The organism is Methylolobus aquaticus, assembly GCF_054172105.1.
In genome coordinates, this window is record NZ_JBSYXP010000012.1 from 56988 (window position 1) to 114658 (window position 57671).

General features: G+C 63.4%; 41 protein-coding genes and 1 tRNA gene (1 of these 42 only partly in view). 29 read left to right on the plus strand and 13 right to left on the minus strand.

What is annotated here, in order from left to right; translation table 11 throughout:
* Positions 1-51: 51 nt before the first annotated feature.
* The 5 genes from ACW73L_RS15980 (at position 52) to ACW73L_RS16000 (ending at position 5830) form a co-directional block, all read left to right on the plus strand.
* Entirely contained in the window at positions 52-351 is a 300-nt protein-coding gene (locus tag ACW73L_RS15980) for a hypothetical protein (protein WP_498923428.1), read from the plus strand.
* Positions 348-1733, plus strand: a complete 1386-nt coding sequence (locus ACW73L_RS15985) for a DUF3987 domain-containing protein (protein ID WP_498923430.1) — start codon at positions 348-350, stop codon at positions 1731-1733. The genes ACW73L_RS15980 and ACW73L_RS15985 overlap by 4 nt, the downstream gene beginning before the upstream one ends.
* Positions 1733-2137, plus strand: coding sequence for a hypothetical protein (locus ACW73L_RS15990; protein ID WP_498923432.1), 405 nt, complete (start codon positions 1733-1735; stop codon positions 2135-2137). The genes ACW73L_RS15985 and ACW73L_RS15990 overlap by 1 nt, the downstream gene beginning before the upstream one ends.
* 539 nt (positions 2138-2676) lie before the next feature.
* A complete protein-coding gene (locus ACW73L_RS15995; protein WP_498923434.1) occupies positions 2677-4197 on the plus strand; it encodes a leucine-rich repeat domain-containing protein in 1521 nt (506 codons plus the stop codon).
* 7 nt (positions 4198-4204) lie between these two features.
* Positions 4205-5830, plus strand: coding sequence for a 3'-5' exonuclease (locus ACW73L_RS16000; RefSeq protein ID WP_498923436.1), 1626 nt, complete (start codon positions 4205-4207; stop codon positions 5828-5830).
* A 915-nt stretch (positions 5831-6745) separates the two neighbouring features.
* Here ACW73L_RS16000 and ACW73L_RS16005 read toward each other — a convergent pair.
* Positions 6746-7366 (minus strand): hypothetical protein, encoded by a 621-nt coding sequence (locus tag ACW73L_RS16005; RefSeq protein WP_498923438.1) that lies wholly within the window; start codon positions 7364-7366, stop codon positions 6746-6748.
* A 701-nt stretch (positions 7367-8067) separates the two neighbouring features.
* On the opposite strand from ACW73L_RS16005, the gene ACW73L_RS16010 reads away from it, so the two are divergent.
* Entirely contained in the window at positions 8068-8241 is a 174-nt protein-coding gene (locus ACW73L_RS16010) for a hypothetical protein (protein ID WP_498923440.1), read from the plus strand.
* A 104-nt stretch (positions 8242-8345) separates the two neighbouring features.
* Here the strand turns inward: ACW73L_RS16010 and ACW73L_RS16015 are convergent, their stop codons facing one another.
* The 4 genes from ACW73L_RS16015 to rpoD form a co-directional block, all read right to left on the minus strand.
* On the minus strand, positions 8346-8759 hold the full coding sequence (locus ACW73L_RS16015) for a hypothetical protein (protein ID WP_498923442.1): 414 nt from the start codon (positions 8757-8759) through the stop codon (positions 8346-8348).
* Positions 8752-9234, minus strand: a complete 483-nt coding sequence (locus ACW73L_RS16020) for an ImmA/IrrE family metallo-endopeptidase (protein WP_498923443.1) — start codon at positions 9232-9234, stop codon at positions 8752-8754. Before ACW73L_RS16020 ends, ACW73L_RS16015 begins: the two co-directional genes overlap by 8 nt.
* 416 nt (positions 9235-9650) lie before the next feature.
* Positions 9651-9727 (minus strand) — tRNA-Ile (locus tag ACW73L_RS16025).
* A gap of 88 nt (positions 9728-9815) precedes the next feature.
* Positions 9816-11615, minus strand: a complete 1800-nt coding sequence (rpoD, locus tag ACW73L_RS16030) for an RNA polymerase sigma factor RpoD (RefSeq protein ID WP_498923444.1) — start codon at positions 11613-11615, stop codon at positions 9816-9818.
* Positions 11616-11814: 199 nt separating this feature from the next.
* Between rpoD and murJ the strand changes: the two genes are divergently transcribed.
* Genes murJ through lspA form a run of 4 tightly spaced genes read left to right on the plus strand, consistent with a single transcriptional unit; the run spans position 11815 to position 17647 of the window.
* Positions 11815-13389, plus strand: coding sequence for a murein biosynthesis integral membrane protein MurJ (gene murJ, locus ACW73L_RS16035; protein ID WP_498923551.1), 1575 nt, complete (start codon positions 11815-11817; stop codon positions 13387-13389).
* Positions 13380-14318, plus strand: coding sequence for a bifunctional riboflavin kinase/FAD synthetase (ribF, locus tag ACW73L_RS16040; RefSeq protein ID WP_498923446.1), 939 nt, complete (start codon positions 13380-13382; stop codon positions 14316-14318). Before murJ ends, ribF begins: the two co-directional genes overlap by 10 nt.
* Before the next feature lie 24 nt (positions 14319-14342).
* Positions 14343-17165 carry an isoleucine--tRNA ligase gene (gene ileS / locus ACW73L_RS16045; protein WP_498923447.1) on the plus strand — a complete coding sequence of 941 codons (2823 nt, stop codon included), beginning with the start codon at positions 14343-14345 and terminating at the stop codon, positions 17163-17165.
* Between the two features lie 17 nt (positions 17166-17182).
* The gene (lspA, locus tag ACW73L_RS16050) at positions 17183-17647 is read left to right on the plus strand and encodes a signal peptidase II (protein ID WP_498923448.1); all 465 of its coding nucleotides are present in this window, start codon (positions 17183-17185) and stop codon (positions 17645-17647) included.
* Positions 17648-18204: 557 nt separating this feature from the next.
* Here lspA and ACW73L_RS16055 read toward each other — a convergent pair.
* A complete protein-coding gene (locus ACW73L_RS16055; protein ID WP_498923450.1) occupies positions 18205-18408 on the minus strand; it encodes a hypothetical protein in 204 nt (67 codons plus the stop codon).
* On the opposite strand from ACW73L_RS16055, the gene ACW73L_RS16060 reads away from it, so the two are divergent.
* From ACW73L_RS16060 to ACW73L_RS16080, 5 genes are all read left to right on the plus strand, one after another.
* Positions 18398-20407 carry a cytochrome-c peroxidase gene (locus tag ACW73L_RS16060; protein WP_498923451.1) on the plus strand — a complete coding sequence of 670 codons (2010 nt, stop codon included), beginning with the start codon at positions 18398-18400 and terminating at the stop codon, positions 20405-20407. The genes ACW73L_RS16055 and ACW73L_RS16060 overlap by 11 nt on opposite strands.
* Positions 20408-20687: 280 nt before the next feature.
* The gene (locus ACW73L_RS16065) at positions 20688-21356 is read left to right on the plus strand and encodes a hypothetical protein (RefSeq protein ID WP_498923453.1); all 669 of its coding nucleotides are present in this window, start codon (positions 20688-20690) and stop codon (positions 21354-21356) included.
* A gap of 151 nt (positions 21357-21507) precedes the next feature.
* Positions 21508-23172, plus strand: a complete 1665-nt coding sequence (locus ACW73L_RS16070) for a sulfotransferase (RefSeq protein WP_498923455.1) — start codon at positions 21508-21510, stop codon at positions 23170-23172.
* 434 nt (positions 23173-23606) lie between these two features.
* A complete protein-coding gene (locus tag ACW73L_RS16075; RefSeq protein ID WP_498923457.1) occupies positions 23607-27833 on the plus strand; it encodes a calcium-binding protein in 4227 nt (1408 codons plus the stop codon).
* A gap of 116 nt (positions 27834-27949) precedes the next feature.
* Positions 27950-29389, plus strand: coding sequence for a coniferyl aldehyde dehydrogenase (locus tag ACW73L_RS16080; protein ID WP_498923458.1), 1440 nt, complete (start codon positions 27950-27952; stop codon positions 29387-29389).
* Positions 29390-29583: 194 nt separating this feature from the next.
* Here the strand turns inward: ACW73L_RS16080 and ACW73L_RS16085 are convergent, their stop codons facing one another.
* Positions 29584-29874 (minus strand): cupin domain-containing protein, encoded by a 291-nt coding sequence (locus ACW73L_RS16085; protein ID WP_139556524.1) that lies wholly within the window; start codon positions 29872-29874, stop codon positions 29584-29586.
* A 267-nt stretch (positions 29875-30141) separates the two neighbouring features.
* Here ACW73L_RS16085 and ACW73L_RS16090 point away from each other — a divergent pair, with 267 nt between their 5' ends.
* Positions 30142-30726: a YceI family protein gene (locus ACW73L_RS16090; protein ID WP_498923460.1), complete on the plus strand. Its 585-nt coding sequence runs from the start codon at positions 30142-30144 to the stop codon at positions 30724-30726.
* A gap of 199 nt (positions 30727-30925) precedes the next feature.
* On the opposite strand, the gene ACW73L_RS16095 is transcribed toward ACW73L_RS16090, so the two are convergent.
* The 4 genes from ACW73L_RS16095 to ACW73L_RS16110 all read right to left on the minus strand — a co-directional run bounded on the left by ACW73L_RS16095 (position 30926) and on the right by ACW73L_RS16110 (position 36364).
* On the minus strand, positions 30926-33175 hold the full coding sequence (locus tag ACW73L_RS16095; protein WP_498923462.1) for an esterase-like activity of phytase family protein: 2250 nt from the start codon (positions 33173-33175) through the stop codon (positions 30926-30928).
* A 284-nt stretch (positions 33176-33459) separates the two neighbouring features.
* Positions 33460-34890 carry an esterase-like activity of phytase family protein gene (locus ACW73L_RS16100; protein ID WP_498923463.1) on the minus strand — a complete coding sequence of 477 codons (1431 nt, stop codon included), beginning with the start codon at positions 34888-34890 and terminating at the stop codon, positions 33460-33462.
* 192 nt (positions 34891-35082) lie between these two features.
* Positions 35083-35346, minus strand: a complete 264-nt coding sequence (locus ACW73L_RS16105) for a hypothetical protein (protein ID WP_498923465.1) — start codon at positions 35344-35346, stop codon at positions 35083-35085.
* A gap of 193 nt (positions 35347-35539) precedes the next feature.
* Positions 35540-36364, minus strand: coding sequence for a UDP-2,3-diacylglucosamine diphosphatase (locus ACW73L_RS16110; RefSeq protein ID WP_498923467.1), 825 nt, complete (start codon positions 36362-36364; stop codon positions 35540-35542).
* A 295-nt stretch (positions 36365-36659) separates the two neighbouring features.
* Here ACW73L_RS16110 and ACW73L_RS16115 point away from each other — a divergent pair, with 295 nt between their 5' ends.
* The 3 genes from ACW73L_RS16115 to ACW73L_RS16125 all read left to right on the plus strand — a co-directional run bounded on the left by ACW73L_RS16115 (position 36660) and on the right by ACW73L_RS16125 (position 45587).
* The gene (locus tag ACW73L_RS16115) at positions 36660-44045 is read left to right on the plus strand and encodes a hypothetical protein (RefSeq protein ID WP_498923469.1); all 7386 of its coding nucleotides are present in this window, start codon (positions 36660-36662) and stop codon (positions 44043-44045) included.
* Positions 44029-44340 (plus strand): hypothetical protein, encoded by a 312-nt coding sequence (locus tag ACW73L_RS16120; protein ID WP_498923471.1) that lies wholly within the window; start codon positions 44029-44031, stop codon positions 44338-44340. Before ACW73L_RS16115 ends, ACW73L_RS16120 begins: the two co-directional genes overlap by 17 nt.
* Positions 44341-44411: 71 nt before the next feature.
* The gene (locus tag ACW73L_RS16125) at positions 44412-45587 is read left to right on the plus strand and encodes an ATP-grasp domain-containing protein (protein ID WP_498923473.1); all 1176 of its coding nucleotides are present in this window, start codon (positions 44412-44414) and stop codon (positions 45585-45587) included.
* Between the two features lie 181 nt (positions 45588-45768).
* On the opposite strand, the gene pssA is transcribed toward ACW73L_RS16125, so the two are convergent.
* A complete protein-coding gene (pssA, locus tag ACW73L_RS16130; RefSeq protein ID WP_498923474.1) occupies positions 45769-46284 on the minus strand; it encodes a CDP-diacylglycerol--serine O-phosphatidyltransferase in 516 nt (171 codons plus the stop codon).
* Positions 46285-46675: 391 nt separating this feature from the next.
* Positions 46676-46984: a hypothetical protein gene (locus ACW73L_RS16135; protein ID WP_498923475.1), complete on the minus strand. Its 309-nt coding sequence runs from the start codon at positions 46982-46984 to the stop codon at positions 46676-46678.
* A gap of 571 nt (positions 46985-47555) precedes the next feature.
* On the opposite strand from ACW73L_RS16135, the gene pstS (ACW73L_RS16140) reads away from it, so the two are divergent.
* The 10 genes from pstS (ACW73L_RS16140) to pyk all read left to right on the plus strand — a co-directional run.
* The gene (gene pstS / locus ACW73L_RS16140; protein ID WP_498923476.1) at positions 47556-48584 is read left to right on the plus strand and encodes a phosphate ABC transporter substrate-binding protein PstS; all 1029 of its coding nucleotides are present in this window, start codon (positions 47556-47558) and stop codon (positions 48582-48584) included.
* Between the two features lie 89 nt (positions 48585-48673).
* Entirely contained in the window at positions 48674-49645 is a 972-nt protein-coding gene (pstC, locus tag ACW73L_RS16145; protein WP_498923477.1) for a phosphate ABC transporter permease subunit PstC, read from the plus strand.
* Entirely contained in the window at positions 49642-50553 is a 912-nt protein-coding gene (gene pstA, locus ACW73L_RS16150) for a phosphate ABC transporter permease PstA (RefSeq protein WP_139556513.1), read from the plus strand. Before pstC ends, pstA begins: the two co-directional genes overlap by 4 nt.
* Before the next feature lie 16 nt (positions 50554-50569).
* Complete coding sequence (pstB, locus tag ACW73L_RS16155; protein ID WP_498923478.1) at positions 50570-51391, plus strand: phosphate ABC transporter ATP-binding protein PstB; 822 nt, start codon at positions 50570-50572, stop codon at positions 51389-51391.
* 11 nt (positions 51392-51402) lie between these two features.
* Positions 51403-52470, plus strand: a complete 1068-nt coding sequence (gene pstS / locus ACW73L_RS16160; protein ID WP_498923479.1) for a phosphate ABC transporter substrate-binding protein PstS — start codon at positions 51403-51405, stop codon at positions 52468-52470.
* Between the two features lie 98 nt (positions 52471-52568).
* The gene (locus ACW73L_RS16165; protein WP_498923481.1) at positions 52569-54461 is read left to right on the plus strand and encodes a cyclic nucleotide-binding domain-containing protein; all 1893 of its coding nucleotides are present in this window, start codon (positions 52569-52571) and stop codon (positions 54459-54461) included.
* 28 nt (positions 54462-54489) lie between these two features.
* Positions 54490-55458, plus strand: coding sequence for a magnesium/cobalt transporter CorA (corA, locus tag ACW73L_RS16170; RefSeq protein WP_139556508.1), 969 nt, complete (start codon positions 54490-54492; stop codon positions 55456-55458).
* Positions 55459-55493: 35 nt separating this feature from the next.
* The gene (locus ACW73L_RS16175; RefSeq protein WP_498923484.1) at positions 55494-55802 is read left to right on the plus strand and encodes a hypothetical protein; all 309 of its coding nucleotides are present in this window, start codon (positions 55494-55496) and stop codon (positions 55800-55802) included.
* A 131-nt stretch (positions 55803-55933) separates the two neighbouring features.
* A complete protein-coding gene (locus tag ACW73L_RS16180; protein ID WP_139556506.1) occupies positions 55934-56143 on the plus strand; it encodes a hypothetical protein in 210 nt (69 codons plus the stop codon).
* Positions 56144-56263: 120 nt separating this feature from the next.
* Positions 56264-57671 carry the 5' portion of a pyruvate kinase gene (gene pyk / locus ACW73L_RS16185; RefSeq protein ID WP_498923486.1) on the plus strand. Its footprint extends 53 nt past the window's final position, so only the first 1408 of its 1461 coding nucleotides appear in the window; it begins with the start codon at positions 56264-56266; its stop codon lies off the right edge, out of view.

Below are 57671 nucleotides of genomic sequence, written 5' to 3' on the forward strand. Positions count from 1 at the left end.
AATGGTGATCGCTCTCGCGGGCTTTCAATTCGCGAGACAGGCGATGGAGTCTTGCTTCTGAGGTGCTTCGCCGGCTGCGATGTTCCGTCGATTGTCGCGGCGGTCGGGCTTGATCTGGCGGCTTTGTTCCCGCCCCGAGATAACCCCGACAACCGCTATTCGAGCGCGAAACCACGTGCGCCGCGCATTGATTTGCGGGCCTTGTTCGATGCCATCGAGCACGACTTGAACGTGCTGTCGCTCGCATTAACCGACATAGCGGACGGCATGGTCCCGAGCCCTGCCGATGCCGAGCATGTTGCGGCTTGCGCCGCCAATCTGGCTGATCAGATCAGGGTGGCGCGTCAATGACCTGGAGCGAATCACTCGAAGCGCGGGCGGCTAATGGCGAAAGCGGCGAATCCGGCGAAAAGCCGCGCCAACAAAGGCTTTCGCAGTGGCGAAAAAGTGGCGAATTTCGCCAGTCAGGCGGCGACGAATCGCCAGAATACCCGGTCGATGCGCTCGGTGTGCTGGCTGGTCCGGTGCGCGCGATTGCGAGTGGTCTACAGATTGATGTGGCGATGGTCGGTCAATCGGTACTGTCTGCAGCAGCGGTCAGTGTGGCGCATCGCTTCGACGCGGAGGACCTGACCGGGCGCGTGCCGTTGTCGCTCTACCTGCTGACACTGGCCGAATCCGGCGACGGCAAGACGACGGCTGACCGCGTGGCATTCCGGGCGATCGAGGAGTATCAGCGCGAAAAGCTTCGACGCTGGCACGAGGAAATGGAGTTTTACGACCCCAAGTCAGGCGCACCACAACCACGCGAGGTCACGCTGATTACGCGCGACGGGACGGTGGAAGGCATCCGGCGCGATTTCCAGCATGGTCGGTCATCTCAGGGCTGTTTCAGCTCGGAGGCTGCGGCGATGGTCGCAGGCTTCGGGATGAGCAAGGACAACCGAGCCAAGACGGCGGCGACCTTCAGCGCGATGTGGGACGCTGGCGAATTGTCGGTATCAAGAGGCACAACCGGACGTTTCCAGCTCTACGACCGCAGGTTCTCGCTCCATTGGATGCTACAGCCGGACCCTGCACGGGAAGCCGTTCAAGACGGTCTGCTGTCGGCGCTCGGGTTCTGGCCGCGCTTCCTGCTGGCATGGCCGGACCCAGCGAAGCCGCGAAAGTACCAGCCGTTCGAGGCGACGGAAGATCCAGACATCGGCGCATTCTGGGAACGATGCCGCGGTCATCTTGACTACACCTGCCCGGAAGAATGCCGCGACCTGCCGGTGATCCGTTTGGACGATACCGCGCGCGATTTCGTCGGGCGGTATTTCGAGAATCTAGAGCGCGAAGCCAAGACTGAGGCCGGGCAGTTTGTGGAGGTCAAGCCCTTTGCCGTCCGAGCGACTGAGCACCTATGCCGTGTGGCGGGTGTCCTGGCCGCATTTGCGGAGCAGGATGTTGTGAACGTCGCGATGGCGCGGGATGCTGCACAGCTTACGACCTATTCGCTTTTGATGTGGCGGTCGGCATTCACTACGCGTCAGGAAGCGAAGGAGAACAGCCTAGCGTCAATCCTTCTCGAATGGCTGCGGCGTCAACCTGGCCGGTCGGCGACTGATGCCGCAGTTTTGCGGATCGGTCCGCGTAAGCTGCGGTCGCGGTCAGCGCGGGATGCCGCGGTAACGCTGTTGGAGCATCGCGGCGAAATCTTTCGCAATCGTGATCGGTGGGAGGTCGCCTGATGCGCGTCGATGAGTTCCTAGACGAGCTTATGGGCGAGCCGGTGGCGAATTTTCGCCAGTTTTCGCCACAGTTTCGCCACGCTGAAACCCGCGCCAGCCGGGTGTTCTCGCCGCTTTCGCCGGTTTCGCCACATGGCGAAGAAAGGGCGGCTTTCCAGTACCGCACGCACGGCGCGGTGGTCGATCTGAAGGTTGCAGGCGCGAAGGTGATCGATCTTCAGCAGGAAGCGCGACGGCGCGGGCTGATTCGATTCCGCCTGACAGGCAATGATGGCGCGGCGTTGCTCGGATTCAGTCTCGAAGTGCCGCGACCGGGCGAGGATCAGGCCGGGTGCATCGCAAGACTGCGGGCCGAGTTCGGCGGGCGACTGGTCCTGGACGCGGAGGGCAGCGCCAATGACTGAGACTGTGCAGTTCTTCGACCTGTTGGAATGGCTCTCCGAGCATCCGGCACTGAGCCTTCCCCTTGCTTGGCGTGGACTGGAGTGACGAAAGCCGGTCTTGTATTCTTCCTGGGGGGAGCGGCGAGAAGTTGGTTGTGATGGTGGCGACTCGCGACTGCGGGCTCCTGGCCTACTGGAGACGAAGAGCCTTTGTCCCAGCGCGCTGCTGGAAGCTCTGGCGGGCCTGTCTCTCTCTGCCGCAGAGGGCGTTAGTCGTGCCCGCCGGCAACCCGCAGGGGGTTGATGACACCGACATGAACATCGCCTGGACCTAGGACGCCAACCTGTTAAAGACTATGCTGGCGAGCGACTCCAATCTGGTGAGCAAGCTCGCCGTGGTCACGCCAACCTGCTACGCCCCGGGCTGGGGGCTTCGCACCATCGGCGCCGAAGATTTCAACACGCCCCCGTTTCCAGCGAAACGGACCTGCGGCAGGGTTGGCGCAATAGCCACGATTACGCGGCGCGTGGAAGGTAACTGATTCAAAAGGACACGGCACATGGCTGACAATGAGCGAAACGCCTTGGTCCCGCGGCCTGGCACAGAGGTCACCGGGCCAAGTCGGCGCATGCCGCGGGTTATCGAGCAGATGGTCGAGGATGCGCTGGCGCTGGTCAGGAAGCGGGACCTCAGCGTGGCGCGGTTTCGGATCGGAGAGTACGAACTCCGTGAGCCCGACTACCGCCAGATCCGGCGTTGGGCAGAGGCACTAGGCCAAACACCGGAGGTGGTGCTGGCGACGCTCGCCGGGTGTCGGGTGGAACCCGACGTTGCTTTCATGCAACGATGGGAACACGCTGACTTCATCCAATGGGAAGAAGATTGGGAACCGGTCGCCTTCGAGATCGAGGATGGATACATCGTGAGCCTGGCGTGGTATTTCAATCGGTTGCCCCAAATCCCGGAAACCTGGGAACCCGGGCTACGCATCCGTACCCTCGCATTCGAGGGCCATTGGCCGAACTACTCCGCCACCTTGCAGCCGTGTCTGCGTCAGCTCGAAAGTCTTGTTTTCGGGTACGGTCTCAGCTCCTGCGATCTTTCGCAAGTGCCGAGGTTGACCGAGCTCGACTGCCTTGGTAACGAGCTCACCGAGCTGGATCTCGCCGCCGTGCCGGGGCTGACCAGGCTCAGATGCGCGCTTAACGCACTCAGCGAGCTGGACCTCACCCCGGCGCCTAGGCTGATCGAGCTCGACTGCTATGCGAACGAGCTCAGCGAGCTGGACCTCACCCCGGTGCCCGAACTGACGAGGCTCAGATGCCGCCGGAACTCGCTCACCACGCTGGACCTCACCCCGGTGTCGAGACTGACCGAGCTCGACTGCGCTCTCAACAAGCTTACCGCGCTAGACCTTGCCCCGGTGTCTGAGCTGACCACGCTCATATGCAGCGGGACTTGGTTAACCGCACTGGACCTCACCCCAGTGCCGAAACTGACCGAGCTCGACTGCCTTGATAATGAGCTCACCGAGCTGGACCTCACCCCGGTGCCCGAACTGACGAGGCTCAGATGCCGCCGGAACGAGCTCACCGCCCTGGACCTCACCCCTGTGCCGGGGTTGACCGAGCTCCACTGCGATGAGAATCCGCTCACCACGTTGGACCTGACCCCGGTGCCGAAACTGACCGCGCTCCACTGCGAGGGTAACAGGCTCGCCACGCTGGACCTCACCCCGGTGCCGGGTCTTACCGTGCTTATATGCGGCGTAAACTCGCTCACCGAGCTGGATCTCGCCCCAGTTCCGAGACTGACCCTTCTCCAGTGCGCTTACAACAAGCTCACCGCCCTGGACCTCACCCCAGTGCCGAGGTTGACCGTTCTCGGATGCAACTCAACCAATCTCACCACGCTGGACCTCACCCCGGTGCCGAAACTGACCGAGCTCCATTGCCTTCATACCAAGCTCACCGTGCTGGATCTTGCCGCAGTACCCTGGCTGACCCATCTCCGGTGCGACCAGCATGTTCGGGTGCTGAACGCACCAACCCGGCTAGTGATTAGTCACTCAATATTTTAGATGACCCATGGACGGGACTCCCTGGCTGCTCCTCGATACGAAAACCACCGGCCCCAAGACTCCCCTCTACGTGGTCGAATTGGCCGCTCAGAGGATGCGCGGCTGGGTCCCAGAGGGCGAACCGTTTTTCCGCGCGCTCAACCACGGCATCGACATCACGCCCGAGGTCTCCCGCGTCTGCGGCTACACCCGCGCGATCCTAGAGCGCGACGGCGACCCGCCGCTCGCTGTCTACGGCGCCTTCGGCGATTACGTGGATGATCGCCCCCTGGTCTCCTACCACCTGAGCTACGACCTCGACGACGTGCTGCGTCCGGAGTGGCAGCGCCTGGCGCGAGACCCGATTGGCCGGCCTGGCTTCTGTGCCCTGCGCCTAACCCAGCGACTGCTGGACCCAGTGCCCGCCGGGAACCACAAACTCCAGACTCTGCGCGAGTATTACCGGCTGCCCGCGCGCGGTGCCCACACCGCCCTCAGTGACGTGGAGACCGTGGTGGATCTGTTGCAGCAGGTTTTGCGCCCGCTGGCCGAGGCTGCGGGACTCACGACTTGGGAAGAGCTTTGCGACTTCACGGCGGCCCCCTGGTTCCCCTCACGCATCGCCTTTGGCCAGTTCAAGGGGCGACCCTTCCGTGAGGCACTGGACGACCCAGACCTACACGCTTGGTTGCAGTGGCTGGCTGGGTCCAGCAATGCACGCAGCGCCGAGATGGGCCGCTGGTATCTGGCACAGCTGCGACTGACAACCGCATCCCGCCCGTCGCCGGTCGCCGTGCTCGCGGCCGCGTTAAGCGACAGCGGCAAGCTGGTGCTCTATCGCGACCCGGAGCTGGACACATTGCGCCGGCTGATTGCCGGGACCCGCGCGCGCTTGGCGGACTTGGAGGCCGAATACACCCGGGAGCACCACGCGGTCGCTGTGGTCCGCGCCCAGCTCTTCACCCTGCTGCAGCCCCATTACGCGCGGCGGGACACGCTGCGCCTTGAAGTACAGTACCGGCGCCGGTATCTCGACCGCCTGCTGGTCGAGGGCGAGGAGGACGCCGAGGCGGTCGCGCAGGAACACGAGCAGGCCCGGGCCAACACCGAGCGGGAGTATACGGAAGCCGCTGCCCAGGCCGCTGGGCAGCAGGCGCTGAGCCCGGAGGAGGAGCAAGAGCTCAAGGAGATCTACCGCAAGTTGGCGCGGCTCTACCACCCCGACCGGTACGCCCACGACCCGGAGAAACAGGCGATCTACGAACGCCTGATGCAGGAGATCAACAAGGCCCGTGACGAGGGCGACATTGGCAGGTTGCGGGAGATCGCTCAAGACCCGAACGGCTTCCTGCTCGGTCAGGGCCTGGGTTACCTCGACTTCGCCGACGACGCGGAGCTGACCAAGCTGCGGCAGCTTTACGATACGCTTCAGGCGCGCCTACTCGACGCTATCGAGGCACTGGAGCGGCTGCGTGAGAGCGGAGACTATGAATTGTATCGGTTGAGTCGGGAACGCCCGGAGGCCGTGCAGGAACTCGCCGATCGGTTGGCCGAGGAGATCAGCACCGAGGTCGCGGCGCTCGAAGACGAGACCGTGCAATTGGCGGCTGAGATCGAAGCCCTGACGGGCAGTGCGGACCCCTTCAGCCGGTAGGACAACGGCGAATCGCACACCGCACCCGGCGCAGCACCCTTGCGCTGTCTCCTCTCGGGATTGAGCCCGAGGGCGGACGATTCGCCTTTCCGAGACGCTCTGGTTCCGTCAAACCACCACCCTCCGTGTCGTGGCGCGCAGTTGCCCGTCCGTGTTTGCGCCTAGAGATCCTCTGGGACAACCAGTCCGCGCAGGATCATTCCGCGCAGTTTCCAATCCGCACGCCGCGCCTTGGACCCGACCGAGCGCTTCGCGGCGCTTCCCGCGGGCACCCCGCCGTGCATCCTGCATAAAGGTCGACCGCGCTTGATGCTGAAGTTCGTAGCCGGGTTCATGCACGGGCGACCTGTGGTCCTGGCCACGCATGTGCATCGAACGAGCCCAGACTTGGGGCCGAAGCGGGCGTGGCGGGTCTGTTCGATCAAAGCCAACCAATCGTTCATGATTTGCTTGCACTCACCCATCTACGCTCAAAGTGTTGCACCTAGAGACTTGCAGTCTACCAACTCACCGGCAGCAGCGACGCCCTAATGCAACGTCCTAAGCGTTCCACTCAAACACTGGTCGTCGTCATCGAGGCACAGATTGCTGGAACTAAGCGCGCGACCTTTATCCTGACTCACCCTAGAAGCTACATATACAGCACCATAGTGGTAAACGTATTCATACCCGTCACACACAAATACCTCCGATGAAGTGAGCGTTACCGGGTGTTCAGGCGAGCACTCCTCGACATCAGCATACGGTAATGCGCGGATGATGTGGTAACCAGAGCGCCAAAGATCTACAGGCTTCTCAGCCCATGAGGCCGATGAAGTAAGGCCAATTGATAGTACAAGGAAAAATCTGGAAATTATTATAATCAGCCGCGATGAAGGTTCACAAAAAGTATCTATCACACCCGTCCTCATAGGATTAATATTCCTTTCTCAGAGACTGAGACATGCCCCCCAAAGCATCACGAAGCACGACGCGCAGGGCGTCGGCCATGGTGCGCCTCATGGCCTGTTCAACTGTTGTCACGAAATCGCCTGAATACTCAGGATCAGCATCGGTGACGACGCGCTGAAACTCCTCATGCCAGACGACCTTTCCGCTTTTGCGAAGGATGAAGCTGAGCCCGACAAGCCCCGCCACCCTTCTGCCGATGAACCCGCGAGTCTGCGAACAGAACACCGTGACTTCCGGCGCAAGTGACCAGATGGCCGATTGATCGTTGCGGGACACCCGAGTAAACAGCCCGCTTGCTTCGATCGCCTGAGACAAGCGCTGGTCCACCAACTTCGGCACCGCACCGTCGGGTAAGGTGTCCGCTTCGCATGCGTCCCACCCTGTACCTGCGACATCCTCGCCCAAGTGTGCGCGACGTCGGTCAACTGACGGAACCAGGGACAGCGTATCCGGAACATGCACGGTGGAAACGAAACCGGGCGCGCTCTCAGGAAATGAGAACGACAGGCCGGGTACCCGAAAAGGCCCCTTGCAGGCGAACAGGCAACCGACGGCAGCGAGTAGGAATAGCCTTGAGAAGGTCATCAAGCGAAAGCGATTGTTGGGCCCGGCACCCGTACTCTCCAACGAAAGCCCGCCGGGCCCCTCGTTGAATCGGTTGCCCCGCGTAACGCCGGGGAGTTCAGACGGTACGCTACCGGATCGACAAACGGGGGAACATCACCCAATCATGCGATGTAAGCCTTTCGGCGTGGACCAGCGGGCGCGGGAGACTGACATTTACGGCCTGAAAATTTGTAGCAGTATCAGAAATAGGGTTTACGTCGCCAATCGGGGTGGGTGCCGGGGGCGGGGCGCATCATCTGCCGGGGGCTGGTGTCCTGCATCGCAGCGCCCAGTGATCGGCGGTGACGTGGCGACTCGAAACTCAGATATGCATCATACGCATATAATATGCCACGCTGATTATCATCAAACTAAGCAGACACCATGCCGGGATATTACGCTAAGAAACAGCGAAATGAATGCATAAGCATACGCGCTCACTGCTGATCGTACCGGGTCCGATTGTTGCCATATACGGCCATTCCACGGCGCGCAGATAGGCCCGGCAATGCGATGTTCGGGTGTCTTGGCGATGATGCGGCTGGTGGTGGGTTTCGTTGGGGGTCGCGGAGAATGTCTTCGAACTCATGCTCCGGAACCTTCGCTAGAGCCTGCCAACGGGATGATTGGGTTTTGCTGATGCCAAGGTCGGAGAGGGTTTTTGGTGGTTCAGTCGCAAAATGCGACCGAGCCCCGCCTCTCGCATTGCGTTGTTCGGTGCGGATGCCGACGTGAAGGCTGAGGTTCGGGCCTGGCTTGAGGCTGGCGAAGATGTTTCGGTGCGTGAAATCGAGCGACTCAAGCGCGATCTAATGGTGAAGGAAGAACGCATCGAGGCGCAGCTCAGGCGGTAACTGGAACTTGACGGCAGCATCGACGCGAACCAGACGATCATCAACCTGCTTGAGTGTCATGGCTATGCCCGTGATGTCGGCCCGCCGGACCGTTAATTGGTAAGTCAGTTTGGTGACGTATTGCCGTTAAGCGCCTTAACCAATTCCATGGCTTCTCGAAAGCAATTTACCTGTGGGATTTCTGGGTCTGGTGTTTCGTGCGGAGGAGGGGGGGCTGTTTGAAACGTGTAGCGGGCGAGCCCCAACAACAGCGCAACGCTAGATGCGAGCGTGATGGAACCAAGTGCGAAAGCGGGCCAGCCGATGGTGAAGTTGGCTGACAAGACGTTCGCGATGATGCGGCAAGCGAAACACAGATAGACTGCGAGCAGGGCTAAGGAAGCCGTCACGCCAGTGATGAACAACCAACTTCGGTGCTGCAACCGTTGGCGATCCAGTTGCAGCCGGATATTGACAGATTCGCCTTGCTTTGCGGGCAAGGTACCGGCGGAAAGATCGCTCGGGTCGCTGTCAACCACGGAGCAGTCCCATGTTGATCAACCGATACTGCATCGCCGCCTGCGACACGCCAAAGCAATCAGCCAAGGCCGCTAGCGTGGGCTTGCTGATGGCGCGAATTTTCGCTCGCACGGCATCTGCGGGCATTAGGAGCTCGGCAGCAAAGCGGTTGGCGGCGACTTCGTCCGGAAAACGAGTTTGCGAGGAAAAGTTCGCCGCTGGGTCGCGGTATGACAAGCCATGCCCGCCCGCATGGTGACCCAGTTCATGCGCAATCGTAAACCGTTGCCGCACACAAGGTTCGATTTCGTTATACCGGATCGTCGGCACTCCACCCTCTACTTCGTACCGTCCAGAGATGCGGTCGTTTGCCAGTGTGCCATCGGCAATCACGCGCACGCCTGCAGCACTTGCGATATCTCTGGGTTCTACGGGCAGGCGCCCATCCCAGTAACAGTCAAGGTAGTCTTGTGCTTTGGTCATTTTGATTGACATGGCGCAGAACCTAAGCCGAGCCGGTCAGCAGACCTGATGGTAACAAAAACGTTCCAGATTTTTTAGATCGCGGTCATTCTATTTGGTTCTCGCTACCGGCCACACACATCGAGAACGGTGACCGCAAGGACTTAGCCCATAGGAAGGCCCCTGTAAGGCCCGTAGCGGCGCGCAGGCTTTCACGTGGGGATATGTGTGGGGCGCGGAAGGGCGCATCGGGGCGCGACCGCTTAGAGTGGAATGCTCAAAGAGCCGCGAAGCAACCCGCCATGTGCGGGCTTTTTCATGCACTGGCGGACGCCAGCACGAAGCCAGCAAAGGAGCTACGGTGACCCCGACTTCCTCCACGGAGTGACCCCGGCGTGACCCCGGAATTTTTCCGCTCCGGGCATCACGTCGTAAGTTTTTGCTTTTATTGGTGGGCCCTCAAGGACTTGAACCTTGGACCAAGGGATTATGAGTCCCCTGCTCTAACCAACTGAGCTAAGGGCCCGAGATGGTGGGTAGTTTACCCGTTCCCGGTTGCTCCGCGGGAGGGGCCGGACAGCCCGGCTCCCGCGGAAGCGGTCTGGTGTCGATGTCTATTCGGTGTCGAGAAAGCTGCGCATTTGCTCCGACCGCGATGGGTGGCGCAACTTGCGCAGAGCTTTAGCTTCTATCTGACGAATCCGCTCGCGCGTGACATCGAACTGCTTGCCGACTTCCTCGAGGGTGTGGTCGGTATTCATGTCGATGCCGAAGCGCATCCGCAACACTTTCGCTTCCCGCGCGGTCAGGCCGGCCAGCACCTGCTGGATCGTCTCCCGCAAGCTGGCGACGGTCGCATGTTCGATCGGCGACATGACGCGGGAATCTTCGATGAAGTCACCGAGATGCGAATCCTCGTCGTCGCCGATTGGGGTTTCCATCGAGATCGGTTCCTTGGCGATCTTCAGCACCTTCCGGACCTTGTCCTCCGGCATTTCCATGCGGCCGGCCAGTTCGTCCGGCGTAGGCTCGCGGCCCATCTCCTGCAGCATCTGGCGGGAAATCCGGTTCAGCTTGTTGATCGTTTCGATCATGTGCACCGGGATACGAATGGTGCGGGCCTGATCGGCAATCGAGCGCGTGATGGCCTGGCGAATCCACCACGTGGCGTAGGTCGAAAACTTGTAGCCACGGCGGTACTCAAACTTGTCGACGGCCTTCATCAGGCCGATGTTGCCCTCCTGGATCAGATCCAGGAACTGCAGACCACGGTTCGTGTACTTCTTGGCGATCGAGATCACGAGGCGCAGGTTGGCCTCGATCATTTCCTTCTTGGCGAAGCGTGCCTGATTCTCACCGATCGCGACGCGACGATTGATTTCCTTGATGTCGGCGATGCTGAGCCGGCTTTCCTTCTCGATCTGCTGCAGCTTGCTCTGTGCGCGCTTGATGTCCTCGGCGTGGGTCTTTAGCGCTTCGCTGTAGCCCTTCCCCGCCGCGATCAGGCCGTCAATCCAGGCTGGATCGGCTTCACTCTTCTGGAAACTGGCCAGAAACTCGGCGCGGGGCATGCGCGACCGCGTCACGCACAAATCGTGGATGATGCGCTCCTGTTCGCGGATGCGCACGACCACGCCATGGAGGATGTCCGTCAATTCCCGGAAGAATTGCGGCGTCTTCTTGAATTCCATGAAAGTTTCGGCCAGTGCATCGAACGCCTTCTGCGTCTTCTCGTCCCCGAAACCGTGTTTCTGATGCGTGCTCATGGCCACCTTGGCCCGCTTCCGGAAGATCTCGAGCTTTTCCTTGACGACTTCCGGATCGGGGCCCGTATCGGCTTCTTCGAGCAAGTCCGCATCCGACTCTTCGTCGAGGACGACGGCCGCCTCCGGTTCGTTGGGCTCGAAGAAGTCCGAAATCAGGTCCGACAGGCGGAGTTCACCCCGCTCGACCTCGTCGAAGGCCTTCAGGAAATGATCGGCCGATGCCGGGAAACGCACGAGTTCCCGCGCGGCCTGATTGATGCCTTCCTCGATGCGCTTGGCGATGCTCAGTTCGCCTTCGCGGGTCAGCAATTCGACGGTTCCCATTTCGCGCATGTACATGCGTACCGGATCCGTCGTACGGCCCAGTTCGCTGTCGACCGAGGAGGCCAGCGCGGCCGCTGCTTCGGCGGCTTCTTCCTCATCTTCCTCCGTGACGACCGCCGCCTCGGGGATCAGATCCGGGTCCGGGACGTCCTCGTGAACCTCGATCCCCATGTCGTTGATCATGCAGATGATGTCTTCCATCTGCTCAGCATCTACGACATCGCTCGGCAGGTGATCGTTGACCTCGGAATAGGTCAGGTAGCCCTGCATCTTTCCCTTGGCAATGAGTTCCTTGAGCTGAGACTGTTGCTGTTCTAAGTTCATCGGTAACCCGGTGGCATTAAATTTTCAGAGTCTATCAGGGAGCGTCGGTAGACACAAATGACAAGGACCAATTCACGACACTCCGATCCAAGCACTTCGGCCGCGGCTGCAGCAGTCACTGCCGCGCGGCGCCAGTCATTTGTTTGTTATACTGTTCTGCTGACCACACACGCCGCCGGACAGTTCCCTGACCAAAGCCATCCTCAAGTCGACTGCCGTCGTCGCGCTGTTGACGCTCGTCTCACGTATCCTCGGCTTCATCAGGGACGCGGTCATTGCCGCCTATTTCGGGGCCGATGCGGCCACCGACGCGTTTTTCATCGCCTTCCGGATTCCGAACTTCCTGCGCCGCCTGTTCTCCGAAGGCTCGTTCTCGCAGGCCTTCGTGCCGGTCCTGACACGTTATAAGGACGCTGGCTCGCCGACTACCCTGAAGCTTTTCCTCGACCATACCGCAGGCGCGCTGGCAGGCTTGGCCCTGGGTGTCACGGCCGCTGGCATCGTCGCCGCCCCGGCACTGGTTTTGCTGTTCGCGCCGGGATTCCTGCGCGACGCACCGCTGTTCTCGCTGAGTACCGAGACGGTGCGTATCACGCTGCCCTATCTCGGACTGATCACGATGGCCGCTTTCGGCGCCGCGATCCTGAACACCTTCGGTCATTTCGCGATTCCGGCGATCACGCCGGCGATCCTCAACCTGACCATGATCACCGCAGCGATCGCGGTCGCGACCCATGTCGAGCAGCCGATCCATGCGCTCGCTTGGAGCGTCACAATCGCCGGGCTGCTCCAACTGCTGTTCCAGGTCCCCGCCTTGTATCGGGCTGGCTTGTTGCCGCGGCCGCGCTGGGGTTTCGGCGACCCTGAAGTCGTCCGCATGTTGAAGCAGATCGGCCCGACTGTCCTGAGCACGTCCGTGACGCAGATCAACGTGCTGCTGAACACGCTCGCCGGATCGTTCCTGGTGTCCGGCAGCGTGTCCTGGCTCTACTACTCGGATCGTCTGGTCGAGTTTCCGGTCGGCCTGCTCGGCGTTGCCATCGGCACCGTGATGCTGCCCCAATTGTCGCAAAGCCACGCCGCGGCCAATGCGCACGCTTTCTCGGCCTCGCTGGACTGGGCGCTCCGCGTCGTATTGCTGGTAGCCGTACCCGCAACGATCGGACTGGTGATCTGCGCCAAACCGCTGCTCTTTTCGCTGTTTCAGTATGACCAGTTCAGCCTCCACGACGTCGAGATGACCAGCCGCAGCCTCGCCACCTACTCGCTGGGCATTACCGGCTACATCGCCGCGCGGGTATTGCTGTCCGGCTTTACCGCCCGCCATGACTACCGCACGCCCTTCCGGTTCGGTGTCATCGCGATCGGCGTCAACCTGCTTACCAGCGCCGCGCTGGCTTATGCCGCCGCACCGCTCGGCTGGGGGCATGCCGCACTGGGCCTTGGAACCAGCCTTGCGGGCCTGCTCAACTCTGCGTTGCTGCTGCGGGAGCTGGTCCGGCTGGAGATTTATCGCCCGCCGGCCGGCTGGGGCCGGTTGTTGCTACAAACCTTGACCGCCTGCATCGTGATGGGGGTGCTGCTGACCGTTCTCAACCCCGATCTCGCCGAATGGCGCGACTGGCGCGCGGGAGAGCGCCTGGCGCATCTCGGAGTGCTGGTTGCGGCCGGCATGATCGCCTATGCAAGCTGCCTGTGGGGACTGGGGCTGCGCCCGCGCCACTTACAGTTCCACCCGACCGTTTCGCCTGGCAGCACGCCCCCATGCGCCTGATCAACGACCTGCGTTCCAACGACGCGCTGCGCCAGGGCAGCGTCGTCACGATCGGCAATTTCGATGGGGTGCACGTGGGGCACCAGCGCATGATCGAGGCACTGGCCGCGGAGGGACGGGCGCGCGGCCTACCGGTCGTCGTGATCGTTTTCGAGCCGCAGCCGCTGGAGTTCTTCATGCCGGACCGGGCACCATCGCGACTGACTCGGCTGCGGGAAAAGGCGATACAGTTTGGCAGGCTGCCGGTCGACTTCATCCAGTTGCTGCGCTTCGACCGTGCTTTTGCCGATCAGGCGCCCGAAACCTTTATACAGCGTGTTCTGGTCGACCATCTGCATGCGAAGCTCCTGGTCGTCGGCGACGACTTTCGGTTCGGCAAGGCCCGAAGCGGCGATTTCCGAACGCTGGCGGCGGCCGGCGACGCCCATGGCTTCGAGGTCCGCGACACCGCCTCGATACGCGTCGACGGCGACCGTGTCAGCAGCACGCTGGTGCGCCAGCTTCTGGCCGACGGGGATCTGGAGGCCGCCGCAAAAATGCTGGGGCGTCCGTATTCGATCTGCGGCCGCATCCTGCCCGGGGACCAGCGCGGGCGGACGATAGGCTTCCCGACCGCGAACATCGGGATGGCGCGGAAAAACGCTCCTCTAGAGGGCGTTTTTGCCGTTACAATGCGGGGCTTGGAACAAGCGCCCCTGCCGGGCGTGGCCAACATCGGCATCCGACCCACCGTCCAGGGTATTCCCAAGCTGCTGCTGGAGACCCATCTGCTCGACTTCCACGGTGATTTGTACGGCCGCCGCGTGGAGGTTCTTTTTCATCGCAAACTACGGGACGAGCGCAAGTTCGCCGATCTCGCCGCGCTGCAAGCCCAGATCGGGCGCGACGTCGCGGCGGCTCGGGATTTCCTCGGCACGCCCCGGGCCTGAGGTCGTCGACATGGCATCACCAGCATGGACTACAAGAGCACACTGAATCTCCCCCAGACCGCCTTCCCGATGAAGGCCAATCTGGCGCAGCGCGAACCCGAGCAACTGCAGCGCTGGTCCGACCAGGACCTGTACGCCGCGATTCGGCAGCAGTTCGAAGGGCGTCCGAAGTTCGTGCTGCACGACGGCCCGCCGTACGCGAACGGCGCGATTCATATCGGCCATGCCGTCAACAAGGTGCTCAAGGACATCATCGTCAAGAGCAAGACCCTTAGCGGCTTCGACGCGCCCTACGTCCCCGGCTGGGACTGCCATGGGCTCCCGATCGAACTGCAGGTCGAGAAGAAGATCGGCAAGGCCGGCGTCAAGGTCGAGCCGGCGGCATTCCGCGCCGCCTGCCGCGCCTATGCGGCCGAACAGGTCGACACCCAGCGCACCGACTTCATCCGTCTCGGCGTGTTCGGTGACTGGCAGCGCCCTTACCTGACGATGGACTTCACGTTCGAGGCCAACATCATCCGGGCACTGGGCAAGATCGCGGGACGCGGCCATCTGACCAAAGGCGCCAAACCGGTCCATTGGTGTACCGACTGCGGCTCGGCACTGGCGGAAGCCGAGGTCGAATATGAAAACAAGCGCTCCACGGCCATCGACGTCCGCTTCCAGGTGCTCGATCCGGCCGATTTCCTGGTCCGCTTCCACTCCGTCCCACAACACCATGGCGACGGCCCGCTGGCAGTAGTGATCTGGACCACGACCCCGTGGACACTGCCGGCCAATCGGGCGGTCGCGATGCATGCAGACTTCGACTACGTGCTGGTCCAGCGCGAGGACGTTCCGGAGCGCCTCGTGCTGGCCGAAGCGCTGATGAAGGACACCATGGTGCGCTACGGTTGCGATGCCTACCGCGTCATCGGCTACTGCAAGGGATCAGCCCTGGAAGGTACGGCGCTGCAGCACCCGTTCTATGCGCGCGAGGTGCCGATCATCCTCGGCGAGCACGTCACGCTGGAAGCGGGCACCGGGGCCGTCCACACTGCGCCCGGCCACGGCCAGGAAGACTTCGTCGTCGGCCAGCGCTACGGCCTGGAAGTCGACAATCCGGTCGGCAACGACGGCCGCTTCGTGCCCGGCACCGAGTTCTTCGCCGGCGAACACGTGCTGAACGCCAACGACCACGTGCTCGAGATTCTGAAAGCGCGCGGCGCACTGGTCCGCGAGGAACGCATCGAGCACAGCTACCCGCACTGCTGGCGGCACAAGACGCCGGTGATCTTCCGGGCCACGCCGCAGTGGTTCATCGCAATGGACAAGCAGGGGCTGCGCGCGGACGCGCTCCGGGCGATCAGCGAGGTCGAATGGATCCCCGACTGGGGCCAGTCCCGGATCGAAGGTATGGTGGCGAACCGGCCGGACTGGTGCATCTCGCGCCAGCGAACCTGGGGCGTGCCCATCCCGTTGTTCGTGCACAAGCACACCGGCGAACTCCATCCCGACACACCGGCGCTGATCGAGCGCGTCGCACAGCGCGTCGAGGCCGAAGGCATCGATGCCTGGTTCGCGCTCGACCCGGCCGAACTGATCGGCGGCGATGCGGCCGACTACGACAAGGTCAAGGATACGCTCGATGTCTGGTTCGACTCGGGCGTCACGCACTATTGCGTGCTCGAACAGCAACCCGAACTCGGCTTCCCGGCCGACCTGTATCTGGAAGGCTCGGACCAGCACCGCGGCTGGTTCCAATCCTCGCTGGTATCCTCGGTCGCCATGAGCGGCTCCGCTCCATTCCGGGCGGTGCTGACCCACGGCTTCACGGTCGACGCCGAGGGCAAGAAGATGTCGAAGTCGAAAGGCAACGTCGTCGCGCCCCAGAAGGTCGTCCAGAACCTGGGCGCCGACGTCCTGCGCCTGTGGGTCGCCGCCACGGACTACCGCGGAGAGATGAACGTCTCCGACGAAATCCTGAAGCGCACCTCCGACGTCTACCGCCGGCTGCGCAATACCGCGCGCTATCTGCTCTCGAACCTGAACGGCTTCGATCCGGCGCGCGACCTGCTGCCACCGGACCAGTTGCTGGCGCTGGACCGCTGGGCGATCGACCGGACGCTGCAACTGCAGGGCGAAATCATCGCGGCCTACGAAAGCTTCCAGTTCCACCTCGTGTACCAGAAGGCGCACACCTTCTGCTCGATCGACCTCGGCAGCTTCTACCTGGACGTACTCAAGGACCGCCAGTACACCTGCCGGGCGGACAGTGTCGCGCGCCGTTCGGCGCAGACCGCGATGTTTCACATTGCCGAGGCGCTGACGCGTTGGCTCGCGCCGATCACGAGCTTCACGGCCGACGAGATCTGGCGGCATCTGCCTGGGGAGCGCGGCCCGTCGGTCTTCCTGGAAACCTGGTACGAAGGACTGTACCCGCTCGATCCGGACAGCGGCATGAATGCCGACTTCTGGGAGTTCGTGCTGCGGGTCCGCGAAGCGGTCAGCAAGGAGTTGGAAATTCTGCGCGTCCGCGGCGAAATCGGCTCGTCGCTCGATGCCGAGGTCGAATGTATCGTCGACGCACCGGGCTTCGAACGGCTCTCCCGACTCGGTGACGAATTGCGCTTCCTGCTGCTGACATCCTACGCCTCGGTGATCCCGGACTCGGCAACTGAATCTTCACCCCGCCTGCCGACGGACGTTCCGGGGCTGGAACTGAACCTCAAGAAATCCGAGCATGCGAAATGCGTGCGCTGCTGGCACCATCGCCATGACATCGGCACCCATCCGGATCACCCCGAGTTGTGCGGACGCTGCGTCGAGAACGTCGCCGGGGCCGGCGAGATCCGCCACTACGCCTGACGAGCCGAACCACCACGATGGCATACTGGCTTTGGCTGTCGCTGCTCGTGCTCGCGCTCGATCAGGCGACGAAATGGATCGTCGACCACTCGATGCACGTTTATCAGACCATCGAGCTACTCCCTTTTTTTCAACTGACCTACCTCCGCAATCAGGGTGCCGCATTCAGCTTCCTGAGCGATGCCGGCGGCTGGCAACGCTGGTTTTTCGTCGCGCTGTCGGTGACGTTCAGCCTGGGCATCACCTACTGGCTGTTTCGCCTGCCGCAGGGCCGGCGGTGGGAAGCGGCCGCCTGGTCGCTGGTACTCGGCGGCGCCGTCGGCAACCTGATCGACCGCGTGATCTTTGGCTACGTGATCGACTTCCTCGACGTCTTCTACGGCCAATGGCACTGGCCAGCCTTCAATGTCGCCGACTCGGCCATTACGGTCGGTATCGCCATGCTGCTGATCGATTCCTTCCGATCCCCTTCGGCCGAGTGAATCCGTTGGCAGCGCGTGGCGTGGGCCACCCCCCGCGCCACATGACCATACCCCAGCCCGTCAAACCCTTCCGGATCGCCTCGACGGCGCCGTGACAACGCGCGTCGATGGCTCCGCACGCGACCGCACGCTAGCTCCCTGGGCTCGCCCCCACTGCGGCATTTGCCACACCTGGACCGCTTGCTGACGAGACTCGGCAGCACCCTCATCATCCAGGCGCTTGTTTCATAGCGATATCAGAGAATCCGCATACTTCTTGCTTCGCGCTGGCCGACACGCGGCTTGTGCTCTTACCCTTAGGTCCGCGGCGTGGAGACGAAACTCGGCGCCAGCGCTGAGCCACCGGCCGCGCGGCCGGGCCCCGAGCGAGCCTCGGCGGGAAAAAGAACCAGACCAACGACGACGAAGGGAACGACTCGCAGGGAAATTGCGGTTGCGACCGCGCTGACACTGTCCCGGTATCCGGAGAGTGCAGCCGAATTGGATACGAGAGAGATGATGAAACCACAAGAGAACGCACGAGCGCGGCAGCAAGGCCTGCGCCAGGAAACAGCATTTCAGATACGGCAACCACGGAAGATCAGCGCTTTGCGCCAGTTGACGGCCATCTTCGTGGCCTTGGTGTGGATCCCCCTCGCCAGTGCCCACACCGGATCGATCCCTCCTTCCCTGAAGGATTTGAGGGTGCCACCGGTACCGGGCTTGCTGGACGGAAAGCGGCCCATCATCGTCAACAAGGACAAGGCGATCGTGCTCGGCAAGGCGCTCTTCTGGGACATGGCCGTCGGCAGCGATGGCATCGCCTGTGCCAGCTGCCATTTTCACGCGGGTGCGGATGCCCGCACCAAGAACCAGTTCGGCCCGAGCCAAGCCTTTACACCGGCGAGCGCGACCGCTCGCAATGCCTATGACCCGAATGATCCGCGCGGCCGCAACCTGTCGAACTATCAGTTGCATAGCAGCGATTTTCCGCTGCACGACCCGGCCAAGGGCGAACTGGATGCCGACGCCGCCAGCCACAATGTCGTGGCATCATCCGGCACGTTCTCCGGCAACTTCGTCGCCGTCAAGCCGCGCGGCTCCGCCCGCGACGAGTGCACGCCGTACACCGGGGAAAACCTTGACCGCACCTTCCGTGTTGGCGACATTCACACCCGTCGAGTTGAGCCGCGCAACGCACCTACCGTCATCAATGCAGTCCTGTTCGACCGTAACTTCTGGGATGGGCGGGCGAGCTACCACTTCAATGGCGCTTCGATCTGGGGTCAGAACGACCCCAATGCCCGCATCTGGGTCGCCCGACCGACCGGACTGCGGCGCGTCAAGATCGCATTGGCCAACGCGTCGATGGCTTCGCTGGCGACGGGGCCGGCCCTCAGTGAGCTGGAGATGTCGTGCAAAGGCCGCACCTGGCCGGACATCGGCAGGAAGCTGCTGCGCCGCCAGCCGCTCGCAGCGCAGCGCGTCGCGCGAACGGACAGCGTGCTGGGTCCTTATCGCGACACCAGCGGCAAGGGCTTGAGCACCACCTATCGTGATCTGATCCAGCAGGCATTTGACGAACGATACTGGTCGGTCGGCCGCAACAAGCGCCTGGGCACCCCCAGCTATTCCAGCGAAAGCTTCAACCAGGCCGAGGCCAACTTCGCATTCTTCTTCGGAATCGCCGTCCAGCTGTATACGGAAACCCTGATCTCGGACGACACCCGCTTCGACCGCTCCAATATCCAGCTCGGGGCCCATGGCTTTTATGACGAAAACGGAGTTCTGACCGCGACTGAGCTCAAGGGTCTGGATCTCTTCAACGAGGCGCACTGCATTTTCTGCCACAGCGGTCCGCTGTTCAGCTCGGCGACGAATCGCATCACGCTGCGCAAGGACGGGACGTCAACGGTTCGCACGATGGTCAAGCGCCAGTTCACCGGCGACTTCCGTTACCGCATGACGGACGAAGGCTATCTGAACAACGGCGCGGTACCCACGGCACACGACCCCGGCCTGGCGGCCAACAACGCCTTCGGTCAGCCGCTGGCCTTCGCTCCCCTCTACCTCGAGCGCCTCGCGGATCCGAGCGCGCCGGAGGGCAACGGAGAGCCGCTGCCGCTGGTTCGAGCCTGCGAGATCGCGTTCAATTCGGCCAACCTCTTCGGTTATTTCACCGAGAGAATGTTCGGCAAGGGCAGTCTGATCGCCGACCCGGCCGGCACCGCTGGCTGCCCGACCAACGATTTCGGCGTCGACCTGTCGTTCGTACCGAAGCCGGAGGTCGTCGCCGGCCTGATTGCCGACCCGGAGAACACCAAGCTCGCGCCTTCCGGCCACATGTTCAAGGTGCCTCAGCTGTACAACATCGAACTAACCGGGCCGTTCATGCACGACGGCGGCATGAGCACGCTCGACCAGGTCGTGGATCATTACATGCGAGGCGGAAACTTCCAGTACTTCCAGGGCAAGGGCAACCCGGAAATCGATCAGAACTTCATGTTTGCTTTCGGAGCCAACGAGGAAGACCGGCAGGCCATCATCGCCTTCCTGAAGACCCTGACTGACGAGCGGGTGCTCTACGAGCGCGCGCCGTTCGACCATCCTCAGCTCATCGTGCCCCACGGCCATCCGGGCGACCAAAAAACGACCGAGGGCAGTGCTACCAACACCTCACTGGCCAGGGACATGCGCCTCGTGGTCCCAGCGGTCGGCGCGGCGGGCATGGCTACACCGCTGAAGACCTTCAAGGAGATTCTGGAAGCCGTGCCGGAATGACGGCGCAACGCTGGTATCCGGCAAAAGCCTCACCGGGTGTGGCAAATCCCACACCCGGCCCGAGCCTTTTCCACACCACGCCCAGCGTATAAGGCTTTCGTGATGGCCCTTTTTTTGCTTTAACTTGATCATCGTGCGCGGTGAATGCATCGCGCCGAAGCCCGAGCGGTAGCGGCATGGCGTCGGCAAGACCTCCCGACCGCTGCTCGAACTCCGACACCGGGCATCCCGGTTCTCGTGCCGGGCCACCAAACCAAACTTAACTGATGGACTGAAACTGATGACTAACCGCCTTCGCAAATCGATTGCCACTCTCCTGACCGGATCGGCGCTGGCCGTCGCCAGCGGCTCCGCCAGTGCACTGCAGGTCACTGCCGATCTGGGTACCTTGGGCGCTGCCGGCCTGTTCAGGACCGACACCGTGCCGCAATATGCCTGGGACGGCTGGAACGGTATCGTTCCGAACCTGGGTTGGGTGCACAACTCCAAGTGGTATACCTTCAGAGTGTCCACACAAAGCAGTGTACAGATCACGATGACCTCCAGCGATGTGGGCATGAAGCCCGCGTTCACGGTGTGGCAAACCACCGGCTCGTTCATCGGCAGCAACCATCTGTCGCATCAGTACAATCAGGTCAGTTTCGGTGGCGATAGCGCCTTCCTGCAGCCGCAACCGCCGGGCACTGACGGAACCAGGGCCTTCATGGGCTACGTCAACGGCGGCAACAATTTCACCAATGGCAACGGGAATAGCGTCGGTGCCGGCACGTCGAACATGTCGCGCAGAGCGACCGGCTACGCCGCATTCGCCCGAACACTCCCGGCGGGCCAATATCTGCTCGCGGTTGGAGGCAGTTGCAACAACCAGACCTGCGGCACCCCTGGTGCGAAGAATTTCAAGTTGAATGTCCAGAGACTGCCGCTGGCCAACAGCGGTATCTCGCCCTGATAGGAACCGCTCGCCTGCAGGGCCTTCGCAGCGCGGTCGTTGCGTTGACTGGCCGCGATGGCCTGCATCGGGTCTAGCCGGCCCCTATTCGGACCTTGAGGCTGCCGCCCTGCGTGGCGGGGCCTCCTCCGCCCTCCTCGTCTCACTGCCGATGACTGACGCGACGGCCCGCCCGGGCCGCAACGACCCCTGCCCCTGCGGCAGCGGGAAGAAATTCAAGCACTGCTGTGCAACGGCGCCAGGGCCGAGCGGCTTTGCCGCGCTCAGCGCCGATTTCCAGACACTCCTCGCCAGTGCGCGGCGACGTGCCAGCGTCGGCGACTGGGACGCCGCTGAAGCCCTGTTCCGGGAAGCCCTGAGCCTGCGCCCGAAGGACGCGTTCGCGCTGGCCGAACTCGGCCAGTGCCTGTGCTGGATGCGGCGCAAGCGCGAAGGGCTCGACTGGCTCCGCAAGGCCGGCGAGCGACTGCTGACGACGACCAAGCGCCGCGACCCCGTCAACCCCCTGATCGATCTGGCAAGCCAGCTTCAGTTCTGGGGCGAAGCCGAGACGGCGGGACGGCTGGCTCAACTCGCCACCGTCCACGCACCCCGCAATGCCGCCGCACATCACACGCTCGCCCTTTCGCTGGATCGTATGCACCGCGACGAGTCTGCATACAACGCGGCGGCCAAGGCACACCAACTGGCCCCGGACGAGCCGAACTCGGCCATCCTGCTCGGTCAACTCACTTCGCGCCGGGGCGATGCCGAAGCCGCGGAGCGACTCTTCGAATCGGTGCTGACCAGCGCCCAGGATCCCGAGGTCCGATCACGCGCCTACCTCGAACGTGGGCGTGCGCTGGATCGGCTCGGTCGCTACGACGCTGCCTTTGAAGCCTTCGCCGAAGCGCGCCATCTTGAACAACTGAGTCCCCAGGCCCGAAAGATCGATCACTCGCTGGCCCTCGAACGACTGGCGGCCAACATGGGTCGCTTCAGCCACGACTATCTCAAAGATTGCGGGAAACGGGTCACGGACGATGGCCTCCCCGCTCCGGTCTTTCTGGTAGGCTTCCTGCGTTCGGGCACGACGCTGACGGAACAGGTACTCGCGACTCACCCTGCCGTCGTCACCGGCGACGAAACGGACATTCTGTTCGAACTGAGCGAAGAACTGACGCGGATGGCCGGTCCGGGACATGACGTCGGCGGCAAGTTGGAAACGCTCGGTACCGAGGGAATCGGTCATCTACGTCGCTTCTACTGGCGCCGCGTCGAGGAAGAACAGGGCGCCGACGCCTTGCAGCACACCTATGTCGACAAGAACGCGATGAACTGCATCGATGTGGGACTGATCAACGCCGTCTTCCCGGAGGCCAAGGTGATCTTTGCGCTGCGCGACCCCCGGGACGTGCTGCTGAGTTGCTTCATGCAGTCTTTCGGCCTGTCTGCGGTCACGGTGCAACTCCTGTCATGGGAGAAGGCCGCGGAATTCTACTCGGCCGTCATGGGCTTCTGGCTCGCGATCCGCGAGCGTCTGACCATCCCCTATCTGGAGTTGCGCTACGAAGACGCGGTGGCGGGCTTCGACACTCAGTATCGACGCGTGTTCGAATTCCTCGGCCTCGAATGGTGCCCCGAGGTCAGCCGCTTTCACGAGCGGGCGCGCGGCAAGTACATCGCGACGCCCAGCTTTGCCGATGTGACCAAGCCGGTCTACACCTCGGCCGTCGGACGCTGGCAGCACTACCGCGAGCACTTCGCAGCGATCGGCCCGAAGCTCGACCCGCTGATCGCAGCGCTCGGGTACCCTCCGACGGCAGCCGCTGGCTGAGTCGCCAGGGCCCTAAGGGCGCGCGTGACTGTTCACGCCCCCCTGGCGGGAGCGGTCGGGGAGGCCGAGACTCGCCGTGAATCCGTCCCTGTAGGCTCGGCTGCGAGTTCCCTCCCGCAGACGGTCCCGCCCTCCCGGCCCGCTCCCACCCCAACCGCAACCGTCTCCAGCAGCCGAAGCGAAACACGCGGGGTTCTCGGGGCACACCACGTCGCCGGTATGACCGCCCCTACTCGCCCACACGCGACGATGGAAGCCGCCCTAGCCGCTTGGCGTGGGTTTCTGCCCATGCATTCCCCCCGAGTCCGGGCACGAATCTGGCGAGGTCGCCGCAAGCACGGGAAACGCCCGGCGACGGGTCGCAATGCAACGGCGGCACTGGACTTGCCGCACGAGTACGGCTAAAAGATGAGCTCGCGACCTGGAGTAAATCAATGTTCGTGATAAGGTTTTTTCTCGTCGGACTGTTGTTTGCCGCGGCGGGCATCGGCGGACTTCCGTGGCTGGCAGACCGGGCGGAAGCAGCAACCGTAACCTGTGCCGGCGGGAACTTGGCGGCCGGCAGCGGCGAGGACCTGCTCGTGACCGGCCCCTGCACGGTGCCCGCGGGCACCTACCGGTACGGCAACGTCAACCTTTACGGCGGCGGCAGCCTCACCTTCCAGGACGCCGCGATCGATTTCTGGACGAGCGGCCTACTGGTGGAAAACGGCAGCAGCCTGGTTGCCGGTTCGCCAACGGCGCCGATCGGCACTGCCGGCGGCACGCTGACGATCCACCTGTACGGCGCGGCCTCGGACGCGGCAACCCGGAGCCTGGTTTGCCAGTCGCCCGGCGGCACCTGCGGCGCTCCTGCCAGCACGTGGAGCTCCAATGGCGGCACGAAAGTCCCGCTGCCTGGCTTCCCGGACAACCAGCCGGTCGATTACTTCTATGCCTACGAGTCGCTGCCCTACGACGGCAGTGCGGCGGTGCCTGCCCATTTTGGCCATAAGGTGCTGGCCGCCTCTTACGGGGCGAGCGTCCAGCTGTTCGGTCGCAAGGGTGCCTGCTACGCGACCGCCTGCGGGGAGAGTGCAGACCCGGCCAACCCGACCGCGTCCAGTTCCGGGCTGAGCTGGGGCCGGCTCAGCGGTTCCCTGCAGCCCGGCAGCACCCGTCTCGTCATCGACCGACTGGTGGACTGGGCCGCCGGCGACCACATCGTCGTCACGACCACCGATTACCTGCCGGGCCACTCCGAGGAACTGATCATCGCCACCGCAGCCCCGGACACGGGCAGTGGCACGACCACCCTCACCTTCAGCAACGCGGTCACCGGGCAGGCAGGCGTCCAGTATCCGCACAACGGTGAGACCTACCGCCTCGCTGCCGTCCCGACACGGCTCAATCTGGACATACAGCAGGCCGAGACGCGGGCAGCGGTCGGGCTGTTGTCGCGCAGTATTCGTATCGTCTCAGAGGGCGATGCACTGAATCAGCCCTTTCCCGCGGAAACGGCAAGCCCGCCCTACGCCTATGGCGGACACACGATCGTGCGCCAGGGCGTTCAGTCCTTTCAGATCCAGGGCGTCGAATTCCGCCAGCTCGGGCAAGGCGGCCGCATCGCACACTACCCGGTGCACTTCCACATGGTGCGGGAAGCACCGCCGCAGACCTTCGTCAAGGACTGCTCGGTCAATGAATCCATGACGCGCTGGTACACGGTGCACGCCACCCAAAACGTCACGCTGGCGCGCAACGTCGGCTGGAAGTCCATCGGTCACGGCTACTACATCGAGGACGGAACCGAGACCGACAACCGCTTCTACGCAAACCTCGGCGTTTTCGCGCGTGCCGCCGTGGACAATGCGCAGAACCCGCGCCAGGTACCAGGGATACTGGCCGGAGCAGGCGGGCCCGCGGGCAGCGACAGCGTTCCCTATCTGTCGGACTACAACCACCCCAGCGTGTTCTGGATCATGAACGGCTGGAACGACTTCCAGTACAACATGGCGGTCGGCGCCGGCACCTGCGGTACCTGCTACTGGCTGGTGCCCGGAGCGATCAGCGGTCCTTCGCGGAATCAGAAGTGGGAAGCCTATGCCTCGATGCAGGCTGGCCTTGGCCGGGCGGGAACGACACCGCTGAAAAGCTTTACCGGGAACTTCTGCTCGACGGCCATGATGTCCTTCAATACCGTCGGCAACACCAACTGTCCCGGCATCGCCGCCAGCGAGGACAGCGATCCGATCCAGCCCGTGACCAATCCCCTGGCGCCAGCGGTCCCGGCCGGCGACGCCGGCGATCCTACCGCCGGCGGCTACTACCCCATCGTCAGCCAGGGCGGTGGGCGGTTTGCCACGCGCTGCGACGGCGACACGACCGATTGCAGCCAGGTACCTATCTGCGCCGACGGCGCCGCCAGCGCGAACTGCATGGTCACGGTGCTGGATCACTACACCTCATCCTTCCATTGGACCGAGACCAACTTCGCCGCAATCTGGCTGCGTCCGCAGTGGTATCTGGCCATCGGTGGCGTCCTGTCGGACGTCCAGAATGGCGGCATGACCTTCGTGACCGGCGGCGACTACACGCACTCCTCGATCATCAGCGGCTACTGGGCCCTCGCGCGGAAGAACGTCTTCATCGGCCAGACGCAGCCCGACAACCCCTTTGCATCCGCGGCCGGCCCGGTCAACGGCGCTAGCGGACTCCGCTGCGATTCCTCGTCGGGCAGCCACTGTCTGCTCAAGGACGAAGGGCTCCTGCTGCCGCTGAGCACCTTTGCCGTCAACCAGCGTTTGTTCAACATCTACGACGGGCCGTCCTATCAGGAGTCCAACGCCTACCTCGACATCAATACCGTCGACGTCGACGACTGCCAGCCGGGCAGTAGCGGAACCTGTTTCACGAGCCAATCCATGTACGGCCGCGTGCAAGGCATGCCTTTCGACAGCGCGCGAGCCGAGTGTTACCTGCCCAACGCCGCCATCGGCTGGAAACAGCCCAACGGCTTCTACTATCCGCCGGCCTTCCACTCCGACAACCTGTTCTTCGCCAACGTCGACATCCGGCACTTCGTCATCGAGCCGCTGTTCCGGCCGGACAGTTTCGTCACGGATCCCGTGGCGACACAGGCGCAATACTGCACCTGGAACAGCGCACTGTTCACCGGCTTCACCGACGTCGACCGGCAGACCGTGCTCAACGACGACGACGGCTCGCTGACCGGCCTCGTCAACACCGTGTCGGTCAACAAGGACCCATTCTTCGCGGCGCCGGTGGAAACACCGGAGTGCGCCTCCGAGGATACCGTCAAGACCAGCCCCTACGACTATGTGACCACCGTGGTCTACCCCGGCTGTGCGATGAACGGGACCTGCGGCCAATCCGGCGCCGAATGGGACGCGGCGTGCTCGACACCGCAATGCTTCGGCGTACCGCTCTACCGGCAGCTGCTCCGAGGGGACGAGACGACTGCGCCCGCCATTCGGATGATGGGCGCGGCCATTTACCAGCGGAGCAATCTGACGGTCAACAACGGCAACTACTACATCGACACCACGGTCGGCGCGACCGCGCAGCGGGCCTTCAACAGTCCCGAGACGATCAGCAGTCTCAGCGTTTTCGGGGCGGGGCAGACCTATTACGTGTTCAACCTGTATGCGAAGCCGAGCACCGCACAGACCTACCAGATCTACGTCGGATCCGGGTTCGATCCGGCCACCGACCTGTCATTGGTACGGGCCAGTATCGCCACGGCCCCCCTGAGTTTCACACCCGGCCCCTGGCCGCAAACGTGGAGCCAAAGCTACGATCCGGCCACCGGCATACTCACGGTGACCCTGAACCTCGCGAGCTTCCAGGCACAGTTCGATGCGGGCCGTGCGGCAAGCTGTCAGCCACAGAGCTTCTGCTCCTGGAACGGCGCCAGCAGCGCCTGTGAGTGCTCGGCACAGCTGCAACAGGACGATCCGGCGCTCTATGCCCAGTGCATGGGGAACGCCGCGGCCGGCGACAAGCCGGTCTGTAGTTGGGCGGAAAGGGATCTGGACTGTCCGGCAGGCGGCTGTTTTGGCTTCTCCTTCAAGCTGCCGGCTGGGTTCCAGACCGATCCGTCCCCCAATCCACGTCCAGCGGCGACCGCCTTTCCGTCCGATACGACCTGGAACATGCCATGGACACCCGCCACACCGAACCTCGCCGGATCCTGCTTCAACCCGGCGCTCGCACCGGTATCGTTCAGCGATCTGGGCGGCGCTCCGGGTATGACGCGCAAGATCCTGCTCGGCACGCCCGGCAATGATGTGCTGAATGGAACACCGGGGGACGACATCATCAAGGGCTACGACGGCAACGACACCCTTACGGGGTTCGGCGGTCACGACTGGATCTCGGGCGGCAAGGGCCATGACACGATTCTCGGCGGACCCGGCAACGACACGCTCAACGGCGGCGATGGGGATGACACGGTGCGCGCCGGCGATGGGCACGACGTGATCCACGCCGGGTCCGGCAATGACCGCCTCTTCGGGGAAAAAGGAGACGACGTGATCCATGGTCAAAAGGGCGATGACCAACTCAACGGGGGCAGCGGTAACGACCATTTGCACGGCGGCGTCGACACCGACCGGTGCCTGAACGGAGAGCGCCATGGCGGGTGCGAGAGCCGGCGCTAAGCCGATGTTCACAACGTCCCTCAGCGGTGTTCTCGCTCCCGCATGGCATCTGTTATCGTCCCCCATCACGCGGGCGGGAACCGCCCGTCATCAAACAATGTTGTGAGGACACGGCCATGCCGACCGAAACCCCGTTCGACGTTTCCCGGGACACCACTCTCGAGCAACTCACCGAGCTGTTCGCCCGCCAACGGCAGGCCTACACGGCCGACCCCATGCCCTCGCTGCAGGAACGACTGGCTCAACTGAAGACGCTGAAGGCGCTGCTGTTGGACCACCGGGAAGCGATTACACAGGCCCTCGACTCGGACTTCACTGCCAGGGCCGCCAGCGAGACGCTGGTCGCCGAGATCATGCCCTGCGTCGAGCACATCGGCTATGTGTGCAAGCGGCTCCGTCGCTGGATGCGGCCGAGTCGCCGGCACGTCGGGCTCCAATTCCAGCCCGCGCGGGCCAAGGTCGTGTACCAGCCCCTGGGTGTAGTCGGCATCATGGTGCCCTTCAACTATCCCCTGAACCTCGGCATCGCACCCCTGATCGCCGCCCTCGCCGCCGGCAACCGGGTGATGCTCAAGATGTCCGAAATCACACCGCACGTCGGCGCGTTGCTCCGCGATGTCCTCCGCAAAGGCTTTGACGAGGACCGGGTGGCCGTGGTCACCGGCGACGTTGAGATCGCACGGGCCTTTTCCGCGCTGCCGTTCGACCATCTGTTGTTCACCGGGTCCATCCCGGTCGGCAAGCACGTGATGCGGGCCGCGGCGGACAACCTCACCCCGGTGACACTGGAACTGGGTGGCAAGTCGCCGGCGATCATCGCAGACGATATCCCGCTGGACGACATCATGGACCGGCTGGTGTTCGCCAAGGCGCTCAACGCGGGCCAGACCTGCGTGGCGCCGGATTACGTTCTGGTGCCGCGCGCCAAGCTTCGACCCTTCCTGGACGGGTTCAAGGCAACGTTCAACCGGATGTATCCCAAAGTGAGCGGTAATCCGGATTACACCAGCGTCATCAATCGGCACAGCTACGAGAGGCTGCAGGCCTGGCTGAAGGATGCCGAAGCGAAAGGGGCACAAATCGAAAGGGTCACCGAAGAAGCCCTCGATGATGGCACCCATCGCATGGCGCCCTGTCTCGTCACGGAGGTCACGGACTCGATGAAGATCATGCAGGAAGAACTGTTCGGTCCGATTCTGCCCGTCCTTCCCTATGATTCCGTGGACGATGCCCTCGCCTTCGTCAATGCACGGCCGCGGCCCCTGGCTTTGTACCTTTTCACCTACGACAAGACCTTGCAGGAGCGGGTCACGCTGCGGACCCATTCCGGCTCGATGGCCATCAACGAGGCTTTGCTGCAGGTAGGCATCGATGATCTGCCCTTCGGTGGCATCGGACCCTCCGGCATGGGTCAATACCATGGCCCCGAGGGGTTTCAGACCTTCTCCAAGGCCAAGTCGGTCTTTACCAAAGGGCGGCTGAACTCCATGAAACTGCTGTATCCCCCTTACGGCAAGACCTTGCAGAAGTGGATATTGAATTGGCTGCTCCGCTGATCCCTCACCAGCCACGCTGACATCCCGCTACGGCCGGCGCCACCGCGCGCCCTGACGGTTTGGAAGCAGCCCCACACCCTCCATTCGTCCTGCACGGCACGCCGGCAGACCAGCGGCAGCAGCCGCCCCGCGAGCGGCGTCGGAAGAAAAAAGGGCATCCGAAGATGCCCATTTTCGTGACTGTCGGGTCGTGGTCAGACGCCGTCGGGATACGCGTAGCTGTAATGCTTGCGCAGCGGCTTAACCACTTGCCACTGGCTGTCCAGTCCCGCATGGAACGATACGAGATCGCCCGGAACGATCCGCACCGGCTCCCCATCGGCAGGCGTCACGATGATCTCGCCTTCCAGCACGTAGGCCGTTTCCGTTTCGTCGAAGTCGATCGGAAACTCGGAAACTTCCTTTTCCCAGATTTCCCATTCGGCGACGCCCAGTTCTTTCAGGCGATCTTCGCTCGGATTGTGTTCGATCGTTATCTTGCTCATCGGATTCATTAATAGTCGAAACGTAAAACCACGAAAGTGTAGCATTGCTGGCAAGGCCGGAGCCATGTCGGGCCTGCGCCCGTCACCGCTGCCACGCGGTTTACTTGACCAGCGGCCCCGGAACCGGCCGCCGATCCGGCAAGCGCCAGTTCCTGCAACGCCCGACCACCGACGGGACCTGTCCGCAAGGACACGGTTGAAAATGAATCCGGCGACAACTTTCTGTTTAAGCTTTCCCAACCGCAAACCAACGCTACGGAGTTCTGCATGCGTCACGCCGTCATCATGCTTTTGGCAACCGTTTCAGCCCGCGGCGTAGTCGCCGCCGAGTCGTACACCATCGACCCCAATCACACGCTACCCGTATTTGAGGTAAACCATCTGGGCTTCACGACGCAGCGAGGCCGTTTCGACAAGACGGCCGGAAAGATCCAGCTGGACAGGGAAAAGAAGACCGGCGCGGTCGACTGGACCATCGAAGCCGACTCGATCAATATGGGTCAAACCAAGTGGAACGATCATATGAAGTCGGCTGACTTTTTCAATGTCGCCCAGTTTCCGACGATCACCTTCCATTCCGAAAAGCTGTCCTTCAAGGGGGACACGCCCGTTTCCGCCGACGGCACACTGACCCTGCTGGGGATCACACAACCCCTTCGGGTGACCATCCACCGCTTTACCTGCGGCCAGAACCCCATGAATCAAAGGCCGCTGTGCGCGGCCGACATCGAAGCCAGCCTGAAGCGGTCGGATTTCGGCATGACCAAATACCTGCCCGCGGTCGGGGACGAGATCAAGGTCTTTGTGCCGGTCGAAGCGTACCGGGATTGCAACTCCGTGCAAGCTTGCTGAAGCGCAACCGGCGCCAAGCCTGGGAACCACATCAACGATACGAAACCGACGGCGCGCCGTCGGACGGCAAGACGGCAAGCGCCCGGACGCTGACGACGCGTTGTATGGGACCGAGCCCCGGCCGACTGCCCGGCGCTCGGTATATCGACCCAAGGGCGTCTCACCCCCTTGACAGGGGCGAGACGCAGCCGGCCGGACTTCAGTGCAGGACCGGTCCGAGACGCAGCAGACGCGTTTCTCCAGACGCGTCGTCCACGCCGTCGTTGTCGGTCACGGCATAGGCCTTGCCGTCAGCCGCCACCGCCAGGCCCTCGAGCTTGTCCAGCACCCAACCCCGGTACGAGGCCAACTGGGGCAGCAGATCCAGTGCCGGATGTTTGCTAACCAAGGGGAATACACCGCCCTGAGGCTGCGGCGTCAAACCGGCAATGGAAAACTCGAAGACCTTCTTGATGCGGGCATCGGGACCGCCCTGATTGTCGCGCTCGATCACGGCAAAGCGCTCGCCGCCCAGCGACACGAGCTCCGACAAGCCGACCCATCCGCCGGCCGGCGACTCAACCGCCTCCAGCGGGTAGTAGAAGAAGCGCCACTCGTTGGTGGCCAGGCGGTATTCCCCGATCCGGACCTGTCCTGCGGGATCACCCGTCCACTCCCGCTGGAACGCGACGTAAACCTTCGCATCGGCGCCGCACCGCGTAACGGCGACGCCCTCGAAACCGTTGGACTTCTGCAGCGCGTTGACCTCGGCGGGCAGCGCGATTTCACGCAGAACCGTACCGTCACCGTCGGCCTCGATCAGCAGATTCGGCTTCGCCGCGGTGCCGTCCCCTTCGGAAACCAGCCAGAACTTTCCGTCGGAGCAGGTCGCAATCCCTTCGAGATCGTAATCCACCGTCGCGCCTGCCTTCTTCAGAACGATCTCGTTCGCGATGACCGCGGGCTTCACGCCGACGTGCAGTTTGTAGATTCGCGACTCGCGGTAATACGAATCGGGGACGGCGTAAAGCCATTCTTTCCACGTGGGATGCGGTGCGAGGCCCGACAGCGCGCCCCAGGCGATCGGCGCCTTGCCTGCCAGCGGTCCGGTCTTCTGCGGGGCGGAGACGACCGATGGGTAGTTGGACACCTTGTCCTTCAACGCGAAAATGTTGATCTGGGCCCGCCACTCCTCGTCGTTCTCGGTCGAGGCGACGAACAGATTGCGTTGCGGTATCGCCAGCAGGCCTTCCGGTGAGATACCGGTCGGCAACAGTTGCTTGAAGATCGGCTTGTCGCCGCCCAGCTCGTACACCGCGACGAAGCTGCCGCGCTCGGCGCCGACGAAAAGCAAGCGCTGCGCACCAAACACGGCAGAGGTAATACCCTCCGGCTCGGAGCCCTTGGCGTCGGCGCGGGCCTCGGGGAAGTGCCCGTGGCGTATGGCCATGTAGTCGAAGTTTCGGCCGCTTTCGAAGTTCACCCGGCCTTGACTCTCGAAGATCGAGAAGCCGCGGCTGCCGCCAAACAAATCGCCCTCGTTGGCCGTTGCCAGATGGTCGGTCCCGAGCCAGGTGACGGCATCGGGTTCGCGGGGGATCCGGGTCAGTGTCGTGTCGAACTCGATCAGACTGTTCTCGACGCTGTCGATGTTGCGAAGCGTGACCGAGCCGGCCGCGAAATGCCGCGTGACGACGCCTTTTTCGAGATCGACCAGCGCGATGTGATTGTTCTCCTGCAGTGTCACGGCTGCGATGTTGGCGGCATTGATGGACACGAACTCGGGTTCCGGATCTTCGGGGGCATAGGCAGCCAGTCCCGTGAGTTCGACCTTGCGCAAAGCCCAGGCCGACGGCGCGCCTTCCAGATCGACGATGGCCAGATAACCGGGCGGTGATTGCGGCAAACCGCCTTCAACACCGCCAACGGTGACGTCTTCGTCGCGCTCGTTTTCGATCGCGATGGCTGCATACCGGCCGTCCGGGCTGATCGCTACCGAGTCGGGCTGGCCGTGCAGATCGATTTTCGCGAAAGGCGCGCAAGCGGCGAGATTGGCGATACAGGAGGCGATGTCGTAGACGGCCAGATGCCCGGACGGGTTGGCGAAGCTGTCCGAGGTGTTCACCGCTACCAGGGCATACTGCCCTGCGACTGCGACCGAAGTCGGTTCGCCACCGACCCCGAGCACGCCCAGTCCCTTCGGCGTGGAGGGCTTGGCGATATCGACGAATCCGATGACTTTCTGCGGACTGTCGGTATAAACCAAGGTCTTACCATCCTGGCTGACCGCAGTGATCTCCGCGACGGTTTCTTCGACCGCATCGCGATCACACGAGGTGTTCTCGCAGACATTGAACGTGGCAATGCGCTCGAACTGGGGTGCCTCGGGCACCGGGGTCGCGTGTGCACCGGCAGCCGTGAGCACCGAGCAGAGCGCCGCAGCGGCGGGTCGCTGTATTTTCAAATTCATGGATTGCTCTTGATTGGGTTGAGACGGGAACGCCGGGACGACAATGTGCAGATTCTCGCGGGCATTGCCTCGGCAGCCTGGAACGGATGGCCTGACAGACCGGCGTCATTGTCGGGAGCAGTTGTTGCAGCAGCATGACGGCGCCGCCGCTGCGCGCGTGACGCCGCATCTCACCGCCCATGCACTCCGGCCTCCCTCCGCCTCCCCAATCGAGCGTTCCAGCCATTGCAGCTGCAGCGTGGCGGGCAGCGCACCGCTGCGCTGCCGCCCGGGTGTTCCGGCGCTCAGTCCATCGCGCGCAAGGGGCGCGCGAAGCGAAGCAGCCACATATGCTGCCGCGACTCGATCTCCGGCAAGCTCACGATGGCCACCGCCCGCGCGCCGGCGGGGCACTGATCGCCGAAGATCGCCGTCCCGTCACCTGCCGCCTGGCAGCGTTCGACCTTGCCGGCAACCAGTCGTGTGCCACCGGCATCGAACAGGGCGGACTGAATGCCGTAGTCATTGTCATTGGTGAGCGCCAAGGTGCGCTCATCCACCATGGCCAATCCCTCGGCTTTCTCCACGTCCCACCCCAGGGCTCGCAGATCGACGAGCAAGCGCTTGCGAAGCGGGGTGATCGTGCGCCAGTCGGCCGCGCCGACCGGATGCCCGCTGATGGCCGAACGTTCCAGATCGCCACCCGAATTTGCATGGATGTCGCTGGCATCCGCCGTGTCGACCAGAAAGAGGCGATTGGCGAAATGCCCGTCAGCCTTCCTGCCCTCCTCGATGACGACGAATCGCCCGCCGCCGAGTGCAGCGATATCGCCCAGCTTGGCATTTCCGCTCTGACCATCCTGGTAGTCGCCGCCCGCGACAGGGTAAGCGAACTCGCGCAGCCGCCGTGTCACCGGGTGCAACTCCACCCAGCGGATGAAGGGCGCGGCGTCCTTGACCTTGACGTTTTTCCCCTGAACGGCGACGGCACCGTCATCGATCGGGCTCTGCAAGGCCCCGACCAGCGTGCCGGCCTCCGCGTCGTAGGTCAGCGCCTCCATGCCGCGGTTGACCCTTCGGCGCGCAAAAATGGACGGCAAACCGTTACCGGGCGTGAAACGGGCCAAAATCCGCCCGGACGCCGGGTCGAGTTGCAGCACTGCAGGGCCGTACTCCTCCGACACCCAGAGCCTGCCGTTGCCGCAAGCGACGGACTCGGGATCGATCCCGCGCGGATCCGGGTCGATCGCGCGCAACGTCTCGGACAGACCCACTTCTTCCGAACCGTTGGCCGTCCCGGGCGCGCCCGGCAGCCCGGAGGTTCCATGAATCGGCGTCAAATTCTCAAGCGAGGCGATCCCTTTCGCCAGCGAGACGACGCCGAAGGCGGGAGTGAAGTCGGGGACCGGAAAAAGCTTCGCTTCCTTCCCGCCGACCTCGGGTCCATCGCCATTGGGTCCGCGGTCACCCAGCACCCAGAACTCCCGGCCCCGGCGACCCTCCCCCTTCAGGCAGATGCCGCTGCCCATCGAACGCGGGAATCCGTTCGGAAATGTCTGGCGCGTTATGGCAGTCGCGCCGGTGTAAGAAACGAACTGATCGGTCCGGAGCGCGATCTCTCCGTGGAGCACTTCCACCCCTCTCCCGAAGGCATCGGTGCCCGCATGACGAAACTCGGATGCCAATCCATCGCCAACGAACCACAGGCCGGTCACGGCGATCGCGAGCCATGCCATCGGCGGCACAGGGTGGAGCGGACCATTGCCGCGAGTGTTCATTACCAACCTCTGAAGATCTAGTGGCGAAGGCACACCGGCCTCCCGGATGCTGAACCGCAAGCGTGCTGCGGACCAGCCTCGGTCCCGAACCCACGCGGCCTGCAACACGGCACGGTCGCCCGAATCGCAAAGAGCGGCGTTCGAATGCGGTCAGGCGAGCAGGCTCGAGTCCTTTTTCCCGCGATTGCCGTGAAGGATCCGTTCTAATCGTTCGGGATCGCGCTTGGCCAGGTCGACGTACTCATCCAACAGGGCAGACCAATTGGAACCGCCATGGATGCGGAACTTGTCCAGTGCGACCAGCAGCAGCTTTACGGCGGCACGCAGTTCGCGATCCTCCGCGCCCCCATAGTGCGCGACCAGTTCATGAAATACCGCTTCTGCTCTTTCCAGGGGGGTCATGTTGGATGCCATGTCTTGGATCCTGTTGAAACGAGAGAGCGCGACTCAGACGATGCGATGGCCGCCCGTCGACGTACCGATCCAAAGGCGCGCATTATCGATCGGTTGGGCCGGATCGCGAGCCGGTACCACCCGATGCGGAGCGCGGCGTGGCCGACCATGTTGCCGCAACGCGGCGCTGTTTCGCCTGGAAGCGAAGTCATGGTCAGGCCCGCAGGTCATCGGTGGTCAGGTTGCCACCCACTGACCGCGGGACCTCCGGTTCTTCACCGGAACCGTTGACCTCCCGCACCACATCCCCGTGCCAGACGACCAGTTCCAGGCGGCCGTCGAGGTGTTCGACGATGGCACTGCAGCTGTCGACCCAGTCACCGCAATTGGCATAGGTCAGTCCGCCGATCTGCTTGATCTCCGCCCAATGGATGTGACCGCAGATGACGCCATCGAAGCCCCGCTCGCGGACATGGTGCAGGACCGAGTCTTCGAAATCGAAGATGAAATTCACGGCGGTCTTGACCTTACGCTTCGCGTAGCCGGCCAGCGACCAGTAGCCGGGACGGCCCAGGGTCCGGCGTAGCCAGGACAGCCCCATATTCACACTGACCAGGCAGTTGTACGAGACGTCGCCAAGGATCGCAACCCAGCGATGGTAGCGGGTGACCTGATCGAATTCGTCACCGTGAATCAGCAGGAAGCGCTTGCCGTCGGCCGTTATATGCACGTACTCGTACTCCAGCCGGACATCGCCGAAGGCCATACCCACATATTCCCGCAAGGCCTCGTCGTGGTTGCCGGGAACGAAAATGATCTGATTGCCGTGGCGGCCCCGGCGCAGCACTTTCTGCACAAAGGTGTTTTGCGCTCTCGACCAGTGAATCTCACCGCGACTCATGGCCCAGAAGTCGACGATGTCGCCGATCAGATAGAGATGTTCGGAGGGATGCTCGCGCAGGAAATCCACCAGGCGGTCAGCCTGGCAGGCCCGTATACCCAGGTGCACATCGGAGATGAAGATGGATCGAACCTGCATAGCCCTCATACCCACAGTCTTATGTTTTTTTGCCGCCGACGCCGCGTGTCACTGCAGACCCCGGCCTTCCCTCCGTTCCTCACCCTGCTTGGCCGCAGGGCGGGAAGGATCGGCGGACTCCCGGAGTGCCGGTCGCTCGCCCTCTATGGACGGCCCGCAGCCAGGTCCTCTCGGTCATACAAGCGACACATGCCGACGTTACCGTACCAACGTTTCAACTTGGGGTAGGCCCGGCCGAACCTCGGGCCCTTCTCAACAGCCCGCACCCAGTCAACAGAGCTTTGTCCTCGACAGGATGGACCGCTGCATTTTTCCACTGCGCCTCGCTGCGCCGGACATAGCACAGGGCATCCCGCTCGGCCGGCGTGGACCGGCTAGTGCACGCGCGGAGGGCTGCTGGCATTTCCGCGATCCCGGCTGTGGGCGCGACGCATGGAGCTTGCCCGCGGCGACCGACGCGGCGGTGACCCGGTCAGCGGTCATGTGGGACCGCGCCTTCTCGCACATCCGGCATCACTTTGGGGGCCACCCCGCGTTCTCTGGTATCCGGGACGCCCTCACCGGTCGCGCAGTCGCGGTCCGCTTCGTCGAGAACAGCGAGGCACTGGTAGCGGTCGATCTTTCCGACGGATTCATCGAACTGACGATCGACAGACTCTGCCCTGCTGCCTCAGGACCCGAAAACGGACCCGCAGCGCTCGAACGCAACCTGTCGCAGGGCGGGCTGGAACTCCTGCTTGGACTGGGGCTGGTATTCGTGTTGCTCAGGCAAGTGGGTACTCCCCCGCGCCGCGGCCTCGAATGTGTCGCCGAGTTGTTCCTGGAATTGCCTCCCGACCAGCGACGCCTGATCTCGCGCGCGCTTGAACTCCGGGAAATCGATCCGGGCGTTCTTTTCTCGTTGTTTCTTGCCCGCATTGAGTCGGCGTCCTCACCCGAAGACCGGAAACTTGCAATCAGCTGGCTACTCGGACAGGACCGGGTCGATCTCCCCTACGATCGCGCCACGGTCACCCGGATATTGAACAGCGATGGCGACGCGGACCGGAAGCGCGCACAGATCTATGCCCAATTGAGGGCCTATGACGCCGCCGTGGAACAGCGCAACATCGAGCGCATCGCCGCGGAAGTCCGGGAGGCCGGTGAATTTCTGGTCTTTGGGCGCATGAGTCGCGCCTTTCTGAATCAGGGTCTGTTACTCGCCGATGCCGTCCTGCTGAAACCGGCCCCGACTTGGCCTGGGCTCGCGGAGCGGGTAGACGGGCTGTCTCCCGGGGACCGCGAGACCGCGAATGCCGGCGAATGCCTGCGTCTGCTGCTGACGACCGACCGGGAAGTCCCCCTGACCCAGTTCGAAGGGGCGCTCGAACGTTTCGAAGAAGCCGCTCTCGAAGCCCTGCACCGGGCCTTGCTGGAATCACTGCAGCCGGCACGCGCTCGGGTCGAGAACCATGCCGAATACGCCGACGACCCGCAACCGCCATCGACGCCTCACACCGCGTTCGAGTCGGCGCGAACGCGCCTTAATCTTGCCGATCACATCAGGGAAAGCGCACTGCAGGCAGACAGTCGGGCCGCCGCCTACGTCGTGATCAGCCAGCGCCCGTCCTCCACGGGATCGCACCTCCTCGTCAAACTCAACGAATTCGAGGACCCGTACGCCGGCAAACCCGACAATCTGCGCAAGCTGTTTCGGCTGGCCGGAGATCGGCTATATGGCAGTCCGGATTACCGCTGGCTCGAAGTAGCCGATCATTGGATCGAGGCCATACCCTTGTTCATCAGGGAAGAAATGAGCATTGTGGAGGGCCGCGAGACGACTCGCACCGTGGTCGATATCGCGGCAATGGAAACCGCGTTCCGCGAGGAAATGGCGGACCGATGGGCCTGCAACCTCCAGCGTGTGCTCGTCAGCGAGTGGCTCGCATTGGCCCGGCAAACCCTGGCAGACGGCGGCGAGGCTCTGGACGATGCCACCATCCGGTCCCGCCTCGCCGCTCTGGGGACCGACCTGCGTGAAATCGCGGCACTCGGCGTGCTGTTCGAGGAGTGCTATCGGCGCGACGTGGAGGCGGTCCAGCGATGCATCGAACAGGAGGATCTGGATCCTTACGAAGCCGCGCGGCTGATTTTGTCAAAGGCCGACCTCGTGACCGAGGCGCGTGATCGCTGCGCCGAGACGGGGTCTTGGCGGACGGCGGTCGAAGCTACGCTACGCAAGAGCGGTTGGCGCGGCGACTTCGCGCAGGCAGTCGCCGCCCTGGTTCCCGCAGCGCTGGCACCACGCCGCCCGCTGCCGGCATTGCACGTACTTACCACCCAATCGGCAGGCATGACCGAGGGCTACATCGAGACGTGGCTCGAAGAGTCGATGGCGCTCTACAACCTGGTAGAGCACCTGGGTCTTCAAGGCGTCGTGGAAGCGCGCAGGCAGTTCCAGGCCAATCGGATCATGGCTCTCTGTCGTAAGGTGGTCTGCGAAATGGGGTACGAGGCCGAAGTCGAGGAACTCGTGGCAAACGACGAGATGTCCGAGGCGGAAGCGTCGTATCGCGTGGTGCGCCGCAACCCGTCGCTCGGTGACGAAGTGGCTCGCCTCGGGACGTTGCTCGAAATGCTGGAAACCCCGGAGGCCGCGACACCGGCCGACTGTGTCGATGATCCGGAATTGGTGCGGTCTATTCTGATCCAGGAGGCAGCCGAACTGCGCGCTTCAGCCTTGGCGCGGTTGACCCATCACAAAGGCTTGGGTTCTTCCGCTCCTGAAGACCTCGGCAGCGGACGGGAGGCCAGGCAATGCGCGATGGCCGAAGACGAAGCGCTCAGCCGCGACCTTGATGCCTTCATTCGACTTGAGGCTCGCCGCCGCGCCCTGGCGAGGCTCGATGCGGCGCACCCCGACCTTAAGCTCGCGGATCGCTGCCGCAGCTTCCTGCGCCGGTGGAAAGATCTGGAGAAGACCACCGCGCGCCGGACGGTCATGTCGGCTCAGGGCCTAGGCCACTTGACGGTCAGCCCGCTCCACTCCTTTCGCGCGACCGGTGGTCGCAAGCGCTATCACCTCCTGTATACACCCAGCCGGGTGGATCTCGGCGCCCGCGAGCGCGAATCGGTCGAGAGCTGGTCGCAATGGGTAGGCGGCGCCGACCGCGCGGCGGCCCGTGTCGGACGGCAGTTCTACCAACTCATCAACAAAAACGTTCAAGTCTTCGAGAGTCTTGCTGAGCCCGAGGTGCTGAAAACCGGGGAAAACGCCTCGATGGTCGCCCACTACGCATTCTCGAACGCGTTGTCCATGATGATGGCGGTGACGAGAAAGGGCGACATCGAGGTCATGGCGGATCAGATGAACCGCCGGCGGGATCGCCGGGTCCATCCGGCCGGCGAAGGCTACGGCGGTTACTGCGTACCCAAGGATGGGCTGTTTCTGGAATTCGTGCTGAGTCTTGCGCGAGAGGAAAAACTTGCGCAGATCGGCCTCCCGGCAACCGACCATCAGTCGGTGCTGAAGCTCGCGCGAGAGTTGCTGGATCGGCGTGGGGACTTCTTGTCGCCACTGGATTGGGAAGCCCTGGCCTCGGAACGGATGCAGCGGGCGGCTGTCAGCGAAGCCGATTTCTCCTCGGCAACGTATCAGGCGACCCGCATTGCAACGATTCTCGACAAACTCGGAGTCCCTGAGCTGCGCGATCCTGCACGCGTCGCGGCGACGCTGGCCGCTCGGTGGAGCCTGCACAAGATGGTCACCGGCGGCGAGCAGATCAACCGCTTCATGCCATTCTTCAAGGTTTGGCTAATCCGACAGGCCCTTTCTGAAGCTGCGGTCCGCGCGCCGGGCGGCACCCGGGATATCGAATCCTCAACCGTGGTGCTCACTGGTGAATACAAACCCGACACCCAGGATGGCCGCTTCTCGGCGGGGATGCGCAAGTTCGAAATCCTCTCGGGAACCGGAGGTCACCTGCTGTCGGCGCTGGATGCCGAGGGGCAGGATCTCGCCGCGCTGCTGGTCTTCGGGTATCGCCATCTGGAGGCCAGCGGTCGGCACGCACGCATCCTCGAGTGGCTTGACGTAACCCCTGCCGATCGGGCCAACGCGACCCGACTGGATGAATTGTTTCCGAGCGTCAACCCGCCGGCCGAGATCCGTGTCGTTGCGCCCACCGGTCTGTCGACGCTGGACCTGATGAACTACACCGGGGACAGCGGCCTGATCGACGCAGCCGACCGTGCGCGTACCGAACTGCTCGCCGCCGGCTACGGCAGCGCGGAAATCACGGCCAATCTGGCGACCCATGGGCCAAGGCTCTTCGCCTGGGCCAGCCGGCAGGGGATCGCCCCGGAGCGGAGGCAAGCCCTTCAAATTCGTCTGGGCGGAGCCCTGCACGCACTCGCCCTGGCCGAGCTGGGGCCAGAGACCGACTACCCAATCGCCTTGCGCGGGGCAGACTTGCTGGACGCCGGCATCCCGCACCGGGCGCTGCTGGACCTTCTGGCCGATCCGGGTCATCTGTGCGACCTCATGCTGGATGGCAACCCGCGGAGTGCGCTGGCCATCGTCGATGGTACCTCCGGCGCGCGGCCGCGCGCGATGAACCAGCTCGACGTGATGCTCTGGTTCGCGGCCGGTGACAGAAGGGGCCGCGAACCGGTCTACGTCGCCATCGGACTGGGCGCCGACACGATCGAAGGATGGCGCGCAGCGATGCGCCGCCGCCGGCGCCTTGCCGAAGAACTACGCTCGGCCCTGACCGGCACCAGCCGCATCCCGGCGCTGAAAGTCTACGAGACCATCGTCCGGGACCTTCGGGACGATGCAACCGCTTCCGTTCAATTAAGCGAAGCGGAGCGGCTGGCGCGCAGCGGGCGCCTGCGTGAACGGGACACGGTCTGTGCCCAGGCACTCGCCCGGATTGTGGGCGGCCTCCCGCTCGATGCGCTGGACTTCAACGGCTTTCTGGCCTTGGGCGGGTTCTTCCTGCTGGTGGGGGACGAACCTGACGCCATCGCTGCCTGCCGCTCAGCGCTGGCCCCGGCACTGCCGGGTGACGGTGGGTCTCTCGACATGTCCTGGCAGGTGTTGCTGCCCCGAGCCGCCCGTCAACAGACGAAGCCGGCGCGGGAACACCGCGGCGTCGAAAGCTCGAACAAGGCGATGGAGGAGGGTTCCGCTGTTGCGCTGGCAACGAGGCGCCAGCTCAGCGAGCGACTGGCCATAGCTCGTGGACTCAAGGAACGCAAAACCGCATTTCGCGCAGTGGCGGTCGGTGGCAATTTCAGCGAAGCCTACGACCGCGCCATGTCCGAAATCGGCCCGGGTGACAAGCCTGTCGGCGAGGGCCCGTTCGGACGCTTCATCGCGTGGACCCGACAGGCCTTGTTCAATCTCGCACAGGAACTGGATGACGAAGCGTTGCGGGCCGCATTCATCAACCGGGTCGGCACCCTTTGCGATGGCGGGCGGATCGACGCTGTCCTCTGGCAATCCATCGCCGGCGGCTACGAAGACATCGGAGACTTCGGACGACTGGCGCAGCAGGTGACCGAGCGCTGTCGGCAGGCAAAAGGGAGCCCGGAGCAGCACCACCGGGAACTGATGCGAGTCGCCCGGGGAGCTGAGCTGTTCCAGATACTGCTGGCAATCGACAGCATCCAGGCGGCGGTCGAGGCACTGCCTGACGGCGGCGACCCGGCGCCCTTATGGCGCGCGTTGGCAGAGTTCTTCGCGAAAACCGTCAACGACCATCACTATGAGTACCGTCCCTGGCTTTACAGCCGTGGAATCGGTTTCGCAAGCCTGAGCGGGAACGAGCTATACCAATGGGCCGTAGAGCGACACGCCTGGCTGCATCGGTACCTGCGCGCGATCGCGCTGCGCCATACCGAGTTGCGGGAGCTACCGGAAAGCGAACAGGATGCCCTGCTGGGCAACGCACTGGATGGAAAAGTGGTCGAATCGATCGGAGCAGAGGCCGATGATCCAGTCGAAAGGATCTGGCGAAACTATGGTCAGTTGCGCGAACTGGCGTTCATCCGCAATGACGGCTTCCCGCTCCCCCACGTCTTCACGGAGTTCGACCCCGAACTGATCCACGCCCGCTCGCGCGTCAATCATATCGTCGCCGCGCCGGTCGGCCGAACGCACTTCTCGCGCATGCTGGCAGAGGGGCCCACGCTGAATCGCGAGTTCGAGGCGAACGGGCGCTTCGGAGCCAACCTGATCATCAGCCGCACGCTCACGCTGTCGCCCGACGAGCGGTCCGGACGGACGCTCGTGCAGGTCTGCAGCGGTCATTTGTACGTTGACGCCGAAACCTTTCGGCAAGCCTGCGCACGTTATCGGCCCGGAGCGACGGTCCCGGACATCCACCCGAAAGGGATTCGTCTCGCGGTGCGGTTCAGCCGGCCGGTGCTGGCGAGCCTGGTCTATCCGTTCCATGGCGACCCGATCTACACATCCGGCGCTTTGGAAGATGCCGGTCTGCCATATACGGTGCAATCGCTGTTCCACACCTGGACGACCTATGACAAGGCCAAATACCCCGAGATCTTCCGTGACTCCGGGGTCGAACTTCCAGCGGAAATCGACTGGCTGGCCGCCTGGACCGCGGAGCGGGATGAAGCTGCCGCCAAGGCCTACATTCGGGAAGGCCTTTCGGGCACCGGCTACGCGGGGCTCGCTGCCTTTGCCTCCATGCACTCGTCGGTGATCATCAAGGATGCCGCGGAGTCGGGCGGACGGGGAATGCGGATCTTTCAGTTGCGAACTCCCGGCACCGGGCTGGACGCCGCCCAGATGGCTGCCGCAGTGGACTTCGTCTACCAGTTATCTCGATCACACAACGTCACCATACAGGAACTGATTAACGGGTCGCCGGAGTTCTGGGCGACCGAGGCATTCATGGAGGAATTCGTCCGTAGACAGATCGTCGACTGGGGCCGCCCGATCGAACGGCGGTGCGAACCTTGCACCCCGATCTATGGCTCGATCCGCGTCATCGTGTCGACCGATCGTCCCACGATGTCGGACCCGGAGGTGAAATGGCACCTGTCTCACTGGATCGCGCTGTTGAGCCAGCAACCCATCACTAACATCGGTCGGGGCGGCAGCCTGCAACAACTCGGTCCCGAGTTCATCCGAGCCTGCCATCGCGACACACTGCTACGGCGACTGTCCGATGCCGCGCGTCGAGCAGCCGAAGCACTGTCGAACTGTGAAAAACACGTTGGAGCGACCTATGAGCGGGAGAGCGGGAGAGCAGTGGGAACCGACCTGACGGGCGTGTCCTACGGCCGGCCTCGCTATCTCATGTTGGATTTTCTCGTCGTGCCGGTTTTCGCAGGAAACCCTGAACGGGTCGAAGTCCGGGCGACTCACGATCGCTCGGGGCACCGGACCGGCTCCGAGTTCCTGTTGATACGCGGCAAGGAACGCTGGACCGACGAACCGCTGGATTGGCGCGTCGTTTTGATCGAGCCGAATGTCGGTGTCGGTCTCTGGGACCGCGTGGCACTGCGCGAGGAAGCGCGCGAGAGGGAGCGCGCGCGGGCTGCACACCGCGAGCCGGACTGGACCCGGGTCGGTGAGCAAGCGCGGATCGTGCTGCGGGATCTGCATGCAGCCGGTGAAGAATATCTGCAAACGATGATTACCAGGAGTCTCCATGACCGATTACGCTGAGAGGCCAGAGCGTCCTGTCGCGGCGCTCTGGCACGCGTGTGGCTTGCTGGAAGCCGCCGGCGCCGTCCCATTGCAGGCCACCGATGCCGTCAGCCTCCTGACTTATCGCACTCGGCTTGAGGTCCGCCACGAGCGGTGCGGGATCGCAGCCGCAGGCGCCAACGCACCCGGCCAAATCCGGCCTGCGTACGGCCACGATCCCGACGCCGAGTGGCGGCATCACACGGCCTCAGAGGCCGGGCCGGAAGCGGCGGCCATGCTGCGACTGCTGTCATTCGGACAGAAGGTCCGATAAATCCTGCCCCGCGAGCCGGAACAACGCGCGGAGAACCGGTGGTCGCGACAAGGTACCCGTTTACCAAACCGATGACTCCGTCCCCGGCCGCGCTAATCCGGCACGCGGTCATCCACTCGGCCGCGTGCGGGCTGGTCCAAGAGTTTTATCCACTGGCGGTGGACGCCTATGTAAGGGACATCGACCGCCACGGCGCGCAGCGCTTCCAGGTGCTCGGTGCGCATGTCGACTGGGTGGAACGCAACGGGTCCATAAACCGGGCCGTGACCCTCGACCCGGAGCGCGATCGGCTCGTCGAGCGTGCCCTGGATCCGCCGGTGCAGCCGCATAGCGTTCAGTTCCTTCCGCTCGGCCGCCGGGAACAGGAGCTGCACCGCACCCTTTCGCAATGCTTCCGTTGTCCGCAGGTAAACCCCGGCGCTGCTGCCGAACTGGCGGACGACAAAGCCGCGACACTGGCCGGCTGGGCCAAGCTGGGACTCAGGGTTCCGAACACGCGCCGCATCGGCCCCGACCATGCCGCAACCGCGTGGAACTTCATGGCGACCTTTGGCGACAGCGTGGTGAAGCCGAACGATGCCACCGAGGGTCTCGGAGTGACCTTACTGTCGGCCGACTCGACCCATGTCAGCACGCTGTCACAGGCATTGGACTGCGCCTGGCGCTTCGGAGTTACCGCGCTCATACAGCAGCGCCGCGACGCGCTGCTGTATCGCGCTCCCGATACCGGAACGACACACACCCTGGCGCTGCGCCTCAACGTTGTGTTCGATGGGCGGCGACATCGCGTGACCTCGGGTTTCGCGCAGGTCGGCGCAGATGCTGCGCAGCCGGCTTCCTGCGGACGGGGCGGTCGCATCGTGACACTGGCAGAGGCCCTCGACAATCTGATCCCCCGGCATGCGCCGCCCTACGCGGTGGCCGGCCTGGATGAATCGCTGTGGGCGGAAATCACCGATCAGGCCGAGCGAGCCGCCGGCCTGTTCGGGACTCTGCTGCTGGTGGGTCTGGACGCGGTCCTGGATGTGAGTCCCTCCGGCCGGGTCCTCGCGGTCTTTGTCGAAGCCAACCCTCGGCCGGCCGGTTTGTGCCATGCCCGGCTGCTGTCGGGCCTACCCACCAAAAGCGATCTTCCGGGCGTGGGACTGCAGCTATGGGACTGTCTGGAAGCCCGCTGCTCCACTCCATACTCGGACGGCACGCACAGCGACTGCCTGGCCCCGGCCGGCACGACACCCGGAGTTTGATCCGCGGGGTTTCGTGCAGCGGGGCGCACGGGCTCCCGTAGTGTTTTGGCCAAACTCTCGATTACCAGGCAAGTCGGGTGGTCTGCCGGGCGAACTCGGCATGATCGACTTCGGGCGACATCCCTCGAGAACACCGCGCCAAGCTCGCACGGGAGCGTCCAGGCGATGCCTCGTAAGCCGCTCAGAACAGGCGCTTGACGTCCAGGCTCGACACCATCAGCAGTCCTTGTACGACGAATACCGCGGGCCAGATCTCGAGGGTTTCGGGCAGGACGGTGCCGATGGCTGCCAGCGCAGGAAAGACGAAGCCATTGACAGTGATGGGCACGCCTACGAATCCGCTGCTGTCGGAAATGTTGTAGCGCGCAAGCCGGAGCATGCCGCAGGTAACGAAGGCGACGAGGATGCTCGTTTCAGCCCAGTGCCAGCCCGTCCTGGCGAAGTACATGCAGGCCGGGGCGACGCCAAAGGACACGAGATCCGCGAGTGAGTCGAGTTGCTTGCCGAACTCGGACTTCTGCTTCATCCATGCTGCGACCTTGCCGTCCAAGGTATCCAGAACGAGGGCGACGAATACCAAGCCCGCGGCCCACAGCGGATTCCCGTCCGCGCTGATGAAGATCGCCAGCATCCCGCACGTCAAGTTACCGATCGTGAACAAGTCCGCAACCTTGACGAGGTGCGCCATGCTAGCCATACGGTTCGTGTTTCCTATCGTCGGAGTGCGAAAAAAGGTGAGGGACAGGTCTCACCGTGATCGGCGCAGCCGCGGACGCGCGAAATCCCGACGCATGACAAAGTGCGGGAAATCCGTCCTTCGCGCTCAGCGAGTGGCGAGGACGCATTCGCACGGTACTCACTGCTTATGACACGCTTGTGAATCACTAGCCCGCCGAGAGGAGCTTGTTTGAAGCCGTTCCGCGCCAACCCTTAGGGAAGGCGCGGTCCAGCAGGTGTTTCAGCGCGACCGAGTCCGACAGCGGTTCCACGCTTCTTGCAAAGGGGAACCACAGGCGATCCCCCGGGGCATGGGAGCAACGCACGGGGGAGTCCCCCACTGGCTGGACCGAAACCTGCCTAGATCACCGTCACGCGGACGGATAACGTCGTTCAAGGTCACGCGCGTAGCGATCAATCGTCCGAAGAGATCCCGCAAACAGCCGTGGTGCGTGGCGCTCCAGGCGAGCTGCCAAGGGTGCGCCCGCGCTCGGCCACAGTATGAGTAATCCGAAGATCCAGAACGGGGGAACACCGGGCACACCCAATTCGCTGACCAGCCCCGCTACCAGCAGCAACCAGCCGACATCTCGCGGCAATCCGGCGATCGTATCGAAATACGCATCGGCAGCGCACCGCGTCGCGCGGTCCTCATGGACCGCACCCGTCTCGCCTTCCACGCAACCACCAACTCGGCCGTCCGGCGCTGCGGCCATCGCCACCGCACTGTGCCCAGGTGCCGCGGGGCCTGAATCGGCGCCATCGGGTACCCCGTGCCGACACGTATCGGAAGCGCTGTCGATACCTTGCATCCGGGTGACACTCACCAACGCGAAATCGGTGCGCGACGTTAACACCTGACTGTTACATGTGTACCCGCGCGCGAAGATACGCCGCCGGCCCGTGCACTCGCGGCGCCCGCCGGATCGTGCAACGTCATACGCCTGACTCATGAACACGAAATACTTGGGCCAGTTCCACTGACGCCGTCGTCCCGCCTGGGTGCTATCGGCTTCAATGCTTTCCTTTCTGCTCGGTCGCAGGCTTCTCGAAACTTGACGAACGGGCGCGCCACCGTTAGCGGCGCTGGGGCCCGGTCCGACAGCGGCTACGGTGGGTGGAACCCGTACACCGCTGCCATGCCGAGCGGCGTTACCAGTGTTATCTGTTGACTGTCACGAAACCGTCATCTCCGAGACTTAACGTGACGTCAATGTGTTGGCTTTACCAATCGAAGAGGAGTGGTTTGACGTGAGCATCCGTCCGTTTCTGGCTTGCGCCCTTGCGATAACGATGGCTTCGGCCAATACCGCCTCGGCGGAAGAGAAATTCCGCCTGACAGGCTCCGGGGCCAGTTTCCCGTTTCCGCTCTACTCGTCCTGGTTCAAGAGCTTCAGCAAAGCCCACAAGACAGTCAACATCGACTACCAGTCGAAAGGCAGCGGCGCCGGCATACAGGACTTCCTGAACAAGACGGTCGACTTTGCGGCCAGCGACGCGGCCATGAAGCCCGAGGAAATCGCGAAGGTGCCGGGCGGCGCTGTCCTGCTGCCGATGACGGCCGGCGAGCTGGTTTTGTCATACAACCTACCCGGCAACCCCAAGGATCTGAAACTGCCGCGTGACGTCTACCCGGCGATGTTCCTCGGCAAGATCACCAACTGGAACGATCCCAAGCTGGCGGCAGCCAATCCCGGCGTCAAGCTGCCCGACCTGCCGATCACCGTGGTCCGCCGCGCCGACAGCAGCGGCACGACCTACGTTTTCACCAACCATCTCAGCGCCGTGAGCCCCGAGTGGAAGGCGGGGCCCGGCACCGGCACGTCGGTGAATTGGCCCAGCAGCGACAAGATCGTCGCCTCACCGAAGAACGACGGCGTCACCGCAACCATCAAGCAGACGCCGGGCGCGATCGGCTATATCGAGTATGGCTTTGCGATGGGCGCGAAGATACCAATGGCGAGCCTGCAGAACAAAGCCGGGGCCTTCGTCAAGCCAGGGGCCGAAGGGGGTGTCGCAACCCTGGCGAGCGTCTCCTTCCCGCCCGATCTGATCGCCTGGGCACCGGACCCAGACGGCGAAAAGTCCTACCCGATCGCCAGCTTTACCTGGATGCTGTTCTACAAGGACAACGGCAATCCCAAGAAGGCCGAAGTGCTGCGCGACATGGTCGAGTACTGCCTGACCGAGGGACAAAAGGTCAGCGGCAAGATGGGCTATATCCCGCTGCCGGAAAATGTGGTGCAACTCGTCCGCGCCGGCGCCAAGGCCATTCAGTAAGTTCCTCCTGATGGAATTTTGGGGGCGGCGCCGCGGCCAGGAAGGCACCGGTCGTCCCCTTCTTGTTTGAATTTAGCGACGCGAACCCTATGAACATGTTCGAACAGGCGCGCTCCGCCGACTCGGTTTCCGGGCCACCCTCCCAAGGCGACTACTTCTTCGATCGGGCCTTTCAGTGGCTCGCCAAGGCCTTTGCCTGGGCCATACTGGCGGTCGTCGCCGCGCTGCTGCTCGAAGTCGGCAGCAAGGCGATACCGGCGATCAAGGACTATCACATCGGCTTCCTGACCTCGACGACCTGGGACGCCAACAAGGATCAGTTCGGCATCCTGCCCGAGATCTGGGGCACGCTGTACAGCTCATTTCTCGCGCTGATCATCGCCGGCTTCTTCGGCGTGATGATGGCGATCTTCCTGACCCAGGATTTCCTGCCGCCGCGGCTCGCGGCAATCTTCCGGATCATCGTCGAGTTGCTCGCCGCGATCCCGAGCGTCGTGTACGGCCTTTGGGGCATTTTCGTCGTGATCCCGGCGATCCGCCCACTAGCCAACTGGCTCAACGAAAGCTTCGGCATGATCCCCTTTTTCAGTACCAGCCTCAGCGGACCCGGCATGCTGCCGGCGGCGCTGGTGCTGGCGATCATGGTGCTGCCGACGATTGCGGCAGTGTCGCAGGATGCGCTGCGCCTGGTGCCTTACCGGATCAAGGAGGCCGCTTATGGTCTCGGTGCGACGCGCTGGGAAGCAATCCTCAGGGTCATGCTGCCCACCGCGTCTACCGGCATATTTGGCGCCCTGGTGCTGGGCTTCGGACGAGCGCTGGGCGAAACCATGGCACTGGCGATGCTGGTCGGCAATTCGAACCAGATCAGCCTGTCGCTATTTTCGCCGGCCAATACCCTGGCCGCGCTGCTCGCGCTGAACTTCCCCGAAGCGGGTGAGACCGAGGTCAAGGTACTGATGTACGCGGCCCTAGTGCTGATGCTGATTACCCTGGCGGTCAACGTGGCCGGCACCGCCATCATGACGATGACCAACAAGCAAGCGGGAGGCAGCCGATGAGTACGAACAATCCGTTCGATTCCGGCGCCGGCGACTGGCAACCGCCTGATCTGGGGCGTTCCCTGACCGAAGGGCGTGCGCTGCGCAGCACGCTGCTCAGCGGTTTGGCGTGGGCCTGCGCCCTGCTCGCCAGCGTCCCGCTGCTGTCGGTCTTGTACATGCTGATCGTGCGCGGCGGCAGCCGCCTGAGCCTGGAGTTGTTCACGGAACTGCCGCCGGCCGGTTTCGAGGAAGGCGGCGGTTTCGGCAACGCCATCGTCGGCACCTTCGTGACCGTCGGCATCGGTGCGTTGATCAGCATTCCATTCGGGATTCTGGCAGCGGTGTTCCTCGCAGAACTGGGCCCGGACAGCAAGCTCGCTTCCTGGGCGCGCTTCTGCGCGAAGACTCTGACCGGTTTGCCGTCGATTCTGGCGGGTGTGTTCGCCTACGCGCTGGTCGTGCTGACCACCGGCACCTACTCAGCGCCGGCCGGCGGTGTCGCACTGGCACTGCTGATGCTGCCGACGGTCGTGCTGACCGCCGAGGAAGCCATGAAGATGGTGACACAGAAGATGAAGGATGCCGCCTACGGAATGGGTTGCACGCGGACGCAGGTGATCATGAAAGTCGTGCTGCCGACCGCGCTGCCCGGGATCCTGACCGGCGTGATGCTGGCGATTGCACGCGCTGCTGGCGAAACGGCCCCGCTGCTGTTCACGGCCCTGTTCAGCAATTTCTGGCTCCTGGAAGAGGGCGAGATGCACCTGATGGCGCCGATCGCGTCGCTGTCGGTGCTGATCTACAACTTTTCCGGTATGCCCTTCGACAACCAGATCGAACTGGCCTGGGCGGCCTCGCTGGTCCTGGTGATGTTCGTCCTGATCTTCAATATCGTGAGCCGAGTGTTCGGCCAGAGCAAAGCTTAGGCAAAAGAGGTTCCCCATGAGCGCCGTATTGGCTAACGCCCTGAACCCCATGGGTTCGCCCGCTGCCGGAGTCGTCATCGATTGCCGGCTGGACAAGATTTTCTACGGGGATTTCCTCGCCGTTCGGGACAGCCACGTACCGATCCAGAAGGGCCAGATCACCGGGTTCATCGGGCCCTCCGGCTGCGGCAAGAGCACCGTGCTGCGCAGCTTGAACCGAATGAACGATCTGGTCCGCGGCTTTCGCTTCGACGGGCACGTGCATTTCCACGGCCAGGACGTCTACGGCGCCAATGTCGACCCGGTCGTCGTTCGGCGCTACATCGGCATGGTATTCCAGCAGCCGAACCCATTCGCGATGAGCATCTACGACAATGTCGCGTTCGGCCTGAAGCTCAACCGCTTCAAGGGCGACATGGACGAACGCGTCGAAAAGGCGCTGCGCAAGGCCGCCATCTGGGACGAAGTCAAGGACAAGCTCAAGAACAGTGGCCTTTCGCTGTCGGGCGGTCAGCAACAGCGGCTGTGCATTGCCCGCGCGATCGCCACCGAGCCGTCGGTGGTGCTGATGGACGAGCCCTGCTCGGCACTGGACCCGATCGCCACGCGCAAGATCGAGGAATTGATGCTCGAACTGAAGGAGAAGTACACGATCGCCCTGGTCACGCACAACATGCAGCAGGCGACGCGGGTCGCCGACAAGACGGCCTTCTTCTCCGTGGACATCTCGAAAGGCGGGCGCACCGGCTATCTAGTTGAACTCGGCGACACCGAGCAGATCTTCGAGGACCCGAAGGAGGAACTGACCAAGCAATACATCAGCGGCGAATTCAGTTAGGGAGAACCGTCATGAAACTCCTCGTCTCCGCAGCCAGGCTGCGGGTTTCCGCCGCATGTTGCGTCAGCGCGCTGCTGTTCTGGACGGCCGCGGTCTCCGCAGACATCGGTAGCAGTGGCCAAATGCTGCTGTTGCAGGGCGCCGGGGCCACCTTCCCCGCCCCGTTGTACAAACGCTGGATCAAGGCCTATTCCGACGAGCGCCCAGAGGTCCAAATCAAATACGATGTGGTCGGGACCGGCGAAGGCATCCAACGGTTCCTGGCGCACGCGGTGGATTTCGGCGCCAGCGACGCGGCCCTCAACGACGAGCAACTGGCGGCGGCGGGCGAGGGTGTGAAGATGATTCCGGCGACCGCAGGCTTGATTGCGCTGGCCTACAATCTTCCCGGCGTCACCGAACCGCTGAAGTTGAAGCGCGATGTCTACGTCGACATGCTGCTCGGCAAGATAAAGCGCTGGGACGACCCTCGCATCGCGGCCAGCAACCCGGGACTGACATTGCCTAAGCGCGACATCGTCCGGGTCGTGCGCCGGGACAGCAGCGGCACCACCTACGCGTTCACCAACCACCTGAGTGCGATCAGCGACGACTGGCGTGACCGCGGACCGGGCGTCGGCAAGATCGTCGACTGGCCCGGCAATGCGATGGCGGCACCGGGCAATGAAGGCGTCTCGGCCCGCATCAAGCTCAGCGTCGGCGCGATCGGCTATGTCGAATATGGCCAGGCCCGGCGCCTGGGCCTCGCCATGGCGCTGCTCGAAAATGCCGCCGGACAGTTCGTGGCTCCGGCCGAAGCCAGCGGACAGGCTGCGCTGAAGAACAATCTGGCCGCGATGCCGGCCAACCTGCGGCTGTTCCTGCCCGATCCCAAGGGTGAGGAGGCGTACCCGATCGTCACGCTGAGCTGGCTGTTGCTGTATCCGCGCTACGACGGCGCCGGTCGCGCCGACGCGGTGAAGGGCTTCGTGACCTGGGGTCTCACCGAGGGCCAGACCCATAGCCGCGAACTCGGCTTTCTGCCCCTGCCGGAAGAACTCCTGCGCCTTTCCCGCTCCGCGGTCGCATCGATTCATTAGCTCGCCGGGACGCCTCGTCGGTCGCTCCTGCCAAGGTCCCACCGACGGGTGCGGCGTCGGCGCTCCGCTCGTGCCGCCTGGCGCACCGGGCCTCGCGCATGTTGCGTAAGCGTCTTACCCGCTATCTCCCGCGCCACGCACTCGGTCGTGTGATGTTCGATAACCCACTGGTTTCCGCCCCCCTGTTCGGTGCCCTGGCGGCCGCCTCTCTCCCCTTGGGCGCGATGGTCGCGCAGGTGTGGCGACCGGACCCGCGCACTCTCGCCTTCTTCATGGCATTCGGCGGCGGAGCGCTGTTCGCCGCCCTCGCGATCGAATTGCTCGCGCCGGCCCTGTCCGAAGGTCACGTCGGAATCTTCAGCGCCGGCGCCCTGGCCGGCGGTTGCCTGTTCAAGGGACTGGATCATCTGCTCAATCGACGCGGCGGTTACCTGCGCAAACCAGCCACCGCGGCCCGCTACTGGAAAAGTCGGGGCGAGGAGCGCTTGCGCGCGACCCTGAAGAACCTCAGGCGGCTGGAGATCGCAACCGACCTTCCCGACGAGAGTCTCGATCAATTGCTGGACATCATGTACGTGCGCGACTACCCCCCGGGCATGCACATCTATCGCGCGAGCGATCCGGCCGGCAACCTGTACCTGATCGAACGGGGCGAAATCGAACTACTCGATCCTACCAAAGGCTATCGACCGTTCGAGCACCTCGGCGCGCATGACGTCTTCGGCCGCATGAGCTTCCTGACCGGGATGCCGCGAGCCACCGAGGCCATCGCGGTGACCGAGGTTCGGCTTCTGGTCCTGCCGCGCGAAGGCTACCTGGAACTCATCGAATCCTCGCCACAGATGCGGCGGAACCTGCGCGAGCGCTTGAGTAGCGCGGAGACGCGGCGTTACCTGGCCGAGCGCTATGACTTGTCGGAAGACCAGATCGCGACCTGGCTGGCAGACGCTGCCGAGCATCTGGAGCGGTTTGGCCGCTATGACCCGCCGGTGTCACCCCCGCGCCGGATCGTCGATGCCGAGGCCACGCTGCGCGGCGTCCGCCGGGTCCGGGTCTTTGACCGTCTGCCCGACGCTTCGGTGGCCGCAATTGCCCGATTGCTGGTGCCAGGCGAGGCGGCGGCCGGGTTTACCTTCTTTCGCGCCGGACAACCCGCGGACCGGATGTACATCCTCAGCCGCGGGTCGATCGCGCTGATCGACCCGCACGATGCGTCCGGGCACTCGATGCGCGTCGTCGGGGGCGAGGCCTTCGGGGCCGATGCCTTCGTCACCAATGGCACGCATACCATGACCGCGATGGCGCTGGAGGAGTCCGAGTTCTATGCGTTGCGGCGGAAGGATTTCGAGGTGTTGCTGGAGCGCGATGCCGACCTCCGGCTGGCGCTGGCCCGCGTGTTGGGCGACGAACGGACGCGGACCTATCTGACGACACGCCAGCGACTGGAAAGCGATCGCGCGGTGCGCTGGATGGAACGCGCCGTCAAGGGCGTGGAGAAGGAAGCCCTTTATCCGTCCCTGACCGAGCTGAAGCGCGACGCGGCCAGCCATCAGAATGTGGCGATGGCGATCTTCCTCGGCCTGCTGCTGGATGGCATCCCCGAGTCGCTGGTGATCGGTGCCAGCATTCTGCACGAGTCGACGATCGGCTTTTCGCTGATCGGCGGAGTCTTCGTGTCCAACTTTCCCGAGGCCCTGTCCAGCGCGGTGGGCATGCGCGAGCAGGGCATGGCCACCGCCAAGGTCATCGGCATGTGGGGCGGAATGGTGCTGATCGCCGCCACATCGGCGTTCCTGGGCGCCGTGGCGCTGGGCGAGGCCAGCCCGGCCTCGTTTTCGTTCATCGAGGGCATCGCCGCCGGAGCGATGTTGACCGTGGTGGCCGAGACGCTGCTGCCGGAGGCGTTTCACAAGGGCGGTGGCATCGTCGGAATTTCCACGCTGATGGGATTTCTCGTCGCGACCCTGCTGGGTGCGGTGTCGGTGGAATGAAGGATCTGCCCGTCGAAGCTTGCCGCCGATGATCACGGCACTTTGTCTCAACACCGTCGACAAAACCCTGGATGAAGTATCCATCCGCGACATCAGCGAGTTGCGCGAAGACCCCGGACAGGTCGTCTGGGTCGATGTCGAAGACCCAACCGGTCGCGACTTCCTCGACCTGGCCGAGGAATTTTCCTTTCATCCACTCTCGCTGCAGGACTGCCGCAGCGGGCACCAGCGGCCCAAGATCGAAGAGTATCCCGGTTATTACCTGATCGTCGTGTATGAAGCGGAGCTGGCGGGTCCCGACGATCGGCTCGAACTCCGCGAACTGAGCCTGTTCCTCGGCGCGAACTACCTGGTGACGGTACACAGCCGCCCCATTCGGGCTGTCGCCAACGTGCGGCGGCAATGGACGACCTGGATCGATCGCGCCGAGCACGGTGCCGGCCTGCCGGCCTATCTGCTGTTCGACGCCATCGTCGACGATTACATGCCGCTGCTCGATCTCCTGACCGAGCGGACCGATGAACTGGTCGATGCCATCTTCGTCGACCTCCAGCCCGAGGTCATGCGCGAGATATTTCTGATCAAGCGGAAACTTCTGTACCTGCGTCGGGGCGTGCTGCCGCTGCGCGACGTATTCAACCTTTTGCTCCGCCGCGAGCAGCCGCTGTTTGCGCGGGAAACTCACGTCTATTTTCAGGATGTCTTCCACAACATCCTGCGCGTTGCGGATATGGCCGACAACTTGCGCGACCTGCTCGCATCGGCCATGGACGCGTACCTGTCGGTATCGGGCAGCCGCATGAATACCGTCATGAAACGACTGACCTCGATCTCGACGATCCTGATGTCGACGACGTTGATTGCCGGCATCTACGGCATGAATTTCGAGCACATGCCGGAGTTGAACTGGCGCTATGGTTACGTCTACGCCCTGCTGTCCATGATCGGAGTCGGCCTGGCCATCTACGGCTACCTGCGTAGGATCAAGTGGCTGTGAAGAAGGCACAGCGGAACACCAAGCTCGAAGAGAGCTTGCGCAAGAAGCAGAAAAGGGAGCGGATGGCGTCCGCGCTCGCGCCGCAGGAAGAGTTGTCCGCACCACCGCTCCTGGCGGACACCGCAACGGCCGAACAAGATTTCGACCTGGACGCGGCGGACGAGGAATATGTCGACGGATCGGTGATCCTCGACGGGGAGCATATGGATCTTCCCAGCCAAATCATGCACGTAGAGGGCGGTCGCCGCGACACCTGGATGAATCCCGTGCTCATGGTCGTGGTGACGATCGCCCTGGGCTTCACGGCCCTTGTCGCCTACCTGATCTCGATCGAGCCCGACTGAACACCGGTGTCATGCGCCTGACAACTGGCCTGTGTTTAATCTGTGCCAAGCCACGCAGCGGTACGCCGCAAAGCGCAGGCGCTTCCCTATCTTGACTCACCCCCTAAGCGGGGATTGCCGAGGACTTAGCGATGAGCCATTTGTCGAAAAAGGACCGTCTGAAGATCATGGAAATGGTGGCCGAGATCGCCTCGGAGGCGGCGAAGAACCCCAATGTGGTCTGGATGATCGAGTTTCAGGAAGAACTGGTGTGCACCCTCTACCACACGATGGTTGCATTGATCGAACACGACGAGGACGAGTTCCCGGAAGACGATGACGACGACGATGAGGAAGGCTAACGCTGGGACTGTCGCAAAGCGGGCCGTCGCTCGCCTGCGTCCCGCGTTAGATCGGCACAACACTGACCGGCCCTTGTCTCCCTGAAAAACCCGACGAGTCGTTTTGGAAGTCCACCCGCAATGCCCCTGAGCCCGGACGTTCTGCTGCATCATCGAACCAAGATCGTAGCTACCATCGGTCCCGCCAGCAGTGCACCCGAGGTTCTTCGCAACATGATCCTCGCCGGCATGAACGTGGCCCGGCTGAATTTCTCCCATGGTACCTACGACGACCACGCACGGATGATCGCGATGCTCCGGTCCGTTGCGGCGGATATGGATATCCCGATGACGCTGCTGCAGGACCTGCAGGGTCCCAAGGTACGCGTGGCACAACTGCCGCAGGGCGAGATCGAACTGCGCGACGGACAGACCGTGACCCTGGTTCCCGCCGCCGAGTTCGACGGCGAACCCGGGACGATCCCGATCGACTACGAACTGCTCGCCGAAGACGCGGCCGTCGGCGAACCGGTGCTGCTGGACGACGGTCTTCTGGAGCTTAAGGTCTGGAACGTCCACGGCAAGCATGTGGAGTGCGAGGTCATCGAGGGTGGGATTCTCAAAAGCCGCAAGGGGGTGAACTTCCCTGGGCTGGAGCTGCAGTTGCCGGCCATGACGGCAAAGGATGAGAAGGATCTGGACTTCGGCCTGTCGCAAGGGGTCGACTGGATCTCGCTGAGTTTCGTCCGCAAGGCCGAGGACGTGGTCGCGCTGAAGGAACTCCTGGCGCGCAAAGGCTATCCCGGCACCCCCGTGATCGCCAAGATCGAAAAGCCGCAGGCGATCGACAAGCTCGAGGCCATCGTCGGGGTCAGCGACGGCATCATGGTGGCCCGTGGCGACCTGGGCGTCGAGATGAGCCCCGAGCGCGTGCCGATGCTGCAGAAGCGCATCATCCGCATGTGTAACCTCCGGAGTATTCCGGCCATCACCGCCACGCAGATGCTGGACAGCATGATCCGGAACCCTCGGCCCACGCGCGCCGAAGCCAGCGACGTCGCCAATGCGATCGTCGACGGGACCGATGCCGTGATGCTGTCGGGCGAATCCGCGGTGGGCGAATACCCGGTCAAGGCCGTCGAGATGCTCGCCAAGATCGCCCGGGTGGTCGAGAAGGAAATCGAATTCCCCGCCCTGCCCCCCTCTGACGGTGACGAAACCCACGCGCTCAGCGAAGCGCTGAACGCGATCGACAAGACGATGAAGCTCCGCCTGATCGTCGCCTTCACGAGCAGCGGCTACACCGCGCTGCTGGCGTCCAAGGAACGGCCCTCAGTGCCCGTCGTGGCCTTGACTCCGAACCGGGGCATCTATCACCGGCTGAACCTGATCTGGGGTGTGATCCCGATACTGATCGATCACCAGGTTGAGACGTTCGAGGACCTGGTGCGCCAGGCCGAAGTGAATCTGCTCGAACGGTCCATGGCCGGAGCGGGCGACAAGATCCTGATCATGGGCGGAATTCCTACGCGGCACGCGAAAGGCACGA

Coding starts and splice junctions, on each gene's coding strand:
- ACW73L_RS15985 (WP_498923430.1), top strand. CDS start 348: ATGACCTGGAGCGAATCACTCGAAGCGCGGGCGGCTAATGGCGAAAGC.
- ACW73L_RS15990 (WP_498923432.1), top strand. CDS start 1,733: ATGCGCGTCGATGAGTTCCTAGACGAGCTTATGGGCGAGCCGGTGGCG.
- ACW73L_RS15995 (WP_498923434.1), top strand. CDS start 2,677: ATGGCTGACAATGAGCGAAACGCCTTGGTCCCGCGGCCTGGCACAGAG.
- ACW73L_RS16000 (WP_498923436.1), top strand. CDS start 4,205: ATGGACGGGACTCCCTGGCTGCTCCTCGATACGAAAACCACCGGCCCC.
- ACW73L_RS16005 (WP_498923438.1), bottom strand. CDS start 7,366: ATGACCTTCTCAAGGCTATTCCTACTCGCTGCCGTCGGTTGCCTGTTC.
- ACW73L_RS16010 (WP_498923440.1), top strand. CDS start 8,068: ATGCGACCGAGCCCCGCCTCTCGCATTGCGTTGTTCGGTGCGGATGCC.
- ACW73L_RS16020 (WP_498923443.1), bottom strand. CDS start 9,234: ATGTCAATCAAAATGACCAAAGCACAAGACTACCTTGACTGTTACTGG.
- rpoD (WP_498923444.1), bottom strand. CDS start 11,615: ATGAACTTAGAACAGCAACAGTCTCAGCTCAAGGAACTCATTGCCAAG.
- ribF (WP_498923446.1), top strand. CDS start 13,380: ATGCGCCTGATCAACGACCTGCGTTCCAACGACGCGCTGCGCCAGGGC.
- ileS (WP_498923447.1), top strand. CDS start 14,343: ATGGACTACAAGAGCACACTGAATCTCCCCCAGACCGCCTTCCCGATG.
- lspA (WP_498923448.1), top strand. CDS start 17,183: ATGGCATACTGGCTTTGGCTGTCGCTGCTCGTGCTCGCGCTCGATCAG.
- ACW73L_RS16065 (WP_498923453.1), top strand. CDS start 20,688: ATGACTAACCGCCTTCGCAAATCGATTGCCACTCTCCTGACCGGATCG.
- ACW73L_RS16070 (WP_498923455.1), top strand. CDS start 21,508: ATGACTGACGCGACGGCCCGCCCGGGCCGCAACGACCCCTGCCCCTGC.
- ACW73L_RS16075 (WP_498923457.1), top strand. CDS start 23,607: ATGTTCGTGATAAGGTTTTTTCTCGTCGGACTGTTGTTTGCCGCGGCG.
- ACW73L_RS16080 (WP_498923458.1), top strand. CDS start 27,950: ATGCCGACCGAAACCCCGTTCGACGTTTCCCGGGACACCACTCTCGAG.
- ACW73L_RS16085 (WP_139556524.1), bottom strand. CDS start 29,874: ATGAGCAAGATAACGATCGAACACAATCCGAGCGAAGATCGCCTGAAA.
- ACW73L_RS16090 (WP_498923460.1), top strand. CDS start 30,142: ATGCGTCACGCCGTCATCATGCTTTTGGCAACCGTTTCAGCCCGCGGC.
- ACW73L_RS16095 (WP_498923462.1), bottom strand. CDS start 33,175: ATGAATTTGAAAATACAGCGACCCGCCGCTGCGGCGCTCTGCTCGGTG.
- ACW73L_RS16100 (WP_498923463.1), bottom strand. CDS start 34,890: ATGGCATGGCTCGCGATCGCCGTGACCGGCCTGTGGTTCGTTGGCGAT.
- ACW73L_RS16105 (WP_498923465.1), bottom strand. CDS start 35,346: ATGGCATCCAACATGACCCCCCTGGAAAGAGCAGAAGCGGTATTTCAT.
- ACW73L_RS16110 (WP_498923467.1), bottom strand. CDS start 36,364: ATGCAGGTTCGATCCATCTTCATCTCCGATGTGCACCTGGGTATACGG.
- ACW73L_RS16115 (WP_498923469.1), top strand. CDS start 36,660: ATGGACCGCTGCATTTTTCCACTGCGCCTCGCTGCGCCGGACATAGCA.
- ACW73L_RS16120 (WP_498923471.1), top strand. CDS start 44,029: ATGACCGATTACGCTGAGAGGCCAGAGCGTCCTGTCGCGGCGCTCTGG.
- ACW73L_RS16125 (WP_498923473.1), top strand. CDS start 44,412: ATGACTCCGTCCCCGGCCGCGCTAATCCGGCACGCGGTCATCCACTCG.
- pssA (WP_498923474.1), bottom strand. CDS start 46,284: ATGGCTAGCATGGCGCACCTCGTCAAGGTTGCGGACTTGTTCACGATC.
- pstC (WP_498923477.1), top strand. CDS start 48,674: ATGAACATGTTCGAACAGGCGCGCTCCGCCGACTCGGTTTCCGGGCCA.
- pstA (WP_139556513.1), top strand. CDS start 49,642: ATGAGTACGAACAATCCGTTCGATTCCGGCGCCGGCGACTGGCAACCG.
- pstB (WP_498923478.1), top strand. CDS start 50,570: ATGAGCGCCGTATTGGCTAACGCCCTGAACCCCATGGGTTCGCCCGCT.
- pstS (WP_498923479.1), top strand. CDS start 51,403: ATGAAACTCCTCGTCTCCGCAGCCAGGCTGCGGGTTTCCGCCGCATGT.
- ACW73L_RS16165 (WP_498923481.1), top strand. CDS start 52,569: ATGTTGCGTAAGCGTCTTACCCGCTATCTCCCGCGCCACGCACTCGGT.
- corA (WP_139556508.1), top strand. CDS start 54,490: ATGATCACGGCACTTTGTCTCAACACCGTCGACAAAACCCTGGATGAA.
- ACW73L_RS16180 (WP_139556506.1), top strand. CDS start 55,934: ATGAGCCATTTGTCGAAAAAGGACCGTCTGAAGATCATGGAAATGGTG.